This window comes from Streptomyces sp. NPDC019396, assembly GCF_040632375.1.
Classification (GTDB): Bacteria; Actinomycetota; Actinomycetes; order Streptomycetales; family Streptomycetaceae; genus Streptomyces.
Map to the genome: position 1 here is coordinate 170691 of NZ_JBEYBS010000005.1, position 54347 is coordinate 225037.

At 70.8% G+C, this 54347-nt stretch carries 52 protein-coding genes and 1 pseudogene (1 of these 53 only partly in view); 28 read left to right on the top strand and 25 right to left on the bottom strand.

Features of this window, described 5'->3' with window-relative positions; genetic code table 11:
* From ABZ532_RS07765 to ABZ532_RS07810, 10 genes are all read left to right on the top strand, one after another.
* Positions 1 to 900 carry the 3' portion of an N-acetylneuraminate synthase family protein gene (locus ABZ532_RS07765; protein ID WP_361280296.1) on the top strand. The gene continues 57 nt to the left of window position 1, outside the view, so the window shows 900 of its 957 coding nt (coding positions 58-957); its start codon lies beyond the left edge, outside the window; the stop codon is at positions 898 to 900.
* A 5-nt stretch (positions 901 to 905) separates the two neighbouring features.
* A complete protein-coding gene (locus tag ABZ532_RS07770) occupies positions 906 to 1994 on the top strand; it encodes a hypothetical protein (protein WP_361280298.1) in 1089 nt (362 codons plus the stop codon).
* 198 nt (positions 1995 to 2192) lie between these two features.
* Positions 2193 to 3416: an amidohydrolase gene (locus ABZ532_RS07775; protein WP_361280473.1), complete on the top strand. Its 1224-nt coding sequence runs from the start codon at positions 2193 to 2195 to the stop codon at positions 3414 to 3416.
* A 464-nt stretch (positions 3417 to 3880) separates the two neighbouring features.
* Positions 3881 to 4942, top strand: coding sequence for a BMP family ABC transporter substrate-binding protein (locus tag ABZ532_RS07780; RefSeq protein WP_361280300.1), 1062 nt, complete (start codon positions 3881 to 3883; stop codon positions 4940 to 4942).
* A 224-nt stretch (positions 4943 to 5166) separates the two neighbouring features.
* Complete coding sequence (locus tag ABZ532_RS07785; protein ID WP_361280474.1) at positions 5167 to 6735, top strand: ABC transporter ATP-binding protein; 1569 nt, start codon at positions 5167 to 5169, stop codon at positions 6733 to 6735.
* A complete protein-coding gene (locus ABZ532_RS07790; RefSeq protein ID WP_361280301.1) occupies positions 6732 to 7844 on the top strand; it encodes an ABC transporter permease in 1113 nt (370 codons plus the stop codon). Before ABZ532_RS07785 ends, ABZ532_RS07790 begins: the two co-directional genes overlap by 4 nt.
* On the top strand, positions 7841 to 9112 hold the full coding sequence (locus ABZ532_RS07795) for an ABC transporter permease (protein ID WP_361280302.1): 1272 nt from the start codon (positions 7841 to 7843) through the stop codon (positions 9110 to 9112). Before ABZ532_RS07790 ends, ABZ532_RS07795 begins: the two co-directional genes overlap by 4 nt.
* On the top strand, positions 9109 to 9546 hold the full coding sequence (locus ABZ532_RS07800; RefSeq protein ID WP_361280303.1) for a cytidine deaminase: 438 nt from the start codon (positions 9109 to 9111) through the stop codon (positions 9544 to 9546). The genes ABZ532_RS07795 and ABZ532_RS07800 overlap by 4 nt, the downstream gene beginning before the upstream one ends.
* Before the next feature lie 124 nt (positions 9547 to 9670).
* Positions 9671 to 10948: a thymidine phosphorylase gene (locus ABZ532_RS07805; RefSeq protein WP_361280304.1), complete on the top strand. Its 1278-nt coding sequence runs from the start codon at positions 9671 to 9673 to the stop codon at positions 10946 to 10948.
* Between the two features lie 219 nt (positions 10949 to 11167).
* Positions 11168 to 11476 (top strand): STAS domain-containing protein, encoded by a 309-nt coding sequence (locus ABZ532_RS07810; protein WP_361280305.1) that lies wholly within the window; start codon positions 11168 to 11170, stop codon positions 11474 to 11476.
* Here the strand turns inward: ABZ532_RS07810 and ABZ532_RS07815 are convergent.
* The 3 genes from ABZ532_RS07815 to ABZ532_RS07825 all read right to left on the bottom strand — a co-directional run bounded on the left by ABZ532_RS07815 (position 11454) and on the right by ABZ532_RS07825 (position 14615).
* Complete coding sequence (locus ABZ532_RS07815; protein WP_361280306.1) at positions 11454 to 12431, bottom strand: sigma-70 family RNA polymerase sigma factor; 978 nt, start codon at positions 12429 to 12431, stop codon at positions 11454 to 11456. The genes ABZ532_RS07810 and ABZ532_RS07815 overlap by 23 nt on opposite strands.
* Positions 12432 to 12500: 69 nt before the next feature.
* Entirely contained in the window at positions 12501 to 13157 is a 657-nt protein-coding gene (locus ABZ532_RS07820) for a L,D-transpeptidase (protein WP_361280475.1), read from the bottom strand.
* A 144-nt stretch (positions 13158 to 13301) separates the two neighbouring features.
* Entirely contained in the window at positions 13302 to 14615 is a 1314-nt protein-coding gene (locus tag ABZ532_RS07825; RefSeq protein WP_361280308.1) for an MFS transporter, read from the bottom strand.
* A 62-nt stretch (positions 14616 to 14677) separates the two neighbouring features.
* Between ABZ532_RS07825 and ABZ532_RS07830 the strand changes: the two genes are divergently transcribed.
* Positions 14678 to 15631: a LysR family transcriptional regulator gene (locus ABZ532_RS07830; RefSeq protein ID WP_361280309.1), complete on the top strand. Its 954-nt coding sequence runs from the start codon at positions 14678 to 14680 to the stop codon at positions 15629 to 15631.
* A 36-nt stretch (positions 15632 to 15667) separates the two neighbouring features.
* Here ABZ532_RS07830 and ABZ532_RS07835 read toward each other — a convergent pair whose 3' ends face one another.
* Positions 15668 to 16273 carry a TetR family transcriptional regulator gene (locus tag ABZ532_RS07835; protein WP_361280310.1) on the bottom strand — a complete coding sequence of 202 codons (606 nt, stop codon included), beginning with the start codon at positions 16271 to 16273 and terminating at the stop codon, positions 15668 to 15670.
* A 103-nt stretch (positions 16274 to 16376) separates the two neighbouring features.
* On the opposite strand from ABZ532_RS07835, the gene ABZ532_RS07840 reads away from it, so the two are divergent.
* On the top strand, positions 16377 to 17519 hold the full coding sequence (locus ABZ532_RS07840; RefSeq protein WP_361280311.1) for an FAD-dependent monooxygenase: 1143 nt from the start codon (positions 16377 to 16379) through the stop codon (positions 17517 to 17519).
* On the opposite strand, the gene ABZ532_RS07845 is transcribed toward ABZ532_RS07840, so the two are convergent.
* The gene (locus tag ABZ532_RS07845; RefSeq protein WP_361280476.1) at positions 17510 to 18283 is read right to left on the bottom strand and encodes an alpha/beta hydrolase; all 774 of its coding nucleotides are present in this window, start codon (positions 18281 to 18283) and stop codon (positions 17510 to 17512) included. The genes ABZ532_RS07840 and ABZ532_RS07845 overlap by 10 nt on opposite strands.
* A gap of 238 nt (positions 18284 to 18521) precedes the next feature.
* Here ABZ532_RS07845 and ABZ532_RS07850 point away from each other — a divergent pair, with 238 nt between their 5' ends.
* From ABZ532_RS07850 to ABZ532_RS07860, 3 genes and pseudogenes are all read left to right on the top strand, one after another.
* Positions 18522 to 19715 (top strand): adenosine deaminase, encoded by a 1194-nt coding sequence (locus ABZ532_RS07850; RefSeq protein WP_361280313.1) that lies wholly within the window; start codon positions 18522 to 18524, stop codon positions 19713 to 19715.
* Positions 19716 to 19777: 62 nt separating this feature from the next.
* A pseudogene (locus ABZ532_RS07855) lies at positions 19778 to 19942 on the top strand (SigE family RNA polymerase sigma factor); the annotation flags it as partial.
* Between the two features lies 1 nt (position 19943).
* A complete protein-coding gene (locus tag ABZ532_RS07860) occupies positions 19944 to 20168 on the top strand; it encodes a hypothetical protein (RefSeq protein WP_361280314.1) in 225 nt (74 codons plus the stop codon).
* A gap of 78 nt (positions 20169 to 20246) precedes the next feature.
* Here the strand turns inward: ABZ532_RS07860 and ABZ532_RS07865 are convergent, their stop codons facing one another.
* The 4 genes from ABZ532_RS07865 to afsQ1 form a co-directional block, all read right to left on the bottom strand.
* The gene (locus ABZ532_RS07865) at positions 20247 to 20840 is read right to left on the bottom strand and encodes a VanZ family protein (RefSeq protein WP_361280316.1); all 594 of its coding nucleotides are present in this window, start codon (positions 20838 to 20840) and stop codon (positions 20247 to 20249) included.
* A gap of 65 nt (positions 20841 to 20905) precedes the next feature.
* Positions 20906 to 21496, bottom strand: coding sequence for a hypothetical protein (locus ABZ532_RS07870; protein WP_361280317.1), 591 nt, complete (start codon positions 21494 to 21496; stop codon positions 20906 to 20908).
* Between the two features lie 56 nt (positions 21497 to 21552).
* The gene (locus tag ABZ532_RS07875; RefSeq protein WP_361280477.1) at positions 21553 to 23121 is read right to left on the bottom strand and encodes a HAMP domain-containing sensor histidine kinase; all 1569 of its coding nucleotides are present in this window, start codon (positions 23119 to 23121) and stop codon (positions 21553 to 21555) included.
* A gap of 74 nt (positions 23122 to 23195) precedes the next feature.
* Positions 23196 to 23873 (bottom strand): two-component system response regulator AfsQ1, encoded by a 678-nt coding sequence (gene afsQ1 / locus ABZ532_RS07880; protein WP_266486879.1) that lies wholly within the window; start codon positions 23871 to 23873, stop codon positions 23196 to 23198.
* Between the two features lie 219 nt (positions 23874 to 24092).
* Here afsQ1 and ABZ532_RS07885 point away from each other — a divergent pair, with 219 nt between their 5' ends.
* Positions 24093 to 24839 carry a SigE family RNA polymerase sigma factor gene (locus ABZ532_RS07885; RefSeq protein WP_361280319.1) on the top strand — a complete coding sequence of 249 codons (747 nt, stop codon included), beginning with the start codon at positions 24093 to 24095 and terminating at the stop codon, positions 24837 to 24839.
* A gap of 230 nt (positions 24840 to 25069) precedes the next feature.
* Here the strand turns inward: ABZ532_RS07885 and ABZ532_RS07890 are convergent, their stop codons facing one another.
* Positions 25070 to 25774 carry a uridine kinase gene (locus ABZ532_RS07890; protein ID WP_361280320.1) on the bottom strand — a complete coding sequence of 235 codons (705 nt, stop codon included), beginning with the start codon at positions 25772 to 25774 and terminating at the stop codon, positions 25070 to 25072.
* Positions 25775 to 25831: 57 nt separating this feature from the next.
* Between ABZ532_RS07890 and ABZ532_RS07895 the strand changes: the two genes are divergently transcribed.
* Entirely contained in the window at positions 25832 to 26206 is a 375-nt protein-coding gene (locus ABZ532_RS07895; RefSeq protein WP_361280321.1) for a hypothetical protein, read from the top strand.
* A gap of 148 nt (positions 26207 to 26354) precedes the next feature.
* Here ABZ532_RS07895 and ABZ532_RS07900 read toward each other — a convergent pair whose 3' ends face one another.
* The 3 genes from ABZ532_RS07900 to deoC are packed head-to-tail and all read right to left on the bottom strand — an operon-like array spanning position 26355 to position 29624.
* Complete coding sequence (locus ABZ532_RS07900; protein ID WP_361280322.1) at positions 26355 to 27242, bottom strand: aldehyde dehydrogenase family protein; 888 nt, start codon at positions 27240 to 27242, stop codon at positions 26355 to 26357.
* Complete coding sequence (locus tag ABZ532_RS07905) at positions 27235 to 28671, bottom strand: aldehyde dehydrogenase family protein (protein ID WP_361280323.1); 1437 nt, start codon at positions 28669 to 28671, stop codon at positions 27235 to 27237. Before ABZ532_RS07905 ends, ABZ532_RS07900 begins: the two co-directional genes overlap by 8 nt.
* Positions 28672 to 28676: 5 nt before the next feature.
* Positions 28677 to 29624 carry a deoxyribose-phosphate aldolase gene (deoC, locus tag ABZ532_RS07910; RefSeq protein WP_361280324.1) on the bottom strand — a complete coding sequence of 316 codons (948 nt, stop codon included), beginning with the start codon at positions 29622 to 29624 and terminating at the stop codon, positions 28677 to 28679.
* 180 nt (positions 29625 to 29804) lie between these two features.
* Here deoC and ABZ532_RS07915 point away from each other — a divergent pair, with 180 nt between their 5' ends.
* A complete protein-coding gene (locus ABZ532_RS07915; protein WP_361280325.1) occupies positions 29805 to 30461 on the top strand; it encodes a PH domain-containing protein in 657 nt (218 codons plus the stop codon).
* Positions 30462 to 30554: 93 nt separating this feature from the next.
* Here ABZ532_RS07915 and ABZ532_RS07920 read toward each other — a convergent pair whose 3' ends face one another.
* The 4 genes from ABZ532_RS07920 to ABZ532_RS07935 form a co-directional block, all read right to left on the bottom strand.
* The gene (locus ABZ532_RS07920; protein ID WP_361280326.1) at positions 30555 to 31757 is read right to left on the bottom strand and encodes a glycosyltransferase 87 family protein; all 1203 of its coding nucleotides are present in this window, start codon (positions 31755 to 31757) and stop codon (positions 30555 to 30557) included.
* 289 nt (positions 31758 to 32046) lie between these two features.
* Positions 32047 to 33711 carry a phospho-sugar mutase gene (locus ABZ532_RS07925; RefSeq protein ID WP_361280328.1) on the bottom strand — a complete coding sequence of 555 codons (1665 nt, stop codon included), beginning with the start codon at positions 33709 to 33711 and terminating at the stop codon, positions 32047 to 32049.
* 518 nt (positions 33712 to 34229) lie between these two features.
* A complete protein-coding gene (locus ABZ532_RS07930; RefSeq protein WP_361280329.1) occupies positions 34230 to 35039 on the bottom strand; it encodes a purine-nucleoside phosphorylase in 810 nt (269 codons plus the stop codon).
* A 203-nt stretch (positions 35040 to 35242) separates the two neighbouring features.
* The gene (locus ABZ532_RS07935; protein ID WP_361280330.1) at positions 35243 to 35680 is read right to left on the bottom strand and encodes a gamma-glutamylcyclotransferase; all 438 of its coding nucleotides are present in this window, start codon (positions 35678 to 35680) and stop codon (positions 35243 to 35245) included.
* Between the two features lie 43 nt (positions 35681 to 35723).
* Here ABZ532_RS07935 and ABZ532_RS07940 point away from each other — a divergent pair, with 43 nt between their 5' ends.
* Both ABZ532_RS07940 and ABZ532_RS07945 read left to right on the top strand, forming a co-directional pair.
* Positions 35724 to 37304, top strand: coding sequence for an NAD(P)H-quinone dehydrogenase (locus ABZ532_RS07940; protein WP_361280331.1), 1581 nt, complete (start codon positions 35724 to 35726; stop codon positions 37302 to 37304).
* Between the two features lie 176 nt (positions 37305 to 37480).
* Positions 37481 to 38401 (top strand): DeoR/GlpR family DNA-binding transcription regulator, encoded by a 921-nt coding sequence (locus ABZ532_RS07945; protein ID WP_361280332.1) that lies wholly within the window; start codon positions 37481 to 37483, stop codon positions 38399 to 38401.
* Between the two features lie 100 nt (positions 38402 to 38501).
* On the opposite strand, the gene ABZ532_RS07950 is transcribed toward ABZ532_RS07945, so the two are convergent.
* Both ABZ532_RS07950 and ABZ532_RS07955 read right to left on the bottom strand, forming a co-directional pair.
* Positions 38502 to 39029: a helix-turn-helix domain-containing protein gene (locus ABZ532_RS07950; RefSeq protein ID WP_361280478.1), complete on the bottom strand. Its 528-nt coding sequence runs from the start codon at positions 39027 to 39029 to the stop codon at positions 38502 to 38504.
* Between the two features lie 220 nt (positions 39030 to 39249).
* Complete coding sequence (locus tag ABZ532_RS07955; RefSeq protein WP_361280333.1) at positions 39250 to 41013, bottom strand: acetyl/propionyl/methylcrotonyl-CoA carboxylase subunit alpha; 1764 nt, start codon at positions 41011 to 41013, stop codon at positions 39250 to 39252.
* A 466-nt stretch (positions 41014 to 41479) separates the two neighbouring features.
* On the opposite strand from ABZ532_RS07955, the gene ABZ532_RS07960 reads away from it, so the two are divergent.
* Positions 41480 to 41962 (top strand): hypothetical protein, encoded by a 483-nt coding sequence (locus ABZ532_RS07960; RefSeq protein WP_361280335.1) that lies wholly within the window; start codon positions 41480 to 41482, stop codon positions 41960 to 41962.
* A 93-nt stretch (positions 41963 to 42055) separates the two neighbouring features.
* Here ABZ532_RS07960 and ABZ532_RS07965 read toward each other — a convergent pair whose 3' ends face one another.
* The 5 genes from ABZ532_RS07965 to ABZ532_RS07985 all read right to left on the bottom strand — a co-directional run bounded on the left by ABZ532_RS07965 (position 42056) and on the right by ABZ532_RS07985 (position 45446).
* Entirely contained in the window at positions 42056 to 42673 is a 618-nt protein-coding gene (locus ABZ532_RS07965; RefSeq protein WP_361280336.1) for a nucleoside triphosphate pyrophosphatase, read from the bottom strand.
* 62 nt (positions 42674 to 42735) lie between these two features.
* Positions 42736 to 42864: a hypothetical protein gene (locus ABZ532_RS07970; protein WP_361280337.1), complete on the bottom strand. Its 129-nt coding sequence runs from the start codon at positions 42862 to 42864 to the stop codon at positions 42736 to 42738.
* A gap of 82 nt (positions 42865 to 42946) precedes the next feature.
* Positions 42947 to 43555: a GNAT family protein gene (locus ABZ532_RS07975; RefSeq protein WP_361280338.1), complete on the bottom strand. Its 609-nt coding sequence runs from the start codon at positions 43553 to 43555 to the stop codon at positions 42947 to 42949.
* 67 nt (positions 43556 to 43622) lie between these two features.
* Positions 43623 to 43829, bottom strand: a complete 207-nt coding sequence (locus ABZ532_RS07980) for an acyl-CoA carboxylase epsilon subunit (RefSeq protein WP_361280339.1) — start codon at positions 43827 to 43829, stop codon at positions 43623 to 43625.
* Between the two features lie 21 nt (positions 43830 to 43850).
* A complete protein-coding gene (locus tag ABZ532_RS07985; protein WP_361280340.1) occupies positions 43851 to 45446 on the bottom strand; it encodes an acyl-CoA carboxylase subunit beta in 1596 nt (531 codons plus the stop codon).
* 267 nt (positions 45447 to 45713) lie between these two features.
* Between ABZ532_RS07985 and ABZ532_RS07990 the strand changes: the two genes are divergently transcribed.
* The 5 genes from ABZ532_RS07990 to hutH all read left to right on the top strand — a co-directional run bounded on the left by ABZ532_RS07990 (position 45714) and on the right by hutH (position 51852).
* Positions 45714 to 46565: a biotin--[acetyl-CoA-carboxylase] ligase gene (locus ABZ532_RS07990; RefSeq protein ID WP_361280341.1), complete on the top strand. Its 852-nt coding sequence runs from the start codon at positions 45714 to 45716 to the stop codon at positions 46563 to 46565.
* A gap of 139 nt (positions 46566 to 46704) precedes the next feature.
* The gene (locus tag ABZ532_RS07995) at positions 46705 to 47952 is read left to right on the top strand and encodes an adenylate/guanylate cyclase domain-containing protein (RefSeq protein WP_361280342.1); all 1248 of its coding nucleotides are present in this window, start codon (positions 46705 to 46707) and stop codon (positions 47950 to 47952) included.
* A 271-nt stretch (positions 47953 to 48223) separates the two neighbouring features.
* Entirely contained in the window at positions 48224 to 49027 is an 804-nt protein-coding gene (locus ABZ532_RS08000; RefSeq protein ID WP_361280343.1) for an enoyl-CoA hydratase-related protein, read from the top strand.
* A gap of 53 nt (positions 49028 to 49080) precedes the next feature.
* Entirely contained in the window at positions 49081 to 50223 is a 1143-nt protein-coding gene (locus ABZ532_RS08005; RefSeq protein WP_361280345.1) for a GGDEF domain-containing protein, read from the top strand.
* Positions 50224 to 50298: 75 nt separating this feature from the next.
* Positions 50299 to 51852 (top strand): histidine ammonia-lyase, encoded by a 1554-nt coding sequence (gene hutH / locus ABZ532_RS08010; RefSeq protein WP_361280479.1) that lies wholly within the window; start codon positions 50299 to 50301, stop codon positions 51850 to 51852.
* A 95-nt stretch (positions 51853 to 51947) separates the two neighbouring features.
* Here the strand turns inward: hutH and ABZ532_RS08015 are convergent, their stop codons facing one another.
* Positions 51948 to 52271 (bottom strand): hypothetical protein, encoded by a 324-nt coding sequence (locus ABZ532_RS08015; RefSeq protein ID WP_361280346.1) that lies wholly within the window; start codon positions 52269 to 52271, stop codon positions 51948 to 51950.
* 119 nt (positions 52272 to 52390) lie between these two features.
* Between ABZ532_RS08015 and ABZ532_RS08020 the strand changes: the two genes are divergently transcribed.
* On the top strand, positions 52391 to 52756 hold the full coding sequence (locus tag ABZ532_RS08020; protein WP_361280347.1) for a hypothetical protein: 366 nt from the start codon (positions 52391 to 52393) through the stop codon (positions 52754 to 52756).
* A gap of 217 nt (positions 52757 to 52973) precedes the next feature.
* Positions 52974 to 54236, top strand: a complete 1263-nt coding sequence (locus ABZ532_RS08025) for an Ig-like domain-containing protein (protein WP_361280348.1) — start codon at positions 52974 to 52976, stop codon at positions 54234 to 54236.
* Positions 54237 to 54347 lie beyond the last annotated feature (111 nt).

Consider the following 54347-nt stretch of genomic DNA (forward strand, 5'->3'; position numbering starts at 1 on the left):
TACATCACCGGCGAGATCGGTATCAATCACAACGGCGACCTGGAGAACGCCTTCGCGCTCATCGACGCGGCCGCCGACGCCGGCTGTGACGCGGTCAAGTTCCAGAAGCGCACCCCGGAGATCTGCACCCCGCGCGACCAGTGGGACATCGAGCGCGACACCCCCTGGGGCCGGATGACGTACATCGACTACCGGCACCGCGTCGAGTTCGGTGAGGACGAGTACGGCGCCATCGCCGAGCACTGCGCGAAGCGCGGTATCGACTGGTTCGCCTCCCCGTGGGACGCCGAAGCCGTCGCGTTCCTCGAGAAGTTCGACGTACCGGCCCACAAGGTCGCTTCCGCCTCGCTCACGGACGACGACCTGCTGCGCGCCCTGCGTGCCACCGGCAGGACGGTCATCCTGTCCACCGGGATGTCGACGCCGAAGCAGATCCGGCACGCCGTCGAGGTGCTCGGAAGCGACAGCATCCTGCTCTGCCACGCCACCTCGACCTATCCGTCCAAGGCCGAGGAGCTCAACCTGCGTGTGATCAACACCCTGATGCGGGAGTACCCGAACGTCCCGATCGGCTACTCCGGCCACGAGACCGGTCTCCAGACCACGCTGGCGGCCGTGGCACTCGGCGCCGCGTTCGTGGAGCGTCACATCACCCTCGACCGCGCCATGTGGGGCTCCGACCAGGCCGCGTCCGTCGAGCCCGGTGGTCTCCAGCGCCTGGTCCGCGACATCCGCACCATCGAGACTGCTCTCGGTGACGGGGTCAAGAAGGTGTACGAGTCCGAGCTCGCCCCGATGAAGAAGCTGCGACGCTTCACGGGCGTCGTCGCCGAGACCGAGCAGGCCGGCGGCGCCGAGCAGGCCGGCCGGTCCCACCAGCTCGAAACGGTCGCGGTCTGACGACCATGGACCTCGCCTTCGTCGAGAGCCCGGTCCAGCTCCTGAACGTCCTGGAGTGGGCCCACACCAGGACGTCCGGCCTGCTGCACGGCATTCCGGCGCAGCCGAAAGGACCGGGCTCGGCCGGAAGCGGCGGGACGGCACACGCGCTCACCGTGGTCGTGCTGTCCCCCACCGACCCCATGTCGCGCGGTCAGCTGCGCCGGATGGCGGAGCTCGCCCGCGACGAAGGCGTCACGGTCCGCTGGCAGGAGGCGCGCGCTCCGGGAGCCGGCGCGCCCCTGCGCACGGTCCGGGAACTGGCGCCCCTGCTGCGCGGGGCGCGGCGGGTCGTCGTGGGCGATCCCTTCTCGCGCTATGTGCAGCTGCTGCTGACCCTGGTGGGCACCAAGGACCTGACGGTCGTGGACGACGGCACCGCCACCATGGAGTACGTCGCCCAGGTGGCCAGGGGCGAGCGCCTGGTGCGCTGGCACCGCCGCGGGCGGCGGGGGGCGCGAGAGCTGGCGCTGGCGCCGGTCTCCGCCGTCGCGCGCCGCAGGCTCTCGCCGTCGACCGCCCGCGAGGTCGAGGTGTTCACCGCGATGCCCGTGGACCCACCGGAGGGGATCCGGGTGAGAGCCAACGCCTTCGCCTGGACCCGCACCCGTTTCGGCCCGCCGCGCCTTACCCGGGGTGCCGACCTGGTCGGCACCTCGCTGGTGGAGACGGGCGTGGTCGACCCGGGACGGTACGAGGAGGCCGTCGCCGCGCTCGCGGCGCGGCACGGGGCCACCCGCTACTTCGCCCACCGCCGCGAGAGCACCGGGAAGCTGCGCCGGCTCGCCGCCCGCACCGGCCTGGAGATCGTGCGCCCGGATCTGCCGCTGGAGCTGATCGCACGGCGCGGCCCGATCGGACGTACGGTCCTGAGCTTTCCCTCGACCGTCGTGCACACCCTGCCGCTGGCCCTCGCGGGTACGGACGTGGCGGTCGCGGCATGCGACATTCCGCCCGAGTGGCTCAGGGAGACCGCCTCACCGCGCGCCCAGGGCTTTCTCGCGGGAGTCACGGGCACCGCCCGTGGTGTGCACCGCATCGGGGCCCCTGCCTGACGGGCCCGGCGACACCGGGCACGTGTGCCTGGTGTCCACATCGCGGGCCGCACGATGCCGAATCGCGTGAGCTTACCCACACGGGGGGACGGCTATGCGTCGCCAGGCGTGGTTTCTTTCCCCTATCGGCTGAACTTTTGTTGATCTCGAGTTAGTTGGGACGCGAGCTGGCCTACCCTTCAACGGGTGAGCCAGTTGATGTCCCGTGACCCTGATGCCGACCTGACCGGCGCAGTCCGACTGCCCGGCACACTGCCCGACGCCCTGCGCACGGAACTGATCCACTTCCGCCGGGACCTGCACATGCACCCGGAGCTGGGGAACCAGGAGTTCCGTACCACCGCCGCGATCAAGGCGCGGCTCGAGGCGGCGGGGCTGCGGCCCCAGGTGCTGGCGACCGGCACGGGACTCATCTGCGACGTGGGCACCTGGGACGGTGTCCGCCCCATGCTCGCCCTGCGCGCCGACATCGACGCCCTGCCCATCCCGGACACCAAGGCCGGGGTCCCGTACCGCTCGACCGTCCCGGACCGCGCCCACGCCTGCGGCCACGACGTGCACACCACCGCCGTGCTCGGTGCCGGTCTCGTACTCGCCGAGCTCGACCGGCAGGGCCTGCTGCCCCATCCCGTGCGGCTGCTCTTCCAGCCCGCCGAGGAGGTGCTCCCGGGTGGCGCCGCCGACGCGATCGCGTCCGGGGCGCTGGACGGGGTCGGCGGGATCATCGCGGTGCACTGCGACCCCCGGGTCGACGCGGGCCGGATCGGGCTGCGGGTCGGGCCCATCACCTCCGCCTGCGACCGGCTGGAGGTCACCCTCGACGGACCGGGCGGCCACACCGCCCGTCCGCACCTCACCACGGACCTGGTCACCGCGGCGGCGAAGGTCGTCACCGAGGTTCCCGCGGTGCTGGCCCGACGCGTCGACGCCCGCGCCGGCCTCGCCCTGACCTGGGGGCGTATCGAATCCGGCCACGCCTGCAATGTCATCCCGCAGCACGCGGAGCTGGCCGGCACCGTGCGCTGCCTGGACCTGCACGCCTGGCGGGACGCCCCCGACCTGGTGCACGCGGCGATCGACGAGGTGGCCACGCTGCACCGGGCCAAGTCGCAGATCAACTACATCCGCGGGGTGCCCCCCGTGGTCAACGACCCCGTGGTGACCGAGCTGCTGCACGATGCCCATGCCGCGCGCCGGGGCGTGTCGGCGATCGAGGACACCGAGCAGAGCCTCGGCGGCGAGGACTTCTCCTGGTATCTGGAGCATGTGCCGGGCGCGATGGCCCGGCTCGGGGTGCGCCCGCCGGGGTCCGCTGCCAGGCTTGACCTGCACAGGGGGGATTTCGATGTGGACGAGGAGGCGATCCGTGCGGGTGTGGAGCTGTTCACGGCCGCTGCCCTGCTCGACGCACGGCGGTCCTAGGGCGTGTTTCGAAAGTCCCGCCTGCCCCGCGACGCCTGGCACGCACGCTCGCAGCGTTGTCGGAATCGCCCAAGTACGCCCAGTACGAGGGCGACCCTCCGCCTTGCGATCGCACGCACCAGACGCCGCGGTGCCCGCCCTTCGGGCGGACGGCGCTACTTTCGAAACACGCCCTAGGTCCTGTCCGGGCGGTCCTGGCCCCCGCTCGCGGGGTGAGCTGCCGGGTGGTGCGTGCCACAGGAAACGCGCAGGTCTCCCTGTGCTTCGACAAGGCTGCACGGGGCGTCATCCCGCCCAGTTTTCGGACACCGTTCGTAACCGGACAGTTCATCTGAGGTTCGTCCTACGCGACGATCCGATAACGGCTGTCGAACACGTCTTTACCTGACATCTACGCGCGTTACGATCGCGGAAAACCAGCGCCGGAAGTGGCGCTTTCGGTCAGGTTTAGAAGGAGCCTCCCAGTGCGCCGGATCACCAGGATCGCCACCGTGGGCATCGCGTCCGCGGCTCTTGCACTGTCCGCCACCGCGTGTGGCGGCAAGAAGTCGTCCGACGCGGGCGCGGACAGCGGTAGCAGCGGCAAGCAGATCAAGGCCGCTCTCGCCTACGACATCGGTGGCCGCGGCGACCAGTCGTTCAACGACGCTGCCTTCGCGGGCCTCGAGAAGGCCGAGAAGGACCTCGGCGCCAAGGGCACCGAGGCCGAGCCCAGCGAGGGCGAGGGCGACCCCGACAAGGTCCAGCGCCTGACCGCGCTCGCCCGCGCCGGCAACAACCCGGTGATCGGTGTCGGCTTCGCGTATGCCACGGCCATCGCCGAGGTCGCCCCGAAGTTCCCGAAGACCACCTTCGGCCTGATCGACGACACCTCGAAGACCGGCAAGAACATCGCCAACCTGGTCTTCAACGAGGAGCAGGGCTCGTACCTGGCCGGCGTCGCCGCCGCCAAGGTCACCAAGTCCAACACCGTCGGCTTCATCGGTGGCGTCGAGACCCCGCTGATCAAGAAGTTCGAGGCGGGCTTCGTCCAGGGCGTCAAGGACACCAAGAAGGGCGTCAACGTCAAGGTCCAGTACCTGACGCAGCCGCCGGACTTCGGTGGCTTCTCCAAGCCCGACCTGGGCAAGGCCGCGGCTGAGGGCCAGATCGACGCGGGCGCCGACGTGGTCTACGCCGCCGCCGGTCTCGCCGGCTCCGGCTCGATCGAGGCCGCCGCCAAGGCCAAGAAGTGGGCCGTCGGCGTCGACTCCGACCAGTACAGCCAGAAGGGCCTGTCGGCCTACAAGGAGCACATCCTCACCTCGGTGACCAAGGACGTCTCCGGCGCCGTCTACAACCTGATCAAGTCGGTCAAGGACGGCAAGCCGCAGTCCGGCGAGATCCGCTACGGCCTCGACAAGGACGGCGTGGGCCTGGCCACCTCGAACCCGGCCTACACCAAGCTGTCCGATGTGACCGCCGCCGTCGAGAAGGCGAAGGCCGACATCATCGCCGGTAAGATCACGGTCAAGACCGCTCCGTAACGAGCGGCTCTGACCTTGGGGCCCCAAAACCCCGGTCCGATGGGTCCGGAGAGTGCTGGAGACAGCACTCTCCGGACCCCGGATCAGGTTCTGGCCAAGGCTTTTTGCTCTTTGGTACTGCTACGCGCGTAGAACACTCTCCGGCGCGATAATTTCGCTCCACCCCCTGCTCGCGACAGCCTCCTTGCCCTGCCCGCTCCCTCTCTCGCCAAGGAGAGTGCGTCATCAACGCGTCCAGTCCGTCAACGCCGCCGGCTGTAGAACTGCGCGGCATCACCAAGCGCTTCCCCGGCGTCGTCGCCAACCACGACATCGACATCACGATCCGCAAGGGCACGGTCCACGCTCTTGTCGGTGAGAACGGTGCCGGCAAGTCGACCCTGATGAAGATCCTCTACGGCATGCAGAAGCCGGACGAGGGCACGATCACGGTCGACGGCACCCAGGTCAGCTTCCACAGCCCTGCCGACGCCATCGCGGCCGGCATCGGCATGGTGCACCAGCACTTCATGCTGGCCGACAACCTCACGGTGCTGGAGAACGTCGTCCTCGGCGGCGAGAAGCTCTACGGCATCGGTGCCAAGGCGCGTAAGAAGATCAAGGAGATCTCGGACGCGTACGGGCTCAACGTCCGTCCCGACGTCCTGGTCGAGCAGCTCGGTGTCGCCGAGCGCCAGCGCGTGGAGATCCTCAAGGTCCTCTACCGGGGTGCCCGCACCCTGATCCTCGACGAGCCGACCGCCGTGCTCGTCCCGCAGGAGGTCGACGCGCTCTTCGACAACCTCCGCGAGCTCAAGGCCGAGGGCCTCACCGTCATCTTCATCTCCCACAAGCTGGGCGAGGTGCTGTCCGTCGCCGACGACATCACCGTCATCCGCCGTGGCACCACGGTCGGCACCGCCGACCCGCGCACCACCACGCCCAGGCAGCTCGCGGAGCTGATGGTCGGCAGCGAACTGCCCTCGCCGGAGACCCGTGAGTCCACGGTCACCGATGTGCCGATGCTCAAGGTGAACGACCTGCGGCTGGCCGAGACCGACCCCGAGGGCATCGTCCGCGAGGTCCTCGGCGGCATCAGCTTCACCATCCACAAGGGCGAGGTCATGGGCATCGCCGGTGTGGAGGGCAACGGCCAGACCGAGCTGATCGAGGCCCTGATGGGCATGCGCGACCCGGACGGCGGTGTGATCACCCTCGGCGGCGCCGACATCTCGCACGTCCCGACCCGCAAGCGCCGTGAGGACGGCATCGGCTACATCCCCGAGGACCGCCACCGGCACGGTCTGCTGCTGGAGTCCCCGCTCTGGGAGAACCGTATCCTCGGCCATGTGACCGAGCGCCCCAACAGCAAGCGGGGCGTGCTCGACCTCAAGGCCGTGCGCAAGGACACCGAGCGGATCGTGCGTGAGTACGACGTCCGCACGCCCGGTATCGAGGTCACCGCGGCCTCCCTGTCCGGCGGCAACCAGCAGAAGCTGATCGTCGGCCGCGAGATGAGTCACAACCCCAAGCTGCTCATCGCCGCCCACCCCACCCGCGGTGTGGACGTCGGCGCTCAGGCGCAGATCTGGGACCAGATCCGTGAGGCCCGTCGTGAAGGCCTGGCGGTGCTGCTGATCTCCGCCGACCTGGACGAGCTCATCGGGCTCTCCGACACCCTGCGGGTGATGTACCGCGGCCGTCTGGTCGCGGACGCCGACCCCGCCACGATCACTCCGGAGGAGCTGGGCTCGGCCATGACCGGCGCTGCCACCGGCCACCTTGAGCACGACGAGAACGGTGAGGGCCGATGAAGAAGTTCGACAAGGACCGGCTGCTCCTGGGCATCGCCGGGCCGGCGCTCGCCCTGGTCGTGGCCTTCCTGCTGACCACGGTGGTGCTGGTGGTCTCGGGCCTCGACCCCTTCCAGCCGTACGCGCTGATGGTCGACCAGATCGAGTACACCGATGTGCAGGTCCTGGTCCTCAACCAGACCGGCATCTACTACCTCGCCGCGCTCGCCGTAGCCATCGGCTTCCGGATGAACCTCTTCAACATCGGCGTCGACGGCCAGTACCGCCTCGCGGTCATGATGGCGGCCGTCGTCGGTGCGGCGGTGGACCTGCCCGGTCCGCTGCACATCCTGCTGATCGTGATCGTCGCGATGCTCGTCGGCGCCCTCTGGGCCGGTATCGCGGGCATCCTGAAGACCACCCGCGGGGTCAGCGAGGTCGTCTCCACGATCATGCTGAACGCCATCGCGACCAGCCTGATCGCCTGGATGATCCTGCCCGCCAACTTCGGTGTGCAGGAGAAGGGCTCCAACGACCTGACCACCGGCATGATCGCCGAGTCCGCCTGGTTCCCGGGTCTGGAGCTCGAAGGCGGCACGGTCTACGGCTTCACGTTCATCGCCTTCGCGCTCGGCATCGTCTACTGGTTCGTGCTCAACCGCACGCGCTTCGGCTTCGACCTGCGCGCCACCGGCGCCAGCCAGTCCGCGGCCCAGGCGAGCGGTGTCAACGCCAAGAAGATGGTCATGACCGCGATGCTGATCTCCGGCGCGGTCGCGGGTCTGTCGGGCATGCCGATGCTGCTGGGCCAGACCCACACCTACAGCCTGAGCTTCCCGGTCGGTGTCGGCTTCACCGCCATCACCATCGCCCTGCTGGGCCGTAACAGCCCCCTCGGAATCTTCTTCGCCGCCCTGCTCATCGCCTTCCTGGAGAAGACGGCCGAGGGCCTCGGCCTTGAGGGCTACCCGAAGGAGATCGCGATGATCATGCAGGGTCTCATCGTGATCGCCGTCGTCGTCTCCTACGAACTCGTCCGCCAGTACGGGCTTCGCCGCCAGCAGCAGAAGGTCGGCGAGGAGCTTGCCGCTCAGGCTGCCCGTAAGAAGAAGGAGGGGGCCGCGGCATGAGCGAGTCCACCAGCACCGTCTCGGCCGCGGCGATCGCGCCGAAGAAGAACGGCGGAAGCCGCAAGCTGTCCCTGCCCGTGATCATGCTGATCATCGCGGGCGGTCTCGCGCTGTTCTCGCTGGTCCGGGTGATCAGCGGGGCCAACGACCTCACCTCCGTCGGTCAGGTCTCCGGCGCGCTCCAGCTCGCCGTGCCTATCGGTCTCGCCGGTCTCGGCGGTCTGTGGGCCGAGCGGGCCGGTGTGGTCAACATCGGCCTCGAGGGCATGATGATCCTCGGCACCTGGTTCGGCGCCTGGGCGGGCTACCAGTGGGGCCCGTGGACCGGCGTGATGCTCGGTATCGTCGGCGGCGCGATCGGCGGTCTGCTGCATGCGATCATGACGGTGACGTTCAACGTCAACCACATCGTCTCCGGTGTGGCCATCAACATCCTCGCCGTCGGTGTCACCCGCTACATCTCGGAGTTCACCTTCGCCGAGGCCGAGGGCGGCTCCTCCAAGCAGTCCCCGCGTATCGAACGGATCCCGGACATCACCGTCCCCGGGCTGTCCGACGCACTGGGCGATCTCCAGGCCAAGCACTGGTTCTTCGTGTCCGACCTCGCCGGAGTGCTCGGCGGTCTGGTCACCAACCTGTCGGTGCTGACCGTCGTCGCCATCCTCCTCGTCCCCGCGACCTGGTGGATCCTGTGGCGCACCGGCTTCGGACTGCGGCTGCGGTCCTGCGGTGAGAACCCCGTCGCCGCCGAGTCCCTCGGCGTCAACGTCTACAAGTACAAGTACATCGCCGTGATCGTCTCCGGCGGGATGGCCGGCCTCGGCGGCGCCTTCCTCGCGATCGTCTCCACGGGCATCTACCAGGAGGGCCAGACCGGTGGCCGCGGTTACATCGGTCTCGCCGCGATGATCTTCGGTAACTGGATGCCGGGCGGACTGGCGCTGGGCGCCGGGCTCTTCGGCTTCACCGACAGCCTCAAGCTGCGCGGTGGCGCGGAGAACGTCCACGCCATGCTGCTGCTGCTGGCGATCCTGCTGGTGCTGGCCTTCGCCTGGCAGCTCTACAAGAAGAAGCACTGGCAGGCCGCGATCTGCCTGGGCGTCTCCGCCCTGATGTTCGCCTGGTACGCGCTGACGAGCACGCTGCCCAGCCAGTTCGTGGACGCGGCGCCCTACGTCACCACGCTGCTGGTACTGGCGTTGTCGGCACAACGCCTGCGTATGCCAAAGGCGGACGGAATGCCCTATAAGAAGGGCCAGGGCAAGTGACCTCCGCGTCCTCCCTGGGCCACGACGCCGCCGACGCCTTCGACTGGGAGGCCCTGCGGGAGGTGGCGCGGGACGCGATGTCCCGTGCGTACGCCCCCTACTCGGGCTACCCGGTCGGAGCCGCGGCCCGCGTCGACGACGGCCGCACGGTCGCCGGGTGCAACGTCGAGAACGCCTCGTACGGGCTCGGGCTCTGCGCCGAGTGCGGCCTGGTCTCGCAGCTCCAGGCCACCGGTGGCGGCCGGCTCACGCACTTCACCTGTGTGGACGGCAACGGCGACGTACTGATGCCGTGCGGGCGCTGCCGTCAGCTGCTGTACGAGTTCGGTGGGCCCGGTCTGCTGCTGGAGACCGCCAAGGGCGTTCTCACGCTGGCCGAGATGCTGCCCCTGGCCTTCGGGCCTGAGCAGCTGGGCCCGGAGAAACTCGGTTAGACCGGCCCCTCCGCTCCCCCAAGCGGAGGGGCCGCGGCACTTCTCGACACTCTCGAAACCTCCGTACCTCTGCTTCTGTATCTCCCGCACCACCCTGGTTCGTACCGGAAGGACCCCTCAGCACATGGACGCCATCTCCGTCATCCGCACCAAGCGCGAGCGAGGCGAGCTCACCCCCGAGCAGATCGACTGGGTCATCGACGCGTACACCCGTGGCGAGGTCGCCGACGAGCAGATGTCGGCACTGGCCATGGCCATCCTGCTCAACGGTATGAACCGGGCCGAGATCGCCCGCTGGACCGCCGCGATGATCGCGTCCGGCGAGCGCATGGACTTCTCCTCGCTGTCCCGCCCGACCGCCGACAAGCACTCCACCGGCGGCGTCGGCGACAAGATCACGCTGCCGCTCGCCCCGCTCGTGGCCGCCTGCGGCGCGGCCGTGCCGCAGCTCTCCGGCCGCGGTCTGGGCCACACCGGCGGCACCCTGGACAAGCTGGAGTCCATCCCCGGCTGGCGGGCCCTGCTGTCCAACGAGGAGATGCTGAACGTCCTCGACACCACCGGCGCGGTCATCTGCGCGGCCGGTGACGGGCTCGCCCCGGCCGACAAGAAGCTCTACGCGCTGCGCGATGTCACCGGCACCGTCGAGGCCATCCCGCTGATCGCCTCCTCGATCATGTCGAAGAAGATCGCCGAGGGCACCGGTTCACTGGTCCTGGACGTCAAGGTCGGCTCCGGCGCCTTCATGAAGACCATCGAGAACGCGCGTGAGCTTGCCTCCACGATGGTGGGTCTCGGCACCGACCACGGGGTCAGGACCGTCGCCCTGCTCACCGACATGTCCACCCCGCTCGGCCTCACCGCGGGCAACGCGCTGGAGGTCCGCGAGTCCGTCGAGGTGCTCGCGGGCGGCGGCCCCCAGGACGTCATCGACCTCACCGTGGCGCTGGCCAGGGAGATGCTTGACGCGGCCGGCATCAAGGACGCCGACCCGGCGAAGGCACTCGCCGACGGCTCCGCGATGGACGTCTGGCGCCGCATGATCGCCGCTCAGGGCGGCGACCCGGACGCCGAGCTCCCCGTGGCCCGTGAGCAGCATGTGATCACCGCCCCGTCGTCGGGTGTCCTCACCCGCCTCGACGCCTACGGTGTCGGCGTCGCAGCCTGGCGTCTCGGCGCGGGCCGCGCCCGCAAGGAGGACCCGGTGCAGGCGGGCGCGGGCATCGAACTGCACGCCAAGCCCGGCGAGCCGGTGACCGCGGGCCAGCGCCTGATGACGCTGCACACGGACACCCCGGAGAAGTTCGAGTACGCCCTGGAGTCCCTGGAGGGCTCGTTCGACATCGCCTCCTCGGACACGGAGTTCACGGCGAACCCGATCGTGCTGGACCGCATCGCGTGATCTGAGGCGGGCGGGGTCGCAGCGCCCGCGGCCGCTTCGGGTGAACGGGACCGGTGGACCCCACCGGTCCCGTTCCGCGTGCTGGGGTGCTGGCCTGCTGAGGCTGAGGCACCGGCAGAGGAGACCGCCTTCAGCGGCGGGTGTCCCGCTGTCCCTCGTGCCGGACCGCAGGCACTCCGGCCGCGATGAGTTGTCGCCCCCACGCCGGTCAGATCCCGTGTGGACAGCAATCGGCAGCCCCTCGTACTGGAACTGACCGGCCGCGTCACCCCGGCCGATGTGCTGCTGCTGTGTGCCTGGCTGAAGGCCGACGCCGAGGCCTGGGGCGGGCCGGGGGAAGCCGTCTGCGACGCCGCGGGGCTCACCGTGGCCGACCTGACCGCGGTCGAGGCCATCGTCCGGCTGCGGCTCACGGCCCGGCGCCTCGGGTGGGAGCTGCGGCTGTGCAACGCCGGACCGGAGCTGATCGGGTTGCTGGAACTGGTCGGTCTGGGCGAGGCCCTCCTCAACCCTCCGCCTCCGCACTGAGCCGCTCGGGCAGCCCGAACAGCGGGAACCAGCGCTCGGTGTCCAGGAAGAAGTCCATCCCGCCGACCTTGCCCTCCCTGACCTCCAGGACGATCAGGGCCCAGGGCTCGTATCCCTCGCCCGACCGGCTCGGGTGGTACTGCGCGAAGGCCGGGGAGCCGTTGGCCACGGTCGGCAGGAGGCGGGAGCCACGGCAGGCCTCGCCGACGCCCAGCATCCAGCCGACGATGTCGTCATGACCGCGCAGCCACAGGTCGTACGGCGGCATGGACATGGTGGCGTCCTCGTGCAGCAGCGCGGTCAGCGCCTTCATGTCGTAGCCCTCGAAGGCCGCGACGTAGCGCTCCAGCAGCCGCTGCTGCTCCTCGTCCAACGGATCGGCCCGATCGGACGCCGTGGGCGACTGCTCCGCGAGGGTGGCGCGGGCACGCTGGAGGGCGCTGTTGACCGAGGCGACGGAGGTGCCCAGCAGCTCGGCGACCTCCGCCGCCTTCCAGGCCAGCACCTCCCGCAGGATGAGCACGGCACGCTGCCTGGGCGGCAGATGCTGGAGCGCCGCGACGAACGCGAGCCGGATGGACTCCCGCTCGACGGTCCGGTCGGCCGGATCGGCCACCGAAGGCAGCACCCGCCCGTCCGGCACCGGCTCCAGCCAGGTGAGCTCCGGACGGGCGTGGAGCTGGGCCTGGGCCACCGGGGTCGGCGCGGACAGGTCCATCGGGCGGGCCCGGCGACTGCCCGCGCTCTGCATGTCCAGGCAGACGTTGGTCGCGATCCGGTACAGCCAGGAGCGCAGGGAGGATCTGCCCTCGAACTTCTCGAGGCCCTTCCAGGCGCGCACCATCGTGTCCTGCACGGCGTCCTCCGCCTCGAAGGCGGAGCCCAGCATGCGGTAGCAGTAACCGGTCAGCTCCGTGCGGTATCCCTCAAGCCGGGAGTCCAGATCCTGCGTCATCAGGTCCACCCCTGTCGCCGGTCCGTACAAGATCTTCGGACGCTACAGGAGGGGGCTGACAACGGAGGTTCAGGTCCCGGGCTTGCGCCCGTACACGTGGACGTCGTCCCCGTTCTTCAGCAGGTTCCAGTACGCCTTCGCGTCCGCCGGCCGCATGTTGACGCAGCCGCCCGAGCCAGGTGGGTTGTACATGCTCTTGGTGACCGAGTGGAAGGCCTGCCCACCGTCGAAGAACTGCGAGTACGGCATCCACACCTTGTAGAGCGTCGACCAGTGCTTGATGCTGCGGTAGTAGACCTTCTTCGCCCCGGTCCTGGTCTCCGCGCCGTCCCGCCCGGTGCGTACCGGCACCGGCCCGTACTTCAGCTTCGCCCCGTCCTGTATCCAGCTGAGCTGCCGGGTGAGGTCGACACAGGCGATGCGCCCCTTGTTCGTCGGGCACGCCCCGGACTTGTTCGGGTTGGTGCCCGCGGCCCGCTGGGCGAGGATCGTGTTCATCGTGCGCCAGGTGACCGGTCCCGCGTAGCCGATCGTCGGGGTGATCGCGTGCCAGCGCTGGAACGTCTGGATCGCCTTGCAGTCGGCGGGGGACTGCCGCCCGTCGACGGGGCGGCCCATGAACTTCTCGACCTGCTTCTGGTACGGCCCTGTCGATGTGGTGCAGGACGCCGCCTGGGCGGGGGCGGCGCCGAGTGAGAGGGTCAGGGGCACCAGCAGCCCACTGATGCCCACGGCTGCGATGGTCCGTCTCCGGCCCGTTCTCGCACGCTCGGTTCCACGTTCACGTTCCACGGTTACCAACTCCCCAGTACGCGCGCTGCGGTTGCTCTGACCTATGCGACGCGTACGGGGGGCCGGCGGTTGTGGTATTTACGAACGGATTTCGGCGAACACCGGTCTCCGGCCCGGGTTCCGGCCCAGCCGCCGGCGCTGCTCGCGCTGCTGCGCGGCACGGGCCGCGTACGACCCGTACAGCGTGACCGATACGACGCCGAGCACGGCCAGCAGCCCGAGCAGCACCGTCCCGGCCCAGCCACCGGAGTGGAAGGCGATCGCCCCGAGCGTGCCGCCCGCGCTGCTGCCCAGGTAGTACGCCGACTGGTACAGCGCGGAGGCCTGGGCGCGGCCGGTCTTCGCGGTGCGGCTCACCGAGGAGGAGGCGACGGCGTGGCCGGCGAAGAAGCCCGCGGTGATCAGCACCAGGCCGGTCAGCACGGCGGTCAGCGAGTCCGCGAGCGAGAGCAGCAGACCCCCCGTCGTGGTCCCGACCGCGAGGTACAGCGCACCGCGCCGGCCGAGGCGGCCGACCAGCTTGCCCGCCGCGGCGGAGGAGACCGTACCGACCAGGTACACCAGGAAGACGGAGCCGACGATGCCCTGGGGGAGGCCGAAGGGGTCGCCGACCAGCCGGTAGCCGATCACCGTGTAGACCGCGCCGAACACGGTCATGAACAGCGCGCCGATGACGTACAGCCGCATCAGCAGCGGGTCGGACAGGTGCCCGTGTACGGTGCGCGCCAGGGTGCGCGGGTCGAGCGAGCCGGGGGTGAAGTTCCGGGCCCGCGGCAGCAGCAGACGGAAGGCCACGGCGCACACCAGTGCCATCACCCCGACCGCGGCGAGCGCCGCGCGCCAGCCCCAGAGCTGTGCGACCCAGCCGGTCACGATCCGGCCGCTCATGCCGCCGATGCTGTTGCCCGCCACGAAGAGGCCGATCGCGGCGACCAGTGCCTTCGGCCGCACTTCCTCGGCGAGATACGCCATCGCGGACGCGGGCAGACCGGCGAGTGCGGCGCCCTGGACCGCGCGCAAAGCGACCATCCACTCGAGGTTCGGTGCGAGCGGCACCAGCGCGGCGACGGCGACGGCGACCACCAGGGAGACCGTCATCAGCCGCGCCCGTCCGAAGCGCTCGGACAGCGCGCTCAGCGGCAGTACGCACAGAGCCAGTGCGGCGGTGGCCGCTGAGACCGTCCAGCTGGCCGCGCTCGCGGTCACCCCGAAGTCGGTGGAGATGGCGGGGAGCAGGGCCTGGGTGGAGTAGAGGAGGGCGAAGGTCGCGAGGCCCGCGGTGAAGAGCGCGAAGCTCATGCGGCGGTAACCGGGCAGGCCCGGGGCGAGCTGAGGGGACGGCGAGGTGAGGGCACCCACGGCCGTGGGCGCCCCGGTACTGGCGGAAGGCATGTCTCGAAGGTATGCACGCGCCTTTGATGCGTCCAATGCATGGAACGGCTTTAATCGTTCCCATGGTGCATGAATACAGGTCAGGGCATCGCGTGTCGCAGAACAGTTACGAAGAAGGCATGAGGCTGCTGCTCGCTCCGCGCCTCGCGTACTTCTCGGGAGTCGCCCGCCATGAGCATGTGACCCGTGCCTCACAGGAACTCGCCGTGCCCCAGTCCACGCTCTCGCGCGCCATGGTCCGGCTCGAAGACGACCTCGGCGTCGCGCTGTTCACCCGCAAGGGCCGTACGGTGTCGCTGACTCCCGCGGGCCGCACCTTCCTCACCGCCGTGGAGCGCGCCCTCGCCGAGGTGGAACGGGCGGCCGAGTCGGTACGCGCCGACGCCGACCCGTCCGCGGGCAAGGTCGCCTTCGGCTTCCTGCACACCATGGGCAGCGAGACCGTACCGGAGCTCATCCGCGCCTTCCGTGTCGACCATCCCCGGGTGCGTTTCACCCTCGTCCAGAACTACGGCGAGGCGATGATCGAACGCCTGCGCTCCGGGGAGCTGGACCTGTGCCTGACCTCCCCGGTGCCGGACGAGCCCGACCTCGTCGCCCGGCGCCTGGACGAGCAGCGCCTGCGGCTCGTGGTCCCCGACGAGCACCGTCTGGCATCGCGCAAGCGCATCCGGCTCGCGGAGGCGGCGGACGAGACCTTCGTGACCCTGGAGCCCGGTTACGGCCTGCGGCGTATCACCGACGCACTCTGTGCCGAGGCGGGTTTCAAACCCCGTGTCGCCTTCGAGGGCGAGGAGGCCGAAACCCTGCGCGGCCTGGTCGCCGCGGGCCTCGGCGTGGCACTGCTCCCGCCGCCCGCCGTCCCCCGCCCGGGCGTCGTCGAGCTGACGGTCACGGCCCCGCGTGCGGCACGCGAGATCGGCGTCGCCTGGCTCGACGGCCACGAGGACACGGTCCCGGTGGCCGCCTTCAAGAAGTTCTTGCTGTCGCGCAGGGGCAAGCTGCTGCCTGACTGAGCCCCGCTCCGGGCCTGTCCGTGCCGGGCAGGCCCGTCACTCCCCGATCCCGGGACCGGCCAGGGTGGCCTCGATCGCCGGGGCGAGTCCGGCCTCGATCTCCCCGGGGGTCAGGGCGGTGACGGCCGGCAGCCTGAGCAGATAGCGGGACAGCCCGAGGCCGAGCAGCTGGGCCGAGACCAGACCGGCACGGCTCGCGGCACGGTCGGGGCCGATGGCGGTCGCCAGTGCCGGGGCGACCTGGGCGGTGAAGATCTGGTGCATACGGGCAGCGGCGTCCTCGTTGGTGACCGCCGAGCGGAGCAGCACCAGGAGGGCGTCATCGGAGGGGTCGCCCTCCCAGCGGGTCAGGAAATGCCGCACCATCACCCGGGCCAGGTCGGCGGGCGCGACCGCGCTGAGGTCGGGCAGGTGGAGGTCGATGTCGAGGGCGGCGTCGAAGAGCCCGGCCTTGCTGCCGTAGTAGCGCATCACCATCGAGGGGTCGATGCCCGCGTCGGCGGCGACCGCGCGGATGGTGGTGCGCTCGTATCCGTGCGCGGCGAACTGCTTGCGCGCCGCGTCGACGATCGCGGCTCTGGTCCGGTCGGAGCGCCGCTCCGAGGGCGGGCTGGTTTGCTCGCCGGCTGGCTCCCGAGTCATGCCAACAACTGTAGGCCAACACTCGTTGACTTTCCATCGCGGGTGGCCGCATCATGTCAACAAGCGTTGGCCAACATCTGTTGACCTGAAATCGGAGGCCGCCATGACCGCAGGCAAAGCCGGCACTCTCCCCGCCCGTACCGAGGTCGCCATCGTCGGGGCCGGCCCCACCGGCCTCGCGCTGGCCGTCACCCTCGCCGGCGCGGGCATCGACTTCGTGCTCCTGGACCGCCAGGCGGAAGGAGCGAACACCTCACGTGCCGCTGTGGTCCACGCCCGCACGCTGGAGGTCCTGGACGACCTCGGGGCGTCCGCCGAGCTGATCACGCGGGGAGTCAAGCTCACCCGGTTCGCCGTGCGCGACGGCGCGCGGCGGCTGCTCACCGTCCCGTTCGAGGAGCTGCCCACACCGCACCCGTACACGCTGATGGTCCCCCAGTACGAGACCGAGGCCGTACTGCTCGCCCGGCTGCGGGAGCTGGGGGGAGATGTGCACCGGCCGTATGAGGTGGCCTCGGTGACCCAGGACGACGGCGGTGTGCTCCTCGTCATGAGCACGGGCGAGAGCGTGCGCGCGAGCTACGCCGTCGGCGCCGACGGCATGCACAGCATCGTGCGTGAGGCGGCGGGCATCGGCTTCACCGGCAGCAGCTACGGCGAGTCGTTCGTCCTGGCCGACGTCCGGATGGACTGGGCCCCCGGCGCCACCGAGACCTCACTGACCTTCGGCACACACGGGCTCCTCGTCGTCGCCCCGCTGCCCGGCGGCCGGTACCGCGTGGTCGCCACCGTCGACGACGCCCCCGTCACCCCCGACGCCGCCTTCGTCCAGCGGCTGCTGGACGAACGCGCTCCCGGACAGGCCACGATCACCGAGCTGGTCTGGTCCTCGCGTTTCCGGGTGCACCACCGCGTCGCCGACCGCTACCGCAGTGGACGCCTGCTGCTCGCCGGGGACGCGGCCCATGTGCACAGCCCGGCGGGAGGGCAGGGCATGAACACCGGTATCCAGGACGGATACGCCCTCGGCACGGCCTTCGCCACCGAGCGGCTCGACGGCTATGAGGCCCAGCGGCGACCGGTCGCCGAGCGGGTCGTCGCCTTCACCCACCGGATGACCCGAGTCGCCACCGTACGGGGGCGACTCGCGCGACGAGCGCGCAACACGGCCCTCGTGCTGCTCGGGCGCTACACCGGGCTGCCCAGGAAGCTCGCCACCGAGCTGGCCGAACTCGACTACCGGTGAATACTCGGCGGGTTCCAGTGCCTGTTCCGCAGCGAACGTCCGAACCCCGCCGCCAGCGGCATCCGCAGCCCCAGGGGCGGCGGCGCCGCGAGCGCGTCCGCCACCGGACGCGCGAAAGCCCGCGAGAACAGCGCGCCGAGTACGAAATCCGCTGCCAGGGCCTGCACTTCGGCCTTGTACTGGCGCAGGGAATGACCGTCGGAGTGGACCTCGAAGCGACAGGTGTCCCGGTTGGCCTTCTTGGCCCGCTCCGCGAGACGGTAGGAGAGCTCCGGGTCGATACGCGCGTCATTGGTGCCGTGTACGAGCAGGACCTGGCGGCCCGTGAGCTGCTTCACCGGTTCGGGCTGTGCGGCGACGTCGTCCTCCGGCAGCCAAGGGGCGAGTGCCAGCACGGAGTTGACGGCCGCATGTCCTGCGGCGTGCAGCGCGGCCCGGCCGCCCATGCCGTGCCCGGCCAGACATACGGGGACGTCTCCGTAGCGCCGTACCGCCTCGTCCGCCGCCCAGGAAGCGTCCCGCGCGAGCCGTGCCTCCGTGCCGTTCCAGCCGCGGCCCCGGTAGCGCACCACATGCGCCACCAGACCGTCCCGCTGCCCCGCCCGCGCCAGCGACCTGGCCAGGGGCAGCGTCGCGGCATGCGACACCGCCGAGGGGCCGCGGGCCGACTCCGGCTCTCCGTCGGGCAGCAGCAGCACCACCCCGCTCACGGCGCCGTCCGCCGCGGGGGGACCCGACACCGCGCCCCTCACCGGCCGTCCCAGCCTCGCCTCGGCTGCCGATCCGCCTTCTCGCGCCGCGTTCGCCTCGAGGCGGGCCCGCGTTCTCGCCGGGGGCTCCGCACCGGCTGAACGCCCCCACCGCCGGGGCAGTGCGTGGTGTGCCATGGCAGAACAGTCTCAGAAGTACACGTGTACTCCACCCGTCCGCACGGTCACTGTTACGTATCGACCCGTGATTCGTGTAGCTCCCCTCTACGCGCGTAGGGATTACAGTGCCGAGATGAAGAGCCAGACCACGCATGTGTCATCCCGGGGGACGGCCCCGGGGCCCGAGAGGCCCACCGCGGACCAGATCCGCCGCGCCCCGAAGGTGCTCCTCCACGACCACCTCGACGGTGGACTGCGCCCCGGCACGATCGTCGACCTCGCCCGCGACGCGGGCTATGACGCGCTGCCCGAGGCTGAACCCGACAAGCTCGGCATCTGGTTCCACGAGGCCGCCGACTCCGGCTCGCTGGAACGCTATCTGGAGACGTTCGCCCATACGTGTGCCGTGATGCAGACCCGTGAAGCCCTCAAGCGGGTGGCCGTCGAATGCGCCGAGGACCTCGCCGAGGACGGCGTGGTCTACGCGGAGGTGCGTTACGCACCCGAGCAGCACCTCGAAGCCGGACTGACCCTCGAAGAGGTCGTCGAAGCCGTCAACGAGGGCTTCCGCGAAGGCGAACGCCGCGCCCGTGCGAACGGCCACCGCATCCGCGTCGGCGCCCTGCTCACGGCGATGCGGCATGCGGCGCGCGCCCTGGAGATCGCCGAACTCGCCAACGGCTACCGGGACTCTGGCGTCGTCGGCTTCGACATCGCCGGTGCCGAGGCGGGCTTCCCGCCCACCCGTCATCTCGACGCCTTCGAGTACCTCAAGCGGGAGAACAACCACTTCACCATCCACGCCGGTGAGGCCTTCGGCCTGCCCTCGATCTGGCAGGCGCTCCAGTGGTGCGGCGCCGACCGGCTCGGCCACGGCGTGCGGATCATCGACGACATCGAGGTCGCCGACGACGGCACGGTGAAGCTCGGCCGGCTCGCCGCGTACGTACGCGACAAGCGCATCCCGCTGGAGCTGTGCCCGACGTCCAACCTCCAGACCGGCGCGGCGGCTTCGTACGGGGAGCACCCGATCGGGCTGCTGCGGCGGCTGCACTTCCGAGCGACCGTCAACACGGACAACCGGCTGATGAGCAACACCAGTATGAGCCGTGAGTTCGAGGTGCTGGCCGAGACCTTCGGCTACACGCTCGACGACATGCAGTGGTTCACCGTCAATGCGATGAAGTCCGCGTTCATCCCCTTCGACGAACGCCTCGCGATGATCAGCGAAGTGATCAAGCCCGGTTATGCGGAACTGAAGTCCGAATGGCTGTTCCGGCAGACCGGGACCACCGCGAGCACGGAGACCTCGCGCGACGGGGACTGAGCCGACGGGGACTGAGCCGACGGGGCGGGGGCCGGGTGCCGTGGGCGCCCGGCCCTCCGCTGGCCCAGACCGTGCTCGTACGCACCTTCCTCAGCCACCGCGGGCTGCGCTCGGCGGGGGAGCAGCCGCTGGGGGAACTGCCCGACACCGCCCTCAGCCGCAGCGACGACCCGACGCTGAGGATCGCGCTGCTGGACGCGCTGGGACAGCTCGCGCCCAAGGGCCGAGGTGCTGCCCGACGGGACCAAGGTCGCCGCGGGGAGCCTCCCGGGCAGCCAACCGGGTGTCGTCGGAGTGCAGGTCGGCACAAGCCGGGTGAACGGAGTGGAGATGGTCATCACGGCGTACAACGCCCCGACTCCCAAGTCCAGGAAGCAGGGCGACAAGCCGCTCATCACGCTGGACGAACTCAAGGCCGTCGCCCTCAGCAGGACCTGGCTGACCGCCCGTTGACCAACGGCGTCCGCCCGTGTGTGAGGACCCCCACGGGGGTGAGGTCGGCACACACGGGCGGACGCCGTCGCCGTGCTGCTACCGGGCGGCGCCGATCCCGTGCATCACCGCAGCCGGGGTCGGTGCCCCCTGGGCGACGGAGTCCTCCCGGAGCACGGCCCCACGCTCTCTGCGGCCCCGCCCGGCGCCGGACGACGGGCGACCCGCGCGGCACCTGCGCCGCAGCCTGGCCCGGCTCGCGGGCACGACAGCGAGATGGGCCAGGGCCACGCCCGTGGTGTTCAGCAGCAGGGAGTCCACGTCGACCACCTGGCCCGGCACCCCGGTCTGGAGCAGCTCGATGGCCAGTGACAGCAGCGCGCCCGTCGCGACCGTGCGGGTCAGCGAGGCCCAGGGCGACACCATGAGCCGGCCCCCCGCCATCGGCAGCAGTATCCCGAGCGGGGCGAGCAGCAGCAGCCCTTCGCCGATCCGGTGCGCCGCCTCGACGGGACCCAGCGCCAGATCGGCTCTGATCCCGGCGAACGGTTCCAGATTCGCCGCCGTCACCCACATCACATCGAGCGGGCGAAGCGTCAGCCACCCCACGAGTGCCAGATGCGCGAGGAGGAGTACGCTCCCCGCCACGCGGAAGCAGATGGCGGCGCTGCCGCCCGAACCTTGACGCTGCACGACCACCAAGACGTCACGACCGGCAGGATCGGTTCCGCCCGGTGACGGATCCTTCCGGCGATCCGTCAGAAGGCAGCGCCGGAAGCCTCCGGAGCGACCGGTGACAGCACCGACTCGGGACGCTCCTTCGCCGCCTCCGTACAGCGGTAGGCGCGCGGGCCGTAGTCACCGGGGCCGCCCAGGACCACCCCGCCGCTCGCCACCGACGCACTGTCCGCGAACGTGCACACGATCTGCGCCAGCGCGGTCGGCGGCAGATCCACCGGCTCCCGGCTCAGGCGCAGGGTGCCCTTGGGGTCGCCGTCCCGGCCGTGCCGCACGGTCAGCGGGCCGCGCACGCTCGTGGTGAACCCGGCCTCCTCCTCGTCCGGCGACGGCGTCGCCTCCAGCGCGTCGAGGAGTGCGGAGGCTACGGCCACCCGGTTGTCCACGGCCTTCTCGGGTACGGACACGGTCCGGTCCACGGCTTCCAGCGCCGACGTGCACACCAGGTACACCCGCACCGGCAGCGCCCCCGGCTGCTCCCGCGCGGACGACTCCTTCGAGGGCGGGGTGCAGGACATCCGCGAGGGCGCGGGCCCGGCGTCCACTGGTACGGAGGTGGTCCTGATGCCGCAGCCCGCGACCGTACCCGCGAGCACTGCGGACACCGCCACGGCCCGAACGGTACGCCGGGCGCGCAGCGCACGCGGCGCCCGTCGAATTGCTCCGGTCACTGCGTGTCGCCCGCCTCTCCCCGCTCCGCGCGGTTCCCGTTCTGTTTCCGGTCCACTTCGCAGCCGCCCTCGGCGGCGATACCGGAGGCGTCCTGCGGCAGCCTCAGCACGAACACCGCACCCCCGTCGCCGTCCGTCGTGTTCGCGGCGCTGATGCTGCCGCCGTGGATCAGGGCGTTCTCCATCGCGATGGAGAGACCGAGTCCACTGCCCTCCGAGCGCGGCCGGGAGGCGCTGGCCTTGTAGAACCGGTCGAAGACATGGGGCAGCACCTCCTCGGGGATACCGGGGCCGTGGTCCCGTACCGCGATGACGAGCTCGTCACCGCCTGTCCCGGTGCCACCCGTCCCGGCGGTTTCCATGCGCACTGACACTCGTACGGGTGAACCGCCGTGCTTGAGCGCATTGCCGATCAGATTGGCGAGGATGACATCGAGGCGACGCGGATCGAGCCGGGCCATGATTCCGCGTTCCGCGTCCAGCTCGACGGCGTCGAGCCAGGCGCGTGCGTCGATACAGGCGGTGACCTGGTCGGCCACATCGACATAGTCGAGTACGAGCCGGGCCGTACCGGCGTCGAAGCGGGTCACCTCCATCAGGTTCTCCACCAGGTCGTTCAGCCGCCGTGTCTCGCTCACCACCAGCTCGACGGCGGGCGCGATCATCGGATCCAGGGTCTCCTGCTCGTCTTCCAGGACCTCCGTCACGGCGGTCAGCGCGGTCAGCGGGGTGCGCAGCTCGTGCGACATGTCGGCGACGAAGCGCCGGCTGGACTCCTCACGGGCGCTCATGTCCGCGACCTTCTTCTCCAGCGACTCGGCCGCGCGGTTGAACGTGTGCGACAGTTCCGCCAGTTCGTCGGTGCCGGACACATGCAGCCGGGTGTCCAGCTTGCCCTCGCCCAGCTGCCGGGCCGCCTCGCCGAGTCGCCGTACCGGCCGGAGCACCGTGGTCGCCGCCGCCTGCGCGATCAGCGCGGAGCCGACGAGCGCGAGGGCGGTGGCGATGCCCAGAGACCAGGCGAGCGAGTTGAGATCGGCCCGCTCCTGCTCCAGGGACTTGAAAAGGTAACCGGTCGGACCGCCGCCGATGATCCGCGTACCACCCACCAGATACGGCGTGTTGCCGCGCTGGGTACGCAGCCAGAAGAGGTGGTACGGATACGAGTTGCCCGCTGTGGTCGCCTGCCGCTCGTTCACCGCGTCCCGCAGTGACTTCGGCACGTCGTCGAGCGTGAACACATCCGGGTCCGAGGCCCCCGTGATCGGCTTGCCCGCCGCGCGCTCGCCGAGCAGCACCACGCTGTAGCCGGCATTGTCGCCCGCCATCTGCTCGGCGGTGGTCTGGAGCTCGTTCTGAGTGGGCCGCGCGGGCAGCGAAGCGGCCCGGTTCTGCATCTCCTGCCGGAAGTCGTTCAGCGCCGAGTCCTGCGTACGGGTCAGTACGGCCTCGCGGTTGAGCCAGTACGCGATCGCCGAGGCGGAGACGGCGGCCGTCAGCGCGACCAGACCGAAGACGACGACAAGTCGCAGGCGCAGGCTGGTCCAGCCGAGCCCGGCGAGTATCGCCCTCTTCGCCTTTTCACCGGCTGTGCCGGCCGCGCCGACTGCGCCGGGTTTGCTGGCTGTGCCGGCCTGGGTCACTGAGGAACGTCCAGTCGGTAGCCCACGCCCCGCACCGTACGGATCAGGGTCGGTGACGACGGCACGTCCTCGACCTTCGCCCGCAGCCGCTGCACACACGCGTCCACCAGCCGCGAGTCACCCAGGTAGTCGTGCTCCCAGACGAGCCGCAGCAGCTGCTGGCGCGACAGCGCCTGCCCCGGGCGGCGGCTCAGCTCCAGCAGCAGACGCAGCTCGGTGGGCGTGAGCTGCAGGTCCTCGCCGTTCTTGGTGACCGTCATCGCGGAGCGGTCGATCACCAGCGAACCGAACGACGCCGAGTCCGTCGACTCGCGCTCCCCGCGCCGCAGCACCGCGCGGATCCGGGCGTCCAGCACCCGGCCCTGCACCGGCTTGACCACATAGTCGTCGGCACCGGACTCAAGACCGACCACGACGTCGATGTCGTCACTGCGCGCGGTGAGCAGGATGATCGGCAACTGGTCGGTGCGCCTGATGCGGCGGCACACCTCGAATCCATCGATGCCGGGCAGCATCACATCCAGCACGATCAGATCCGGCCGCTGCTCACGCAGCAGCTTCAGGCCGTCCTCGCCCGTCGCCGCGGTGGCCACACGGTGGCCCTGGCGTGACAGGGAGAGTTCGAGGGCCGTGCGGATGGCGTCGTCGTCCTCGATCAGCAACAGGAAAGGCACGGAGGCCATTCTGGCCCATACAGGTGGCGTACTTCGACTGCCGGGCAGTACGTACCTGAGTCAGGGCTGTGCGCAGGCTGTGTGGAGGCCGTGTCCCCGGGCCCTGTGACAGCCCTGTGACAGTCGGCGGACACCGGCGTGAAGGTGCCCGGGCAAGCTCATCTCCACAAGGCCGGAAGGGCGGCCGGTACCAGGACTCCAACCGACGGGGGGCGCGCGATGAACGCACTGCACGGCACCACCTCTAGCGCAGTTGTCACGCGTCTGCACGACGTCGTGAGGAGCACGGAGAAGTCCGGCGTCGTGAACGGGCGGGGGTGCGTTCGCGGCGCCGGGCGCCAGCACAGGTCTTCGACGGCATCCACTGCCTACATGGCGATTGTGGACGCCGGCACGGAGAGTGCGGGCGCTGAGGCGACGGGGGCCGGGGCGGGTGCGGTGAACGCCGAGGCGGCGTTCACCGCGTACGTCCAGGAGCGTCGCGCCTCCCTGTACGCCACGGCCTACCACCTGACCGGTGACCGGTACGAGGCGGAGGACCTGCTCCAGAGCGCGCTCTTCTCCACCTACCGCGCCTGGGACCGGATCACCGACAAGGCGGCGGTCGGCGGCTACCTGCGCCGGACCATGACCAATCTGCACATCAGCGCGTGGCGCCGCCGCAAGCTGAACGAATACCCGACCGAGGAGCTCCCGGAGACGGCGGGCGAGACGGACGCGATGCGCGGCACGGAGCTGCGGGCGGTGCTGTGGCAGGCACTGGCCCGGCTGCCCGAACTCCAGCGCACCATGCTGGTGCTGCGCTACTACGAGGGCCGCACCGATCCCGAGATCGCGGACATCCTCGACATCAGTGTCGGCACGGTGAAGTCGAGCATCTGGCGGTCCCTCCGCCGGCTGCGTGAGGACGAGGCCCTCAGCTTCGGCCGTGACGAGGAAGAGTCCTTCGGCGAACTGGTCGCCTGAGGGCAGTACGGGGGACGAGGTACCCACGGGGGATACGGGGGACCTCGGCGGGGGAAACACAGGGGCCTCAACGGGGGAAGTCCGAGGACCCGACGGGGGGAAGCACGGGGGAGCCGCGGGGATCACGGGGGATCTCGGCGGCGCGGGGAACACCACGGGCCGGCCAGGACGACATGTCCGGGCCGGCCCTGAGTGTGTGCGGAGTCGCGGGAGCCGGGCGGTCCGTTCCGTCAGGCGACTTCCGTCGCCCGCGCCTTGAGGCAGCGCCCCACCGCGGCGGCGGTGAGACGCCCGAGGGCCTCCTCCTTGCCGCAGGGGTGCGCGCCGAGGGCGCACTGGCGGGCGACGATCGCCCGCTCCGCGCGCATCAGCCGCCAGCCACGACGCAGCAGGAACGGCACCGACTTGCGACCCTCGCGCAGATCGCGCAGCAGACGCCGCCTGAAGGTGGTCGACGGCCGCCCGCGCAGACACAGCGCGTCGGCGAGCAGCCCGAGCTCCTGGCAGTGACGCACGATGTCCGCTGCGAAGACGCCCTCGGCGATGAACAGCGGGGTGCGCTCGATGGTGAGGGTCTCCCAGCCGGTCCGGGAGCTGGTGGCTATGTCGTAGACGGGCACGGTCGTCCGTCCCGTACGGCACAACTCCTCGATGGCGCGCACCGCGGCGGCGGCGTCCCAGGAGGCGGGGGAGTCCCAGTCGATGTCGGTGCTGCCGATGACCTGCGGCAGCGTGGGGTCGTCCCCTTCCTTGTAGAAGTCGTCGAGTCGGAGCACCGGAAGACCGGAACGCTCGGCGAGGGAGGACTTTCCGGAGCCGGATGGCCCGGCGAGCAGGACGACACGCGTCGGAAGGGGTTGGGAACTCACGGGACACCAGTGTGAAGCATTGACCCCCGTGGGGGATCCCCCGGTGGTCGAGTTGGTATCGAGCATCACACAAGAACTACTGTGTGTCGCCGTTCCGTTACTCCCCCAGTAGTCAGGAATCTCATGGCGCGACACTCAAGGCCACGACACCCAAGGCTCAGGACCGTCGGTCTCACCGTCACCGCACTGGGTGCGGCCATCGGCGGCGGCGCCGGAGCGGCCCAGGCGGCGGAGACGCTCCCGGCGTACGAGGTCGCCGACATCGACCCGGCCCCGGCTGTGGGAACGCTGACCGGGACCGGGGCCATGGGCAACCCGGTCGAGCACGTCCCCCTCAACCCGCTCGCGAACACCCCCGTGGATCCGCTGAACAACGGTGTCGGCACCCAGATCGCCGACTTCAAGTCCGTGGACACCCGCCAGGCCACCGGTTCGCTCGGCCACACGTCGGACATCCCGGTCGCGGGACCGCTGCTGGGCGGTCTGGCCGCGGGCTGAGCCAGGGGCGGTGGTCCCTGCCGCACCGCAGCAGGCATGCGGAGAGCCGCGCCTCCCCCGCTTCGGGGGAAGGCGCGGCTCTCCGGCTCCGCTGACGGACGGCGGCGGAGCCGCTACGGTCCGGGCCCAGCCGCGTGTCGGCGGGCGGTCAGTACGACGAACCCGACGCGCCCAGCGAACCCGTGGGGTGCCAGACCGTCTTGGTCTCCAGGAACGCGGTCATCCGGCGGGTGCCCGGGTCCGCCGACCAGTCGTCGGCGCCCCGGCGGAGCAGCCGCTTGAGGGTGTCCGCCGCGGCGGCCTCCAGCTCCTTCGCCAGCTGCTCGTCCGCGCCGGTCAGGTCGATCGCGTTGACGTCCTGGTGGGCCGCGAGCGGGGTGGCGAGCTCGGAGGTGCGGCCGGACAGGACGTTGACCACGCCACCCGGCAGATCCGATGTGGCCAGCACCTCGCCGAGGGACAGCGCGGGCAGCGGGGCCTTCTCGGAGGCGATGACCACGACCGTGTTGCCCGTCGCGATCGCCGGGGCGATCACCGAAACCAGGCCCAGGAACGACGACTCCTGCGGGGCCAGCACCGTGACGACACCGGTCGGCTCGGGCGTGGACAGGTTGAAGTACGGACCCGCGACCGGGTTCGCCCCGCCCACGATCTGGCCGATCTTGTCGGTCCAGCCCGCGTACCAGACCCAGCGGTCGATCGCCGCGTCCACCACCGCGGCCGCCTTGGACTTGGACAGGCCCTCGGCGTCGGCCACCTCGCGCACGAACTGCTCGCGGCGGCCTTCCAGCATCTCGGCGACGCGGTAGAGGATCTGGCCGCGGTTGTACGCGGTGGCGCCCGACCAGGCGCCGAACGCCTTGCGCGCCGCGACGACCGCGTCACGGGCGTCCTTGCGGGACGACAGCGGGGCGTTGGCCAGCCAGTTGCCCTTGGAGTCGGTCACCTCGTACACCCGTCCGCTCTCGCTGCGGGGGAACTTGCCCCCGACGAACAGCTTGTAGGTCTTGAAGACGCTGAGGCGCGAATCAGACATCGAGGTAGGCCTCCAGACCGTGACGGCCGCCCTCGCGGCCGAAGCCCGACTCCTTGTAGCCGCCGAACGGCGAGGTCGGGTCGAACTTGTTGAAGGTGTTGGCCCAGACCACACCGGCGCGGAGCTTGTTCGCCACCGCGAGGATGCGGGAGCCCTTCTCCGTCCAGATGCCCGCGGACAGGCCGTACTGGCTGTTGTTGGCCTTGGCGACGGCCTCCTCCGGGGTGCGGAAGGTCAGCACCGACAGCACCGGTCCGAAGATCTCGTCACGGGCGATGGTGTGCGCCTGGGTGACGTTCGTGAAGAGAGTCGGGGCGAACCAGTAGCCGGACGACGGCAGCTCGCAGGGGGCGGACCAGCGCTCGGCGCCCTCGGCCTCGCCGGTCTCCGCGAGCGCGGTGATCCGGGCCAGCTGCTCCGCCGAGTTGATCGCACCGATGTCGGTGTTCTTGTCCATCGGGTCGCCGAGGCGCAGCGTGGACAGCCGCAGCTTGAGCGACTCCAGCAGCTCGTCCTGGATCGACTCCTGCACCAGCAGCCGGGAGCCCGCGCAGCAGACCTGGCCCTGGTTGAAGAAGATGCCGCCGACGATGCCCTCGACGGCCTGGTCGATCGGGGCGTCGTCGAAGACGATGTTGGCGCCCTTGCCGCCCAGCTCCAGGGTGACCTTCTTGTCGGTCCCGGCCACCGAGCGGGCGATGGCCTTGCCGACCGCGGTGGAGCCGGTGAAGGCGACCTTGTCGACGTCCGGGTGCCCGACGAGGGCCTCGCCCGCGTCACCGTAGCCGGGAAGGATGTTGACGACACCCCTGGGCAGTCCGGCCTGGCGGCAGATGTCCGCGAAGAACAGCGCCGACAGCGGGGTGGTCTCGGCGGGCTTCAGCACCACGGTGTTGCCGGTGGCCAGTGCCGGGGCGATCTTCCAGGCCAGCATCAGCAGCGGGAAGTTCCAGGGGATGACCTGGCCCGCGACACCGAGCGGCCGCGGGTCCGGGCCGTAGCCCGCGTGGTCGAGCTTGTCGGCCCAGCCGGCGTAGTAGAAGAAGTGCGCCGCGACCAGAGGCAGGTCGGCGTCGCGGGTCTCCCTGATCGGCTTTCCGTTGTCCAGGGTCTCCAGGACGGCCAGCTCACGCGAGCGCTCCTGGATGATCCGGGCGATACGGAACAGGTACTTGGCGCGCTCGGAGCCCGGCAGCGCCGACCACTTCTCGAACGCCTTGCGGGCGGCCTTCACAGCGCGGTCGACGTCCTCGGCGCCCGCTTGGGCGACCTCGGACAGCACCTCCTCGGTGGACGGGGAGACCGTCTTGAAGACCTTGCCGTCGGCGGCGTCGGTGAACTCGCCGTCGATGAAGAGGCCGTACGAGGGCGCGATGTCGACGACCGACCGCGACTCGGGAGCGGGTGCGTATTCAAAGGACATGGTCATCTCGCTCAGTCCACCGTCACGTAGTCGGGGCCGGAGTATCGGCCGGTCGCCAGCTTCTGGCGCTGCATCAGCAGATCGTTGAGCAGACTCGAGGCGCCGAAGCGGAACCAGTGGTTGTCCAGCCAGTCGGCGCCCGCGGTCTCGTTGACCAGCACCAGGAACTTGATCGCGTCCTTGCTAGTGCGAATGCCTCCGGCGGGCTTCACGCCCACCTGAACCCCGGTCTGCGCGCGGAAGTCGCGGACGGCTTCCAGCATGAGCAGGGTGTTCGCCGGGGTGGCGTTCACGGCGACCTTGCCGGTGGACGTCTTGATGAAGTCGGCCCCGGCCATCATGCCGAGCCAGGAGGCGCGGCGGATGTTGTCGTACGTCGAGAGCTCGCCGGTCTCGAAGATGACCTTCAGGCGCGCGGCACCCGAGGCCTCCTTCACCGCCTGGATCTCCTCGAAGACCTTCATGTACCTGCCCGCGAGGAAGGCCCCGCGGTCGATCACCATGTCGATCTCGTCGGCCCCGGCCTCGACGGCGTCACGGGTGTCCGCGAGCTTCACGTCAAGGGCCGCACGGCCCGCGGGGAAGGCGGTGGCGACGGAGGCGACCTTCACACCGGCCCCGCCGATGGCGGCCTTGGCGGTGGCCACCATGTCGGGGTAGACGCAGACGGCGGCCGTCTTCGGGGTCGCACGGTCGGTCGGGTCGGGGTTGACGGCCTTGGCGGCGAGCGCCCGGACCTTGCCCGGGGTGTCCGCGCCTTCCAGCGTCGTCAGGTCGATCATCGAGATGGCCAGGTCGATGGCGTAGGCCTTGGCCGTCGTCTTGATGGAGCGGGTGCCGAGGGACGCGGCGCGCGCTTCCAGGCCGACGGCGTCGACACCGGGCAGCCCGTGCAGGAAGCGGCGCAGTGCGCTGTCGGACGTGGTCACGTCAGCGAATGCAGGTGCAATGATGGGCATGGTCACCAGGGGAGCATATCTACGCGCGTAGCGACTGTACAGTCCCGGGTCCGATTCCGACCGGTCCGGGCAGCAGCCCGCGTTCCTGGTCCAGGTCTCTTGCCGCGACGGACCGGTCCGGGCGGATAGTTGTCCACAGGCCCTCCTTGGGCCGGGGGCGGGTGAGGCAGAATCGAGGGCATGACGACCTCCAGCCCAGGCCAGGGCCCCGACCAGCAGCCCGTCGAGCCGGTGTACGCCGACCGCGTCTTCCGGTCCGCCGCCGGGATGGTCTGCGGCGGGCTGATGCTCGCGGTCGCCGCCTGGATCGGCGGGGACGCACTGGTGCGCGGCGAGGGCCGCGCTCCCTGGCTGGCGCTCGCCGCGCTGCTGCTCGCGCTGCCGCTGATCGTGGCCTTCACGCTGAGGCCCGCGGTGTTCGCCAACGACGACCGGCTCCGGATCAGGAACCCGTTCCGCACGATCGTGCTCCCGTGGGCAGCGGTCGCCGCTGTCAGGGCCGGGTATTCGAGCGAGGTCTTCACCCAGGAGGGCACCAAGTACCAGCTCTGGGCCGTGCCGGTGTCGCTGGGCAAGCGCAAGCGCGCCGCCCGCCGGCAGACGATGGCCGCTCACGACGACCCGCACGGCCGCACCTCCGTGACCGCGGACGTCACCGACACCCGGTCCCGGCTGGCGCCCGCCGACCAGACGATCGCGGACCTGCGCGAGATGGGCGAGCGCTGCGCCTCCCGCCCCGGAGCGCAGGGAGAGCCGCAGGTGCGCTGGGCGTACGAGGTGATAGCCCCCGCGGTCGCGGGCGCGATCCTGCTCGTGGTGCTGCTGGCCATCGGCTGAGGCGTCGCGCGGGTCCGACCCGCCCAGCGCTGTACGTATCCCCTCGCCCGCATCGCACCGATGGCTGCTGTCACGGCGGCCGCGGCCGCACCGTCACGGCGGGCCCGACCACACCAGCAGCAGATACGTGCCGAACCACGCGGACGAGAGCACCGCACCGCCCAGCACCAGCGCCACCACGGCGCCCCGCGCCCGTGCCAGCGCCAGGGCGACCGGCAGCAGCAGGGGAAACGCGGGCATGAGAAACCGGGCACGGGGGAAGTAGACGCCCCCGCTGCCGAGGACGACGGCCAGCAGCACACCCGAGAAGACCACCAGCAGCAGTGGCTGGCGGTCCGCCAGACAGAGCAGGTACAAGCCGGCGGACAGCAGGAGGACGACCGACACGACGACCAGGAACAGTGTGGGCGTCGCGTCATAGGCGAGTTGCTCGCGTAGCTGCCGCAGCGTCTCCCGGCCACCGTCCCACTCGTTGCGCCACAGCTTCTGTACGGCGAAGTAGCCGTCCCAGCGGTCGACCCGCAGCCCCACCCAGCCGACGTACCCGGCCCACCCCAGAGGCGCGACCAGCGCACCGGCGAGCGCTCGCCGGTGCCGGGTCCCGGCGTACGCCACCAGGCCCGCGAGAGCCACGGCGGCGGCCACGGCGATACCCGTCGGCCGGGTCAGCCCTGCCAGCGCCGCGAGCGCGCCCGCCCACAGCCAGCGGCCTCTGAGCCCCGCGTGGAGGGCCCAGGCGGTGAGAGCGGTGAACAGCGACTCGGTGTAGCCCATCCACTGGACGATCCCGACGGGCGTCGCGGCCCACAGCACCGTGAGCACGGTCCCGACCCGCCGGCCGTGCAGGAGGTCACCGACCGCGAAGATCCCCCAGGCGGCGACCAGCGACGCCACCACGGCGACCGCCAGCGCGACGGAGGCGCGGGTGCCGGGCGTCACCGCGGCGACGGCCCTCACCAGCCCGGGGTAGAGGGGGAAGAACGCCAGGTTGTTGGAGTCCAGCGCGGTGCCGAGCTCCTGCTGGTAGCCGTGGTCCGCGATGCCCAGGTACCAGCGGGAGTCCCAGGTGGTGGCGAGGGTCGGCCACACACCGCGGCCCTGGACGTGCGTCCAGCGGGCGAGCACGAGCAGCCCGAACAGCCGGACCACCAGATACCCGAGCAGGGCGGGAGCCACCTTGCCCAGCGCCCGCGACAACCGCTGCTTCGCGCCGTCCGGTGCGCCGCCGCCTCCCGGGGCCGGTGGGCGGCGGGAGGCGGGCACGGTGCGGTGGGGCGTTGTTGCGGTGGGAGGCACTGCGGCTGCTCCGGTTGCTCGGCGGGCGTCAGGCCGTGCATGCGAACTCCCGCCCGGCTCACGACGCCCGGCACACGCACTCGCTGCGTGGCCGGAGCCGTCCGAGTGCGCCCGGTACGAGGACGGCCGCCGCCCTCCGGGCGGACGGCGCCAGCTCTCCAACACGGCCTACCGGGGTCACTTTCACCCGCACAGGCAGGCCGGACACGGGTGGCTGCGTCAACTGCCGTACGGGATTCACCCTCAGGAAGACAACCCCGTGCCCGGCCTCCGTACTCGGGACCGGGCGTCAGATACCGGCGGCAGCCGCCAGGTCCGTCTTGATCGCCCCGAGTACCTCGGCCGCCCGGCCGCGCGCACCGGACAGCTCGCTCCCGTCCGCGACCGGAACCACGACCTCCAGGTAGCACTTCAGCTTGGGCTCGGTACCGCTCGGGCGGACGATCACCCGGGCCTTGAACTCGCCCTCGAGGTGGTACCGCAGACCGTCCGTGGGCGGCAGCTGGGCGGTGCCCTTCGTCAGGTCCTCCGCCGAGACCACATGCAGCCCGGCCAGCAGCACCGGCGGCTGCTCGCGCAGCCGGCGCATCGCGTCCGCGATGACCGCCAGATCCTCCACCCGGACCGAGAGCTGGTCGGTGGCGTGCAGCCCGTGCTCCACGGCGAGGTCGTCCAGCAGGTCCGAGAGGCCGCGGTCCTGTGCCTTCAGCTCCGATGCCAGCTCGGCGATGAGCAGCGCGGCGGTGATGCCGTCCTTGTCCCGTACGCCCCCGGGGTCGACGCAGTAGCCCAGCGCCTCCTCGTAGCCGTACCGCAGGCCCTCGACACGGGCGATCCACTTGAAGCCGGTCAGGGTCTCCTCGTAGCCGAGACCCGCCGCCGCGGCGATCCGGCCGAGCAGCGAGGACGACACGATCGACTCCGCGAAGGTGCGCCGCTCGTCCCCCGCGGACACGCCCTTGTGAACCAGGTGCGCGGCGAGCAGCGCGCCCACCTCGTCACCGCGGAGCATCCGCCAGCCGCCTTCCGCACCGTCGTCCGGCACGGCGACGGCGCAACGGTCGGCGTCGGGGTCATTGGCGATCACGATGTCCGGCCCGGCTTCGCGCGCCTTCGCGAAGGCGAGGTCCATCGCCCCCGGCTCCTCCGGATTGGGGAACGCGACCGTCGGGAACGCCGGGTCGGGCTCCGCCTGCTCCTCGACGAGCACCGGGGCGGGGAAACCGGCCCGCTCCCAGGCGGCCAGCACCACGTCCTTGCCGACGCCGTGCATGGCCGTGTAGACCACGCGGGCGGTACGCGGCGAGTCAGGGCTCAGCACCGCGTCCGTGCGCGCCAGATACGCCCCCAGGACCTCGTCCCCGAGCGTCTCCCAGCCCGACTCCGGCCGCGGGACGTCGTGCAGGCTGCCCACCGCGTCGATCCGCTCGGCGATCCCGGCGTCGGCAGGCGGCACGATCTGCGAGCCGTCGCCCAGGTAGACCTTGTAGCCGTTGTCGCGCGGCGGATTGTGGCTGGCGGTCACCTCGACCCCGGCGACGGCCCCCAGATGCCTGATCGCGAACGCGAGCACCGGCGTCGGCAGCGGCCGGGGCAGCAGGGCGGCACGCAGCCCCGCACCGATCATCACCGCGGCCGTGTCCAGGGCGAAGTCCGCGGACTTGTAGCGGGCGTCGTAGCCGATGACGACGAGGCCGCCGGTATGCCCCTGCGCCTTCAGATAGGCCGCGAGGCCGGCCGCGGCCCGGATGACCACGGCACGGTTCATCCGCATGGGCCCGGCCCCGAGCTCCCCGCGCAGCCCGGCCGTCCCGAACTGGAGCGTCCCGGCGAACCGCGCCTTGAGCTCCAGGGTGTCCCCGGCCTCGATGAGGCGGCTCAGCTCCTCCCGCGTCTCCCCGTCGGGGTCCTCGGCGAGCCAAGCCTCTGCTCTGGCGATCAGGTCCTGCGCCACGGTGATGTGCCTCTCTGATGTCGTTGTGCGTACGGCTTAGGGCTACCCGCCCGGGCGGGTAGCACCACCACCGGCGTCTCCTCGGTGGGGGCGGGCCTGCGGAACCCGGCCCGCCAGGGCTCTCCCGGACGAAGTCCCGGGAGCCTGTGGACGGACACTCCTCCGCACGGGGCGCGGCGCACCGCGGGACCCGTCCACCACGTGGCTCCGAAGCCCCACGCGGTCGGGGCACGCCTGAGGGCCCGGGGCCCGACCGCGGCGCGCCCCGGGCAGGCCCCGGGCCAGGACAGGCGTAGGCCGTGTGTGAGAACTCCCGCCTGGCTCGCGAGTCCCCCCGGAACTCCGCCTGGGAGGTGCCCCCGGCACGCACACTCGCTGCACTGTCGGGAGCATCCATGTACGCCCGGTACGAGGACTTCGTCCGACCTTCGGGGGGTGCTCCCACCGCCTTGCGATGGCACGCACCGGACGCCGCGAGCCCCGCCCTCCGGGCGAAAGCGCCAGCTCTCCGGCACGGCCTAGATCCGGGACAGGACCTTGGTCAGCAGCTCACCCATCCGCGCCGCCGAGTCGCGTCCCGCCTGGAGGACCTCCTCGTGGTTGAGGGGCTCGCCCGACAGTCCGGCGGCCAGGTTCGTCACCAGGGAGATGCCGAGCACCTCCGCACCCGCCTCGCGGGCCGCGATGGCCTCGAGCACGGTGGACATGCCGACGAGGTCGCCGCCCATCACGCGGACCATGTTGATCTCGGCCGGGGTCTCGTAGTGCGGGCCGGGGAACTGGACGTAGACGCCTTCCTCCAGCGTCGCGTCCACCTCCTTGCACAGCGCCCTCAGCCGCGGCGAGTACAGGTCGGTCAGGTCCACGAAGTTCGCGCCGATGATCGGGGACGCGGCCGTCAGGTTGATGTGGTCGCTGATCAGCACGGGCTGACCGGGGCGCATGCCCTCGCGCAGACCGCCGCAGCCGTTGGTGAGGACGATGGTCTTGCAGCCCGCAGCGACGGCGGTGCGCACACCGTGGGCGACGGCGGCCACGCCGCGGCCCTCGTAGTAGTGGGTGCGGCCCAGGAAGACCAGCGCGCGCTTCTCGCCGATCTTGTACGAGCGGATCTTGCCGCCGTGCCCCTCGACAGCCGGCGGGGGGAAGCCGGGCAGCTCGGTGACCGGGAATTCGGCCTCGGGAGCGCCGAGGGCGTCGACGGCCGGCGCCCAGCCGGAGCCCATCACCAGGGCGACGTCGTGGGTCTCGGCGCCCGTGAGCTCACGCAGGCGGGCAGCGGCCTCGGAGGCGGCGGCATGGGGATCCGGGTTAACAGAAACGTTCACAGGCAAAGCCTAGCCCGAGAAACCCTACGCGCGTAGATGGCAATGCTCACTAGATCTGCGACCGTTTTCTCGTCGCATTCGACAAGAGCAGCCGACGAGAGCTGTCGATCAGACGTACGAATGATCGGCCGTCTGATTCTGCCCGACTCAGTCCGACTCAGTCCGACTCGGTCCGAATCGGCACGACTGGGACCCGTTTCGGCCTAACAGGGCCGCTTGCGCAGCTCCATCACGTAGTCGTGCGGCGCCCCCGCCGACTCCGCCGCGTCCGCGATCTCGCCCAGGTAGCGCGCGGAGGGCAGCCCGCCCTCGTAGCCGTTCAGCACGTAGACCCAGGCCGGTTCCTCGCCGTCCAGTGTGTGCACCCGCACCCGCATCCGCCGGTATATGTCGAGCCCGACGCCCTCCCAGCGGTCCATCGATTCCTCGTCCAGCGGCGCGATGTCGTACAGCGCGACGAAGACCTGGGAGCGCGGCGCCTCCACGATGGTGGCCAGTGCCCCTTCCCAGCCCATCTGCTCGCCGCCGAAGGTCAGCCGCCAGCCGTTGAGCCAGCCGGTGCCGCGCAGCGGGGAGTGCGGGGCGCGGCGGGTCATCAGCCGCGCGTCGAGGTTGCCGGCGTACGCGGCGTAGAGCGACATGAGATCGAGGGTACGGGAGGGGGCGTGCCGTTGGCCTGTCTCCATGGTCCGCATCACGTGCCGAGCCCCTCTGCGCGTCGTCCCGCGCTGTCCGAATCCCGACCCGGCGCGAAGCACTTTGAAGCGTGCGGGACAATGGGTGCGACGGACACCCGGCAGAGCGAGAGCGCGAGGCGTAACCCCAGTGACCCGGATCGTGATCATCGGCGGCGGACCCGGCGGATACGAGGCGGCCCTGGTGGCGGCCCAGCTCGGCGCGGAGGTGACCGTCGTCGACAGCGACGGCCTCGGCGGAGCCTCCGTACTCACCGACTGCGTGCCCTCGAAGACCCTGATCGCCACCGCCGAGGTGATGACCAACTTCGACTCCTCCCACGAGGAGCTCGGCATCATCGTGGCTGACGACACCCCGCACCTCGAGCAGGCCGCCCGGATCGTGGGCGTCGACCTCGGCAAGGTCAACCGACGGGTGAAGCGGCTCGCGCTCGCCCAGTCGCACGACATCACCGCGTCGGTGACCCGCGCCGGGGCCCGTGTCATGCGCGGTCGCGGCCGGCTCGAGGGCCAGCAGGCCAGCGACGGCTCCCGCCAGGTCATCGTCACGGCGGCCGACGGTACCGAGGAGACCCTCACCGCCGACGCGGTGCTGCTCGCCACCGGTGGTCACCCGCGTGAGATCCCCGACGCGCTGCCCGACGGCGAGCGCATCCTGAACTGGACCCAGGTCTACGACCTCACCGAGCTCCCCGAAGAGCTGATCGTGGTGGGTTCCGGTGTCACGGGCGCCGAGTTCGCCGGCGCGTACCAGGCGCTGGGTTCCCGGGTCACCCTGGTCTCGTCCCGCGACCGCGTGCTGCCGGGGGAGGACCCGGACGCCGCGGCCGTCCTGGAAGACGTGTTCCGGCGCCGGGGCATGAACGTCATGGCGCGCTCCCGAGCCCAGTCCGCCAAACGGGTCGGCGACCGCGTCGAGGTGACCCTCGCGGACGGCCGGGTCATCTCCGGCACGCACTGTCTGATGGCGGTCGGCGCGATCCCCAACTCCGCGGGGATGGGCCTGGAGGAGGCCGGTGTCCGCCTCACCGACTCCGGCCACATCTGGACCGACAAGGTCTCCCGCACGTCCGCGCCCGGCGTGTACGCGGCCGGTGACGTCACCGGGGTGTTCGCCCTGGCCTCGGTCGCCGCGATGCAGGGCCGGATCGCGATGTACCACTTCCTCGGCGACGCGGTCGCCCCGCTGAACCTCAAGACGGTCTCGTCGAACGTCTTCACCGACCCCGAGATCGCGACGGTCGGCTACACGCAGGCCGACGTGGACTCCGGGGTGATCGACGCCCGGGTCGTCAAGCTGCCGCTGCTGCGTAACCCGCGCGCGAAGATGCAGGGCATCCGGGACGGTTTCGTCAAGATCTTCTGCCGCCCAGGCACCGGGATCGTGGTCGGGGGTGTGGTCGTGTCCCCGCGCGCTTCGGAACTGATCCACCCCATCTCGATCGCGGTCGACAACAATCTGACGGTGGAACAGATCGCAAACGCATTCACCGTGTACCCCTCGCTTTCGGGCTCGATCGCGGAGGTCGCGCGGCAGCTCCACACGCGCAAGACGGCGGGTGGAGCGTAGGTGACGCCCGGGCGAAGCCTGGGCCAGGCGTAACGGGGGCATTCGCGGCCAAGCGGGACGTACTCCTGGCGGGCGCCGGCGGATCCTTACCATGCGAGGGTCCGTCTTGTACGGAACTTCGCTGATTCGGCGCAAAGCGCTGAAAAGTATCGGCCGGTCAGGTTACTGTCAGTTTCGTGTTCGCTGCAGAACGTCGTCAGTTGATCCTCGAAATGGTGCGCGCCAATGGAGCCGTGTCGCTCCGTGAGCTCGCCCGCGTAGTCCAGACCTCCGAAGTGACCGTACGCCGGGACGTGCGGGCGCTCGAGGCAGAAGGACTCCTCGACCGCCGGCATGGCGGTGCGGTGCTGCCGGGTGGATTCACGCGAGAATCCGGCTTCCCGCAGAAATCCCATCTCGCGACCGCGGAGAAGACGGCGATCGCCGACGCCGCCGCGGCTCTGGTTGAAGAGGGCGAGGCCATCGTGGTCGGCGCCGGTACGACCACCCAGGAGCTGGCACGCCGGCTCGCCCGGGTCCCCGGGCTGACCGTGGTGACCAACTCGCTGCTGGTCGCCCAGGCGCTCGCGCACGCCAACCGTGTCGAGGTCGTCATGACCGGGGGCACCCTGCGTGGCTCGAACTACGCGCTGGTCGGCAGTGGGGCGGAACAGTCCCTCCAAGGGCTGCGGGTGTCACGTGCCTTCCTGTCCGGGAGCGGTCTCACGGCCGAGCGCGGCCTGTCCACGTCCAACATGCTGTCGGCGAGCGTCGACCGGGCGCTGGTGCAGGCGGCGGCGGAGGTGGTGGTGCTCGCGGACCACACCAAGCTGGGTACGGACACCATGTTCCAGACCGTGCCGACGGATGTGATCACCCGTCTGGTGACGGACGAGCCGCCGCCGCACGACGACCGCGCCGCGACGGAGCTCCAGGCCCTGGCGGACCAGGGCGTCCAGGTCGCGGTGGCCGGCGCGGGCGGTGGTGCCGCGCGCCCTCGCCATGAGGTGCCCCTCCCCGGGCAGCGGCGCACGCATCCGGGTGCGGCGGCGGGGCTGAGGGCAGCGGTGCTTGCGGAGCCTGAGCGCGCCCGCGTGGCAGACCTCCGCCGAAGGTAGCCTCCGGCGGGGCGCGGGGCGGCCTTCCAAGCGCCCCGCGCTGTCGGCGCACCCCGGCGCCGCACCCACGGGTGCGCGGGGTGCCGTGAACCGCCCACCTCTACGCCCCAAGGCCCCGCAGGGTCAGTCGCAGCAGGCGGTCCGGAAGGGCCGGGTCCTCCGGGGCCTGCTCCGCGGCGAGGGCGATCGCGTTGGTGAGCTGCATCAGGTCGCCGATCGAGACATCGGCCCGCACCACCCCCGCCCCCTGCGCCCGCACCAGCAGCACCGCTCCCGCCTCGCGCAGGGGCTCGCTGCACTGGGACAGCGAGGCGGACATCAGGGCACGTGCCACACCCCGGTACTCACCTGTATGGGTGATGAGCGCGCGCAGCCACTCCACCAGCGCCCCGCAGGGCTGCGCCGCCGAGGCCAGCTGACGTGAGCGCTCCAGCAGGGATTCCAGGGCGTCCTGGAAGACCGCGTTCATCAGGGCGTGGCGATTCGGGAAGTGGCGGTAGAGGGTGCCGATGCCGACGCCGGCACGCCGGGCGATGTCCTCGAGGGAGGCATCCGTGCCGTGTTCCGCGAAGGCGGCGCGTGCCTCGACGAGCAGCCGTTCGTAGTTGCGGCGCGCATCTGCGCGCATCGGCCGGGCCGCGCCGGCCGTGCCGACTACGCCCGCCGTGCCGCCCGTGTCCGCTGCACTGGCCGTACCCGCCGTACCCGCCGTACCGGCGGTATCCGCCGTCTCCGGGCCCGTGGTGCTCGTGGTCATGGCACCCAGCATGCCGCAAGGCCCGGCACGCGTGTGGGCCCCGCCGGGAATGCCCGGCGGGGCCCACACAGGGACTCGGGTCCCGTCAGTCTCAGTCCTTGATCTCGCAGATCACCGCACCGGAGGTGAGCGAGGCCCCCACCTCGGCCGAGAGGCCCTTGATGGTGCCGGAACGGTGCGCGTTCAGCGGCTGCTCCATCTTCATGGCCTCGAGTACGACGACCAGGTCGCCCTCGTTGACCTGCTGGCCCTCCTCTACCGCGACCTTGACGATCGTGCCCTGCATCGGGGACGCGAGGGTGTCACCGGAGGCGGCGGGGCCGGACTTCTTCGCCGCGCGGCGCTTCGGCTTCGCGCCGCCCGCCGCGGCGGTGCGGGCGAGGGTCATGCCCAGCGACGACGGCAGGGAGACCTCGAGGCGCTTGCCGCCGACCTCGACCACCACGGTCTCGCGACCGGGCTCGTCCTCCACGTCGGCCTCGGCGGGGGCCGAGAAGGGCTTGATCTCGTTGACGAACTCGGTCTCGATCCACCGGGTGTGGACGGTGAACGGCTTGCCGCCCTCCGGAGCGAAGGCCGGGTCGGCCACGACCGCGCGGTGGAACGGGATGGCCGTGGCCATGCCCTCGACCTGGAACTCCGCCAGCGCGCGCCGGGCTCGGTCCAGGGCCTGCTCACGGGTCGCGCCGGTGATGATCAGCTTGGCCAGCAGGGAGTCCCAGGCCGGGCCGATGACGCTGCCGGACTCGACACCCGCGTCCAGGCGGACGCCGGGGCCGGTCGGCGGTACGAAGGAGGTGACGGTGCCCGGGGCGGGCAGGAAGTTGCGGCCCGGGTCCTCGCCGTTGATGCGGAACTCGAAGGAGTGACCGCGCAGCTTCGGGTCGTCGTAGCCGAGTGCCTCGCCGTCGGCGATACGGAACATCTCGCGGACCAGGTCGATACCGGTGACCTCTTCGGTGACCGGGTGCTCCACCTGGAGGCGGGTGTTGACCTCGAGGAAGGAGATCGTGCCGTCCGTGCCGACGAGGAACTCGACGGTGCCGGCGCCGACATAGCCGGCTTCCTTGAGGATGGCCTTGGAGGCGCGGTAGAGCTCCGCGTTCTGCTCGTCCGTCAGGAACGGCGCGGGAGCCTCCTCGACCAGCTTCTGGTGGCGGCGCTGGAGCGAGCAGTCGCGGGTGGAGACCACCACCACGTTGCCGTGCTGGTCGGCCAGGCACTGGGTCTCGACGTGGCGGGGCTTGTCGAGGTACCGCTCCACGAAGCACTCGCCACGGCCGAAGGCGGCCACGGCCTCGCGCACGGCGGACTCGTACAGCTCGGGAACTTCCTCCAGGTTGCGGGCGACCTTCAGGCCGCGTCCGCCACCGCCGAAGGCGGCCTTGATGGCGATCGGGAGACCGTGCTCCTTGGCGAACGTGACGACCTCGTCCGAGCCCGAGACCGGGTCCGGCGTGCCGGCGACGAGCGGGGCTCCGGCGCGCTGGGCGATGTGGCGGGCGGCGACCTTGTCGCCGAGGTCACGGATCGCGGCGGGCGGCGGGCCGATCCAGGTCAGTCCGGCGTCGATGACGGCCTGGGCGAACTCGGCGTTCTCGGAGAGGAAGCCGTATCCGGGGTGAATGGCGTCGGCGCCCGAATCTGACGCGGCCTTCAGGACCTTGCCCATGTCCAGATAGCTGGCCGCCGGGGTGTCACCGCCCAGGGCGAACGCCTCATCGGCCGCGCGGACGTGCAGTGCGTCACGGTCCGGATCGGCGTAGACGGCTACGCTCGCGATCCCGGCGTCGCGGCAGGCACGGGCGACGCGGACAGCGATCTCGCCTCGGTTGGCGATGAGCACCTTGCGCACGATGGCTCCCTCCTTAGCTGTGTTGTGCCGGGGGGATGCCACCCCCGGCATGCGGCTACGCCGCGGGCCGGACCCCGCTCCGGGATCTTCCCGGCCGGGGTACTCGGCGGGTCACCGCGCCGAAGACTTCGCTCAAACACGCTGAGTTTAGGGACTACCGACACGGGCTTTCGACCCGTTCCCACTCGTGAGCTTGCCCACACGGAGGGTGATCCGGGACATACCAATACCGTGAAACCCCTTGTCGCACCACGGTACGCCTGGTTCCTGCCGTGCAGCGTAGCCCTCTCGTGTGGTCTAGGTCTCTGCTCAAGGATTAAGGCGCGTGCCTCGATTCTTTGTGGAGTCCCTACGAATGGGCGAATGATTCTTTGCCTGTGCCCTGGCCCTTGTCCGTGGGTTTACCCGTTAGTAGCGTTCGCCCTGACATTCGTACTACTGGTAACAGACTGCTGGGAACTGTGGGGTGGGCGCCGTGGCGCGCAGACTGGTGGCCTTCGTGGCCGCGCTCGTGCTCTTCCTGGAAGCCGCCGGGATAGTGGTCATCAACGGCATCATGGCCACCTTCGTGGACAAGCAGAGCATGTCACTCGACGGTATGGATCCGGGTGCCATGGCGACCGCCACCTGGGTGATGGGCGGAGTCTTCGGCCTCTATCTCGCCTTGTGCGGACTGCTGTTGCTGATCGCCGGCATCCGGGATCGTGGGCCGGGCCGCGTCGGACGTGTCCTGCTGATCGTCTGCGCGGTCATGCACGGCGTGATCGGCGCGGTGACCGTGGGTCTGGTCGGCTGGGACGCCTTCGCGTTCCTGATGGTGGTGCTGGGGCTGATCGTGCTGGCGCTGGTGGTGTACGGGCCGGGCGCCCCGGAGGAATCCGCGGACGCCGCGCCGACCGGCACACCGGAGGGCCCGGCGCCCGTTCCCGGCGGTGCGACTCCCGCCTAGGCCGGCCCGGACACGGACCTGGCGCCGTGCACCGGGCGCCCAGACGTCCGCGTCCTGACCGGGTGCCCAGACGGGTACGTCCTGCCCGGATGTTCAGACCCAGAGGTCCGTGATCCCGATCCCGAGCTCGCCGAGCAGCCGTCGCAGCAGCGGCAGCGACAGCCCGATGACGTTGCCGTAGTCGCCCTCGATGGAGTCCACGAACGACGACGAGCGGCCGTCCAGGGTGAACGCGCCCGCGACGCGGAGGGGTTCGCCGCTGGCCACGTACGCGGCGATCTCCGCGTCGGTCGGGTCGCCGAAGTTCACCGTGGTGGACGCGGTCGCCGAAGCGCGCTGCCCGGTGGCGTTGTCGATCACGCAGTGCCCGGTGCGCAGGACGCCCGCCCGGCCGCGCATGGCCTTCCAGCGGGCGATGGCCTCCTCCGCGTCGGCAGGCTTGCCCAGCGCCTCGCCGTCCAGGTCGAGCACCGAGTCGCAGCCGATGACCAGGGACCCGGCCGCCTCCGCCCGTTCGGCCACGGCGGCGGCCTTCGCCTCCGCGAGCACCAGTGCCAGCTCGGCGGGGCTCGGCGCGGTCAGGGCGTCCTCGTCGACCCCGCTGACGATCACCTCGGGACTGAGGCCGGCGTCGCGGAGCAGCCCGAGACGGGCGGGGGACGCGGAGGCGAGTACGAGACGGCGGCGCTGCTGATCGGTCATGCGGGTCATCGTAGGGGGCCGGGCGTGTCGCGGTGCCGGGAACGGAGCTCGGGGGAGCGCTGCCAGGGCGCTCAGCGCAGGCCCACGATGATCATGCCGATGATCATCACAAGGGCCAGCAGCACGCCTGCCCGGCGCAACATCACCTCCATGTCGCGCAGCTCCTGGGGCGGTTCATCCTTCGGGTCTGACCAGAGCATGCTTCCATCGTGCGGCCCGGACGGCCCCCGGCGCCTGAGTACGCGTACTCAAGCGCCGGAAATCGAGGTCCTGCCGCCCGTGTCAGGGCACCGCCGGCATGCCCCGGTGCCTGGACCACTCCGGCGCCAGAACCGACATCACCGTCGCGTCCACCCGCTCCCCCTCCCACAGCAGCGCGTCACGCAGCACGCCCTCGGCGACGAAGCCGACCTTCTCGTAGGCGCGGCGCGCGCGGGGGTTGAACGCGTAGACCTCCAGTGAGACACGGTGCAGTCCCAGCTTCTCGAAGCCGTGGCCGACGATCAGCCGGGTCGCCTCCGTCCCCAGGCCCTGCCCGTACGTGCCGGGCACGAGGCAGATGCGGAAGTTGCAGCTCTCGTTGCCCGGGTCCCACACATTGAGCACCACCTCGCCCACGACGTGCCCCGTCGCCCGGTCGACCACGGCGAGGTCCAGCCGGTCGTCCTGGTCCCCGCGGGTGGCGTACCACTCGCGCAGCCGTGCCTCGTCGGGTGCGTCGCCGCCGCCGGCATGGTTGCCGGTGAGCCGGGACGCCTCCGGGTCATGGAACATCGGAAGCAGCGCGGGCACGTCGTCCGCCGTGACCGGGCGGAGCAGCACCCGGGGCCCGCTCAGCGTGGGCTTGCTGCGGAAGTCGGGCCCGGCCAGGGCAGGGACAGGGTCGGTCATGGACGCATTGTGTCCGGCCGACCCGTCCAGCGTCCTTCGGTTTTCGGACGGGGGCTCAGGCGGGCGTTCAGGCAGGCCAGAACGTGCGCGTCCACGCCCGCGGGCCCGGCTGCCGTGCCCGCGCCCGGGCGATCCTGGCCGGGTCCGACCATTCCTCGGGCACCCTCGGCGCGCCGGACGCGGCCGAGGCCGTCGCCGCGGCGCGCGCCTGGACCACCGCCAGTGCGGCGGCCAGCTCCTCGGGAGTCGGGTTGCCCCGTACGACCTTGATCACAGCGGCTCCTTCCGGTCGGTCCTAGAGGGGGATGTTGCCGTGCTTCTTCGGAGGAAGGCTTTCCCGCTTCGTCCGGAGCTGACGCAGCCCCCGCACGACCTGCGCACGCGTGTCGGACGGCATGATCACCGCGTCGATGTACCCGCGCTCGGCCGCGGTGTACGGGTTGAGCAGCGTGTCCTCGTAGTCCTGGATCAGCTCGGCGCGCACCTGCTCCACATCGTCGCCCGCCGCCGCGATCGTGCGGCGGTGCAGGATGTTCACCGCGCCCTGCGCGCCCATGACGGCGATCTGCGCGGTCGGCCAGGCCAGGTTCAGGTCGGCGCCCAGGTGCTTCGAGCCCATGACGTCGTATGCGCCGCCGAAGGCCTTCCGCGTGATCACGGTGATCAGCGGGACGGTCGCCTCCGCGTAGGCGTAGATCAGCTTGGCGCCGCGCCGGATGATGCCGTTGTACTCCTGGTCGACACCCGGCAGGAAGCCGGGCACGTCCACGAAGGTCAGCACCGGGATGTTGAACGCGTCGCAGGTGCGCACGAACCGGGCGGCCTTCTCGCTCGCGTCGATGTTGAGGCAGCCCGCGAACTGCATCGGCTGGTTGGCGACGATGCCGACCGGGAAGCCCTCGACCCGGCCGAAGCCGGTGACGATGTTCGGCGCGAACAACGCCTGGGTCTCGAGGAACTCACCGTCGTCCAGGACGTGCTCGATGACGGTGTGGATGTCGTACGGCTGGTTGGCGCTGTCCGGGATCAGCGTGTCCAGCTCGCGGTCCTCGTCGGTGAGGTCGAGCAGGGCCTCCTCGGGGAAGGCGGGGGGCTCGGACAGGTTGTTCGACGGCAGGTAGGAAAGGAGGGACTTGACGTACTCGATCGCCTCCTTCTCGTCGCCGGACATGTGGTGCGCCACACCCGAGGTGGTGTTGTGGGTACGGGCGCCGCCCAGCTCCTCGAAGCCGACGTCCTCGCCGGTGACCGTCTTGATGACGTCGGGGCCGGTGATGAACATGTGCGAGGTCTGGTCCACCATCACCGTGAAGTCGGTGATGGCCGGGGAGTACACCGCGCCGCCCGCGCAGGGGCCGACGACCAGTGAAATCTGCGGGATCACACCCGATGCGTGGGTGTTGCGGCGGAAGATCTCGCCGTACATGCCGAGGGCCATGACGCCCTCCTGGATCCGGGCGCCGCCGGAGTCGTTGATGCCGACCACCGGGCAGCCCGTCTTCAGCGCGAAGTCCATCACCTTGACGATCTTCTGGCCGTACACCTCGCCCAGCGCCCCGCCGAAGACCGTGAAGTCCTGCGAGAACACCGCCACCGGACGCCCGTCCACCGTGCCGTAGCCGGTGACCACGCCGTCTCCGTACGGACGGGTCTGCTCCAGGCCGAAGTTGGTGGAACGATGCCGGGCGAGCTCGTCCAGCTCCACGAACGAGCCCTCGTCGAGGAGCAGTTCGATCCGCTCACGGGCCGTCAGCTTGCCCTTGGCGTGCTGCTTCTCGACGGCACGCGCGGAACCCGCGTGGGTCGCCTCGTGGACGCGGCGCTGGAAGTCCGCGAGCTTGCCAGCGGTGGTGTGGATGTCGATCTCTTGAGGCTCTGCCGGCTCGGACATCGCGCTGCGGCTCCCTGGCTGGTCACGGGGGTACGGGGGAAGAAAAGTGGGGGTGAGATAGGGGTAAGGGGATCGGCTACTGGCTCGTAGCGTATCGGCGTGGATACGGCGGCGCAGTGCGGCGTTTGCCACACCGCGCTGAGCTTGCGCAAGTGACGGGACGCGTCTTCGCGGGGGCCGTGTGTGACGCGCGCGGGGGCGCCGTCCGGCCGTCCGGCCGTGCCCCCTGTTCGCATTCCCGGACCGAAAGGGGCCAAGCTGTGCGACATGACGCCTCCCGCAGCATCCGAAGGCCGCTGGTCCGATCTCGACCGGCCCCCGCTCAACGCGACGGCGCTGCGCCGCGCCCTGCTGCGTCCCGGTGGGCTGTGGACCTCCCTCGACATCGTCGAGTCGACCGGATCCACCAACACCGATCTTTCCGCCCGGGCCGCAGGGCTCGTGGAGGGCGCGGTGCTGGTCGCCGAGGAGCAGACCGCGGGCCGTGGACGCCTCGACCGGAACTGGACCGCCCCCGCGCGCTCCGGGCTCTTCCTCTCCGTACTGCTCAGGCCGGACGTTCCCGTGGCCCGCTGGGGCTGGCTGCCGCTGCTCACCGGTGTCGCCGCCGCGACGGGTCTGGCGAGGGCCGCGGGCGCGGACTTCGCTCTCAAGTGGCCGAACGACCTGCTGGTGAAGGTCGGCGGCGAGGAGCGCAAGACGGGCGGCATCCTCGCCGAGCGGGTCGGCAACGACGGTGTGGTCATCGGCATCGGCATCAATGTCACGCTGCGTGAGGACGAGCTACCCGTGCCGGGCGCGGGCTCCCTCGCCCTCGCCGACGCGATCTCGACCGACCGCGACACGCTGCTGCGGGCACTGCTCCGTTCGCTGGAGGACTGGTACGGGAAGTGGCGTGCGTTCAACGGCGACCCGCACCGCTCACGGCTCCAGGAGGCCTACGCCGCGGGCTGCTCGACCCTCGGTCTGCGGGTCCGGGTCGAACTGCCAGGCGACCGCACCCTCATCGGCGAGGCCGTCGCCATAGACGGGGACGGACGTCTGGTCGTGACCACCCCGGACGGCGAGGATCACCCCATCGGAGCCGGTGACATCGTGCACCTGCGTCCGGGCGGCTGACCCAGGTGCGCCACCCGGACGTGAGCTAGGGCACACCTGCCGTATCGTTGAGGCGCGCCGGTGGGTTCGCGAGGTACGCGGACCGGCACGGCATACAGATCGGCAGGGCAGTGCGCAGGGAACGGGCAGGAGGCGGCCGGTGACCGTCGACGACACGACTTCCGGTTCCGGCGCGGGCGCCACCGGGTCCTCCGGTGGATCCGGGTCGTCCGGTTCTGGCGGGTCCGGTGGCTCGTCGGGCGGGCGCAAGCAGCAGTCGTCGGACTCGGTCTACCCCACCCCCCACCACGAGGTCGACCACACGGCGGAGCCGACCAAGGACCCCCTCGCCATTCGGCTGGAACAGCTGATCCTCGGCGCGGACCGCCGCTACACGCCTTTCCAGGCCGCCAGGACCGCCGGTGTGTCCATGGACCTCGCCTCCCGTTTCTGGCGGGCCATGGGATTCGCCGACATCGGGCAGGCCAAGGCCCTCACCGAAGCCGACGTACTCGCCTTGCGCCGACTGGCCGGTCTGGTCGAGGCGGGACTGCTGAGCGAGCCCATGGCGGTGCAGGTGGCCCGTTCCACCGGACAGACCACGGCGCGGCTCGCGGAGTGGCAGATCGACTCGTTCCTGGAAGGCCTGACCGAGCCCCCCGAGCCCGGCATGACCCGCACCGAGGTCACGTACCCCCTGGTCGAGCTGCTGCTGCCGGAGCTGGAGGAGTTCCTCGTCTACGTGTGGCGGCGCCAGCTCGCCGCCGCGACCGGCCGGGTCGTCCAGGCCGCCGACGACGAGGAGATGGTGGACCGCAGGCTCGCCGTAGGCTTCGCGGACCTCGTGGGCTTCACCCGGCTGACCCGGCGCCTCGAGGAGGAGGAGCTCGGCGAGCTCGTGGAGTCCTTCGAGACCACCTGTGCCGATCTGGTGGCCGCGCACGGCGGACGGCTGATCAAGACCCTCGGCGACGAGGTGCTCTTCGCCGGGGACGACGCGGGCACGGCGGCGGAGATCGCCATGCGGCTGGTCGAGACGATGGCCCACGACGAGACGATGCCCGCGCTGCGGGTCGGGATCGCGTTCGGGACGGTCACCACGCGGATGGGCGACGTGTTCGGTACGACGGTGAACCTGGCGAGCAGGCTCACCTCGATAGCGCCGAGGGACGCCGTCCTGGTGGACGGGGCGTTCGCCGAGGAGCTGGCACGCACCGGCGACGCGCCGGTCTCGGAGGCCCAGGCCGCCGAAGAGGCGGCCATGGCCGAAAAGGAAGGCGGGGAGGGCGCGAAGGGTGACGGCGCGGCGCCGCCGCCGAAGTACCGCTTCGCCATGCAGCCGATGTGGCAGCGGCCGGTCCGTGGACTGGGTGTCGTGGAACCCTGGCTGCTGACGAGGCGGTCCTAGGCCCTGTCGGGGCTGCCTTCTCGGGCCCTTCGACGCCGGGCTACGGCGCTCTTCCGGCTTCGGCGGGGGGCACCCCCACGCTGCGTGCCGGAGCCGCCCGGCGACGCCTCCCCTCTGCGCGGAGGGCCTGGCGCGATCCCGTCCCCGGGCTCGCAGGGACCGGGCGGCCTCGCGCGGTCCGACGAGGCGGGCTGCCCCTCCAGAACCGCCCGGACAGGGCCTAGTATCACCTCCCGGTGAACCATCGTTAACACCGCCGGGAGGCTTGATCATGTCCGAGCAGCGCTTCGGGGAGTTCGTCGTCGTACGCCGCCACGAGGGCGGCCATGTCGCGGAGCTGGTGCTCGACCGGCCCAAGGCGATGAACGCGGTCTCCACCGACATGGCGCGCTCGATCGGCGCGGCCTGTGAGGCCCTCGCGGCGGACTCATCGGCGCGGGTGACCGTGCTGACCTCGTCGAGCGACCGGGCCTTCTGCGTGGGCGCCGACCTCAAGGAGCGCAACTCCTTCACGGATGCCGAGCTCGTACGGCAGCGGCCGACCGCGCGCGCGGCCTACACGGGCGTGCTGGAGCTCCCGATGCCGACCGTCGCCGCCGTGCGCGGCTTCGCCCTGGGCGGTGGCTTCGAGCTGGCCCTCTCCTGCGATGTCATCGTGGCCGACCACACCGCCGTCGTGGGGCTGCCCGAGGTGTCGGTGGGTGTGATCCCCGGCGGTGGCGGCACACAGCTGCTGCCGCGCCGGGTGGGTGCCGCACGGGCGGCGGAGCTGGTTTTCACAGCACGGCGCGTGGAGGCCGTCGAGGCCCGGGAGTTGGGCCTCGTGGATGAGCTGACCGAGCCGGACGGTGAGGCCCGTACCGCCGCGATGGAGCTTGCCGCACGGATCGCGGCGAACTCGCCGGTCGGCCTGCGCGCGGCCAAGCGCGCGATGCGGCTCGGGCACGGCCTGGACCTGCGGGCCGGGCTCGAGGTCGAGGACGCCGCATGGCGCTCGGTGGCGTTCTCCGGGGACCGCGCGGAGGGGGTCGCGGCGTTCAATGAGAAGCGCAAGCCCCAGTGGCCGGGAGAGTGACCTGGGAGAGGGTGAAATCACCCCCGATGTCCGAAGGACCCTAAGCTGGGGTGATGGGTGAGGACGTGCGGCTGCGGGCCGTGGTGGCGCTCGCGCAGTCGATGGCCGCCGCGCACACTCCGCGTGAGTCATGGCGGGCGGCGGCCATGGGGGCGTGCGAGGCGCTGGGCGGGAGTTTCGCCGCGCTGTCGGTCTGGGAGCGGGACCTGGGCCGGCTGAAGGTGCTGGTCAACGCGGGGGACCGGGCGCCGGACGAGGAGGAGTTCCCGGACGGCGAGACCTACCCCGTGCACCGCTTCCCGGAGATCACCGAGTTTCTGCACGAGCAGTGGGCCGGGGGTGGTGCCCCGCGGGCCTGGGTCGAGACGGCGGGGGGCCCCACGGTCGACGAGTCGGGCGGGCACGGTTACAGCCACCACCGCGTCGACGCGCTGCGCCGGCGCGGGCGGGGCTGCTGTGTGGTCGCGCCGATCGTGCTGCACGGGCGGGCCTGGGGTGAGCTGTATGTGGCCAGGGCGGCGGAGCGGCCGGTGTTCGGCCGGGACGACGCCGACTTCGCGACCGTAGTGGCCTCCGTGGTGGCGGCCGGGATCGCCCAGCAGGAGCGCCTCGAGGAGGTGCGCCGCCTCGCCTTCACGGACCCGCTGACCGGGCTGGCGAACAGGCGGGCCGTGGACGTACGCCTGGACGCGGCGATCGAGCGGTACCGGGAGGACCGGTCCGTGGTCTCGCTGGTCGTCTGCGATCTGAACGGCCTCAAGAAGGTCAACGACACACTCGGCCATGCCACGGGGGACCGGCTGCTCGAACGGTTCGGCTCGGTGCTGTCGCTGTGCGGGGCGATGCTGCCGGGCGCGCTGGCCGCGCGGCTGGGCGGCGATGAGTTCTGTCTGCTGACGGTGGGCCATTCGGCGGACGACGTGGTGAAGGTGGCCGAGGAACTCTGCCAGCGGGCCGGTGAGTTGAAACTCGGCGAGGGCGTGGCGTGCGGGGTCGCGTCGACCGGCGACCCGATCGGCCCGGTCCGCTCGGCCCGCCGTCTCTTCCGTCTCGCGGACGCTGCCCAGTACCGGGCGAAGGCGGCCCGTTCACGCGGACCGGTGGTGGCGGGTCGTGATGACACGGTGCTCCCGCTCGCCGACACGCCCCCGGCCACCTCCCAGGACCGGCGCCGCTTCCGTGACGCACCCCCGTAGGGATCGCCCCGGGCATCCCTCCAGGGACGGGTGGTGACAGAGACAGATTCAGTCCGTAGGGTGCTGAATATGGATATGCACACTGTCGCGGTGGGGACGTCCGGGACCACCGTCGAGGATGTCATCGCCGTCGCCCGTGGAAACGCGCGCGTCGAGCTCACCGAGGACGCGCGCACCGCACTCGCCGCCGCCCGCCAGGTCGTCGACGCGCTGGCCGCGAGGCCCGAGCCGGTCTACGGGGTGTCCACCGGCTTCGGCGCGCTCGCCACCCGGCACATCGGCCATGACCTGCGCACCCAGCTCCAGCGCAACATCGTGCGGTCGCACGCCGCGGGCATGGGCCCGCGCGTCGAGCGCGAGGTCGTGCGGGCGCTGATGTTCCTGCGGCTGAAGACCGTGGCGTCCGGCCACACCGGCGTGCGCCCCGAGGTCGCCCAGACCATGGCCGACGTGCTCAACGCGGGGATCACCCCCGTCGTCCATGAGTACGGCTCCCTCGGCTGCTCCGGCGACCTCGCCCCGCTGTCGCACTGCGCGCTGGCCCTGATGGGTGAGGGCGACGCGGAGGGCCCCGACGGCACCCTCCGCCCCGCGGGCGAGCTGCTCGCCGCGCACGGCATCAAGCCCGTCGAGCTGCACGAGAAGGAAGGCCTCGCCCTCCTCAACGGCACCGACGGCATGCTCGGCATGCTGATCATGGCCCTCGCCGATCTGAAGCGGCTCTACACCTCCGCCGACATCACCGCGGCGCTCAGCCTCGAAGCGCTCCTCGGCACCCCGAGGGTCCTCGCACCCGAGCTGCACGCCATCCGCCCCCACCCGGGCCAGGCAGCATCCGCCGCCAACATGCGCGCCGTGCTGGAAGGTTCCGAACTCACCGGCCACTTCCAGGAGGAAGAGGCCCCCCGCGTCCAGGACGCCTACTCGGTGCGCTGCGCCCCGCAGGTCGCCGGAGCGGGCCGGGACACCCTCGCGCACGCCCAGCTCGTCGCCGAGCGCGAACTCGCCGCCGCCGTCGACAATCCCGTCGTCCTGGTGGAGGGCTCCGGGGAAGGCAGGGTCGAGTCCAACGGCAACTTCCACGGCGCGCCCGTGGCGTACGTCCTCGACTTCCTCGCCATCGCCGCCGCTGACCTGGGCTCCATCGCCGAGCGCCGCACCGACCGGCTCCTCGACAAGAACCGCTCCCACGGCCTGCCGCCCTTCCTCGCCGACGACGCCGGTGTCGACTCGGGTCTGATGATCGCCCAGTACACCCAGGCCGCCCTGGTCAGCGAGATGAAGCGGCTCGCCGTACCGGCGTCCGCCGACTCGATCCCGTCCTCCGCGATGCAGGAGGACCATGTGTCGATGGGCTGGTCCGCGGCCCGCAAGCTGCGCACCACCGTCGACAATCTCACCCGGATCATCGCCATAGAGCTGTACGCCTCGACCCGCGCGATCGAGCTGCGCCGCAGCCTGAGCCCCGCTCCCGCCTCACGCGCGGCGATCACGGCCCTGCGGTCCGCCGGTGTCGAGGGCCCCGGCCCCGACCGCTTCCTCGCGCCCGAACTGGCCGCCACGGAGGCGTTCGTACGCGACGGCGGGCTCGTGGCCGCCGTCGAGCCGGTGACGGGGCCGCTGGCCTGACGCCGGCCGCACGCCCAGGCGCCCGGGTACGGACCGTACCCGGGCGCCTCGGTCATCCGGTCCGGAGCCGGACCGGGGCCCGGCGCCGGAGCACGTCAGAAGGCGCGCGCACCGCGGCGCATGGCGAAGGACACGAATCCGGCGCCGATACCGACGAAGGCGGTACCGCCGACGAGATACGGGGTGGTGTCCACGGTGCCCGTGTCGGCGAGGCGCAGCGGCGTGCCGCCGCTCTGGCCCTGCGCCACGAGGCCGGAAGGCCCGTTTTCCGGCCCGGAAGCGGAAGCTCCGGACTGCGTTCCGGCTGTCTTCGGACTCTCGTCCTCCGCCGTCGCGTTCGCCGAGGGGACGAACCACAGCGCACAGAGCAGGGTCCCGGCCGCGGTGGCGGTCAGCAGCGGGCGGCGAGCGACGGACACGTGAAGATTCCCCTTGCGACAGCGGCGAATTGGCCGCGTACGGTGGTGCTGCCGCGATGCTAATGAATGCAGCGGGTCGCAGGAAAGTGCCGGCGGCCCCGGGCCTTACGCTCCGTCGTATGACCACTTCTGAGACTTCACGCTATGTGCGGCTGCATGTCGAATTGGTACTCGAGGTCGCGGAACCGGAAGCGCTGGCCTCCGCCGCCACCGAGCGCATCGAAGCGGACGAGTACATGCATGACGACGAGCGCACCCACGCACGCTCCGCGGTGCTCGAGGACTCCGCGGAGGCTCTCGCCTACCTTGTGGACCCGTTCGACCTCCTCAGCGACGTCCCGGGAGTCGATCTCGCGCAGGCCTCCTGGAGCTGCGAGCAGGTCGACTACGACCCCGACGCGGAGGGGGAGGAGTGGGACCTCGATGATGAGGGCGATGAGGAAGCCGAAGGCGCTGAGGGTGCTGGTGGCCACGAGCACGCGTGACCGGCGGTAGTGCTGGGCAGAAGTGAGGCCGGGCCCCCTCCCGGTGGCCCCATGCGGGCCCCCGGGGAGGGGGCTGTTGCGAAAACGGAACACCCGGTTGCAACCGCGTCGGCGCGGCTCGCGTCGATGAGTGGTGTTGCCCACATCTTTCGTCAGATGTGGAACCGGACGGCCCTTTCTGGGTCTTCTTGAGTGCGTTGGACAGAGATCGGCGACGATGGAGAAGCGTGTGATGACGGACAGCAAGCGGCGCAGGGCCCTCGCGGCCGCGTCCGTGGTGCTCGGCAGTGTTCTGGTGCTCACCGGATGCAGCAGCAGTGCCGACAAGGCCGCCGCCGATGGCTCGAAGAACTCACAGGACCAGGTCGACGCCGAGGCGGCCAAGGACACGTCCGACGCTCGAATAGTCATCTCGCCGAAGAACGGCGCGAACAACGCGAGTATCAACAAGGGCACCAAGGTCACCGTCAGTGACGGTGAGCTCACCAAGGTCACCATGACCACGGCGGAGGGCAAGGCCGTGGAGGGCACCCTGGCCTCCGACGGCAAGAGCTGGCAGCCCAACGGGCAGCTTGAGCGCGCGACCACCTACAAGATCGCGGCCACCGCCAAGGACTCCGAGGGCCGTGAAGCCCACGAGAACGCGTCCTTCACCACGGTCTCGCCCGACAACAGCTTCATCGGGAACTTCACGCCCGAGGACGGCTCCACCGTCGGTGTCGGCATGCCCGTCTCGATCAACTTCAACAAGGCGATCACGGACCGCAAGGCCGTCCAGTCCGGTATCACCGTCACCTCCAGCAGCGGTCAGGAGATCGTCGGCCACTGGTTCAACTCCCAGCGGCTCGACTTCCGCCCCGACCAGTACTGGCAGGCCGGTTCCACCGTCTCCATGAAGCTGAACCTCGACGGCGTCGAGGGTGCCGAGGGTGTGTACGGGGTCCAGCAGAAGACGGTCACCTTCAAGATCGGCCGCAACCAGGTCTCCACCGTCGACGCGTCCTCCAAGACGATGACGGTCACCCGGGACGGCAAGACGATCAAGACGATCCCGATCTCCGCCGGTTCGCCCGAGAACCCGACCTACAACGGTCAGATGGTGATCTCCGAGAAGTTCAAGGAGACCCGGATGAACGGTGCCACCGTCGGCTTCACGGACGACGACGGCAAGGGCGAGTACGACATCAAGGACGTCCCGCACGCCATGCGGCTGTCCTCGTCCGGCACGTTCGTGCACGGAAACTACTGGGGCGACGACAGCGTCTTCGGCAGCGTCAACACCAGCCACGGCTGCGTCGGTCTGAACGACGTCAAGGGCGCGGGCGATCCTGACCAGCCCGCCGCCTGGTTCTTCAACAACTCGATCGTCGGCGATGTCGTGGTCGTGAAGAACTCCAAGGACAAGACGATCCAGCCGGACAACGGCTTCAACGGCTGGAACATGGGCTGGGCCGACTGGAAGGCAGGCTCGGCGGTCTGAGCCTCCGCTGCCGCCACAGACAGCGCGGAACGCGATCATGAGGATAACGCGTAACGGGGGGCTCACCCTGAACCTGGGAGGTTGGGTGGCGGGCCGAGTCTACCCGCGCGG

Coding starts and splice junctions, on each gene's coding strand:
- ABZ532_RS07770 (WP_361280298.1), top strand. CDS start 906: ATGGACCTCGCCTTCGTCGAGAGCCCGGTCCAGCTCCTGAACGTCCTG.
- ABZ532_RS07775 (WP_361280473.1), top strand. CDS start 2,193: ATGTCCCGTGACCCTGATGCCGACCTGACCGGCGCAGTCCGACTGCCC.
- ABZ532_RS07790 (WP_361280301.1), top strand. CDS start 6,732: ATGAAGAAGTTCGACAAGGACCGGCTGCTCCTGGGCATCGCCGGGCCG.
- ABZ532_RS07795 (WP_361280302.1), top strand. CDS start 7,841: ATGAGCGAGTCCACCAGCACCGTCTCGGCCGCGGCGATCGCGCCGAAG.
- ABZ532_RS07805 (WP_361280304.1), top strand. CDS start 9,671: ATGGACGCCATCTCCGTCATCCGCACCAAGCGCGAGCGAGGCGAGCTC.
- ABZ532_RS07815 (WP_361280306.1), bottom strand. CDS start 12,431: ATGACGCAGGATCTGGACTCCCGGCTTGAGGGATACCGCACGGAGCTG.
- ABZ532_RS07825 (WP_361280308.1), bottom strand. CDS start 14,615: ATGCCTTCCGCCAGTACCGGGGCGCCCACGGCCGTGGGTGCCCTCACC.
- ABZ532_RS07830 (WP_361280309.1), top strand. CDS start 14,678: ATGGTGCATGAATACAGGTCAGGGCATCGCGTGTCGCAGAACAGTTAC.
- ABZ532_RS07835 (WP_361280310.1), bottom strand. CDS start 16,273: ATGACTCGGGAGCCAGCCGGCGAGCAAACCAGCCCGCCCTCGGAGCGG.
- ABZ532_RS07840 (WP_361280311.1), top strand. CDS start 16,377: ATGACCGCAGGCAAAGCCGGCACTCTCCCCGCCCGTACCGAGGTCGCC.
- ABZ532_RS07850 (WP_361280313.1), top strand. CDS start 18,522: ATGAAGAGCCAGACCACGCATGTGTCATCCCGGGGGACGGCCCCGGGG.
- ABZ532_RS07885 (WP_361280319.1), top strand. CDS start 24,093: ATGAACGCACTGCACGGCACCACCTCTAGCGCAGTTGTCACGCGTCTG.
- ABZ532_RS07890 (WP_361280320.1), bottom strand. CDS start 25,774: ATGCTCGATACCAACTCGACCACCGGGGGATCCCCCACGGGGGTCAAT.
- ABZ532_RS07895 (WP_361280321.1), top strand. CDS start 25,832: ATGGCGCGACACTCAAGGCCACGACACCCAAGGCTCAGGACCGTCGGT.
- ABZ532_RS07900 (WP_361280322.1), bottom strand. CDS start 27,242: ATGTCTGATTCGCGCCTCAGCGTCTTCAAGACCTACAAGCTGTTCGTC.
- ABZ532_RS07905 (WP_361280323.1), bottom strand. CDS start 28,671: ATGACCATGTCCTTTGAATACGCACCCGCTCCCGAGTCGCGGTCGGTC.
- deoC (WP_361280324.1), bottom strand. CDS start 29,624: ATGCCCATCATTGCACCTGCATTCGCTGACGTGACCACGTCCGACAGC.
- ABZ532_RS07915 (WP_361280325.1), top strand. CDS start 29,805: ATGACGACCTCCAGCCCAGGCCAGGGCCCCGACCAGCAGCCCGTCGAG.
- ABZ532_RS07935 (WP_361280330.1), bottom strand. CDS start 35,680: ATGTCGCTCTACGCCGCGTACGCCGGCAACCTCGACGCGCGGCTGATG.
- ABZ532_RS07940 (WP_361280331.1), top strand. CDS start 35,724: ATGGTCCGCATCACGTGCCGAGCCCCTCTGCGCGTCGTCCCGCGCTGT.
- ABZ532_RS07950 (WP_361280478.1), bottom strand. CDS start 39,029: ATGCGCGCAGATGCGCGCCGCAACTACGAACGGCTGCTCGTCGAGGCA.
- ABZ532_RS07965 (WP_361280336.1), bottom strand. CDS start 42,673: ATGACCCGCATGACCGATCAGCAGCGCCGCCGTCTCGTACTCGCCTCC.
- ABZ532_RS07970 (WP_361280337.1), bottom strand. CDS start 42,864: ATGCTCTGGTCAGACCCGAAGGATGAACCGCCCCAGGAGCTGCGCGAC.
- ABZ532_RS07975 (WP_361280338.1), bottom strand. CDS start 43,555: ATGACCGACCCTGTCCCTGCCCTGGCCGGGCCCGACTTCCGCAGCAAG.
- ABZ532_RS07985 (WP_361280340.1), bottom strand. CDS start 45,446: ATGTCCGAGCCGGCAGAGCCTCAAGAGATCGACATCCACACCACCGCT.
- ABZ532_RS07990 (WP_361280341.1), top strand. CDS start 45,714: ATGACGCCTCCCGCAGCATCCGAAGGCCGCTGGTCCGATCTCGACCGG.
- ABZ532_RS08000 (WP_361280343.1), top strand. CDS start 48,224: ATGTCCGAGCAGCGCTTCGGGGAGTTCGTCGTCGTACGCCGCCACGAG.
- ABZ532_RS08005 (WP_361280345.1), top strand. CDS start 49,081: ATGGGTGAGGACGTGCGGCTGCGGGCCGTGGTGGCGCTCGCGCAGTCG.
- hutH (WP_361280479.1), top strand. CDS start 50,299: ATGCACACTGTCGCGGTGGGGACGTCCGGGACCACCGTCGAGGATGTC.
- ABZ532_RS08020 (WP_361280347.1), top strand. CDS start 52,391: ATGACCACTTCTGAGACTTCACGCTATGTGCGGCTGCATGTCGAATTG.
- ABZ532_RS08025 (WP_361280348.1), top strand. CDS start 52,974: ATGGAGAAGCGTGTGATGACGGACAGCAAGCGGCGCAGGGCCCTCGCG.